The organism is Erythrobacter sp. S259 (assembly GCF_057364965.1).
Genome location: NZ_CP200286.1, coordinates 1,596,024 through 1,650,577 on the forward strand (window position 1 = coordinate 1,596,024; position 54,554 = coordinate 1,650,577).

Annotated in this window: 65 protein-coding genes and 2 pseudogenes (2 of these 67 cut by a window edge); 9 read left to right on the forward strand and 58 right to left on the reverse strand. The window is 56.5% G+C overall.

Annotation, left to right across the window (positions count from 1 at the left end; all coding sequences use genetic code 11):
* The 3 genes in view from AC0V60_RS07595 to AC0V60_RS07605 are tightly spaced (at most 24 nt apart) and all read left to right on the forward strand, a layout consistent with a single transcriptional unit that may run on beyond the window.
* A protein-coding gene (locus tag AC0V60_RS07595) for an amidase family protein (RefSeq protein WP_486177884.1) crosses the window boundary here: on the forward strand, positions 1-883 show its 3' portion. 488 nt of this gene lie to the left of the window's left edge; only the last 883 of its 1,371 coding nucleotides appear in the window; its start codon lies beyond the left edge, outside the window; its stop codon occupies positions 881-883.
* A gap of 24 nt (positions 884-907) precedes the next feature.
* Positions 908-1,612 carry a PepSY domain-containing protein gene (locus AC0V60_RS07600; protein ID WP_486177885.1) on the forward strand — a complete coding sequence of 235 codons (705 nt, stop codon included), beginning with the start codon at positions 908-910 and terminating at the stop codon, positions 1,610-1,612.
* The gene (locus AC0V60_RS07605) at positions 1,609-2,346 is read left to right on the forward strand and encodes a trimeric intracellular cation channel family protein (protein WP_486177886.1); all 738 of its coding nucleotides are present in this window, start codon (positions 1,609-1,611) and stop codon (positions 2,344-2,346) included. The genes AC0V60_RS07600 and AC0V60_RS07605 overlap by 4 nt, the downstream gene beginning before the upstream one ends.
* Here the strand turns inward: AC0V60_RS07605 and AC0V60_RS07610 are convergent.
* From AC0V60_RS07610 to rpsM, 7 genes are all read right to left on the reverse strand, one after another.
* Positions 2,304-3,170, reverse strand: a complete 867-nt coding sequence (locus AC0V60_RS07610; RefSeq protein ID WP_486177887.1) for a hypothetical protein — start codon at positions 3,168-3,170, stop codon at positions 2,304-2,306. The two genes, AC0V60_RS07605 and AC0V60_RS07610, sit on opposite strands and share 43 nt — an antisense overlap.
* A 136-nt stretch (positions 3,171-3,306) precedes the next feature.
* Positions 3,307-3,837: a hypothetical protein gene (locus AC0V60_RS07615; protein WP_486177888.1), complete on the reverse strand. Its 531-nt coding sequence runs from the start codon at positions 3,835-3,837 to the stop codon at positions 3,307-3,309.
* 178 nt (positions 3,838-4,015) lie between these two features.
* On the reverse strand, positions 4,016-5,578 hold the full coding sequence (locus AC0V60_RS07620; RefSeq protein WP_486177889.1) for an amidase family protein: 1,563 nt from the start codon (positions 5,576-5,578) through the stop codon (positions 4,016-4,018).
* Between the two features lie 151 nt (positions 5,579-5,729).
* Positions 5,730-6,164, reverse strand: coding sequence for a 50S ribosomal protein L17 (gene rplQ / locus AC0V60_RS07625; protein ID WP_486177890.1), 435 nt, complete (start codon positions 6,162-6,164; stop codon positions 5,730-5,732).
* A gap of 95 nt (positions 6,165-6,259) precedes the next feature.
* Positions 6,260-7,315, reverse strand: coding sequence for a DNA-directed RNA polymerase subunit alpha (locus AC0V60_RS07630; protein WP_486177891.1), 1,056 nt, complete (start codon positions 7,313-7,315; stop codon positions 6,260-6,262).
* A 142-nt stretch (positions 7,316-7,457) separates the two neighbouring features.
* A complete protein-coding gene (gene rpsK, locus AC0V60_RS07635; protein ID WP_348156238.1) occupies positions 7,458-7,847 on the reverse strand; it encodes a 30S ribosomal protein S11 in 390 nt (129 codons plus the stop codon).
* Positions 7,848-7,908: 61 nt separating this feature from the next.
* A complete protein-coding gene (gene rpsM / locus AC0V60_RS07640) occupies positions 7,909-8,277 on the reverse strand; it encodes a 30S ribosomal protein S13 (protein ID WP_486177892.1) in 369 nt (122 codons plus the stop codon).
* A gap of 388 nt (positions 8,278-8,665) precedes the next feature.
* On the opposite strand from rpsM, the gene AC0V60_RS07645 reads away from it, so the two are divergent.
* Positions 8,666-10,090, forward strand: a complete 1,425-nt coding sequence (locus tag AC0V60_RS07645; protein ID WP_486177893.1) for a hypothetical protein — start codon at positions 8,666-8,668, stop codon at positions 10,088-10,090.
* A 3-nt stretch (positions 10,091-10,093) separates the two neighbouring features.
* Here the strand turns inward: AC0V60_RS07645 and AC0V60_RS07650 are convergent, their stop codons facing one another.
* From AC0V60_RS07650 to AC0V60_RS07800, 31 genes and pseudogenes are all read right to left on the reverse strand, one after another.
* Positions 10,094-10,837, reverse strand: coding sequence for an SRPBCC family protein (locus AC0V60_RS07650; protein WP_486177894.1), 744 nt, complete (start codon positions 10,835-10,837; stop codon positions 10,094-10,096).
* Between the two features lie 70 nt (positions 10,838-10,907).
* Positions 10,908-11,555 (reverse strand): adenylate kinase, encoded by a 648-nt coding sequence (locus tag AC0V60_RS07655; protein WP_486177895.1) that lies wholly within the window; start codon positions 11,553-11,555, stop codon positions 10,908-10,910.
* A gap of 85 nt (positions 11,556-11,640) precedes the next feature.
* Positions 11,641-13,005, reverse strand: coding sequence for a preprotein translocase subunit SecY (gene secY, locus AC0V60_RS07660; protein ID WP_486177896.1), 1,365 nt, complete (start codon positions 13,003-13,005; stop codon positions 11,641-11,643).
* 160 nt (positions 13,006-13,165) lie between these two features.
* Positions 13,166-13,651: a 50S ribosomal protein L15 gene (gene rplO / locus AC0V60_RS07665; protein WP_486177897.1), complete on the reverse strand. Its 486-nt coding sequence runs from the start codon at positions 13,649-13,651 to the stop codon at positions 13,166-13,168.
* 150 nt (positions 13,652-13,801) lie between these two features.
* Complete coding sequence (locus AC0V60_RS07670; protein ID WP_486177898.1) at positions 13,802-14,644, reverse strand: cobaltochelatase CobT-related protein; 843 nt, start codon at positions 14,642-14,644, stop codon at positions 13,802-13,804.
* 178 nt (positions 14,645-14,822) lie between these two features.
* Positions 14,823-15,239 carry a hypothetical protein gene (locus AC0V60_RS07675; RefSeq protein WP_486177899.1) on the reverse strand — a complete coding sequence of 139 codons (417 nt, stop codon included), beginning with the start codon at positions 15,237-15,239 and terminating at the stop codon, positions 14,823-14,825.
* 162 nt (positions 15,240-15,401) lie between these two features.
* Positions 15,402-15,578, reverse strand: a complete 177-nt coding sequence (gene rpmD / locus AC0V60_RS07680; RefSeq protein ID WP_298304244.1) for a 50S ribosomal protein L30 — start codon at positions 15,576-15,578, stop codon at positions 15,402-15,404.
* Between the two features lie 6 nt (positions 15,579-15,584).
* Positions 15,585-16,418 (reverse strand): 30S ribosomal protein S5, encoded by an 834-nt coding sequence (gene rpsE / locus AC0V60_RS07685; RefSeq protein ID WP_486177900.1) that lies wholly within the window; start codon positions 16,416-16,418, stop codon positions 15,585-15,587.
* Complete coding sequence (gene rplR / locus AC0V60_RS07690; RefSeq protein ID WP_486177901.1) at positions 16,418-16,762, reverse strand: 50S ribosomal protein L18; 345 nt, start codon at positions 16,760-16,762, stop codon at positions 16,418-16,420. Before rplR ends, rpsE begins: the two co-directional genes overlap by 1 nt.
* 1 nt (position 16,763) lies before the next feature.
* Positions 16,764-17,297, reverse strand: a complete 534-nt coding sequence (gene rplF / locus AC0V60_RS07695; RefSeq protein ID WP_486177902.1) for a 50S ribosomal protein L6 — start codon at positions 17,295-17,297, stop codon at positions 16,764-16,766.
* Positions 17,297-17,692 carry a 30S ribosomal protein S8 gene (rpsH, locus tag AC0V60_RS07700; RefSeq protein ID WP_486177903.1) on the reverse strand — a complete coding sequence of 132 codons (396 nt, stop codon included), beginning with the start codon at positions 17,690-17,692 and terminating at the stop codon, positions 17,297-17,299. The genes rplF and rpsH overlap by 1 nt, the downstream gene beginning before the upstream one ends.
* Positions 17,693-17,703: 11 nt before the next feature.
* Positions 17,704-18,009 carry a 30S ribosomal protein S14 gene (gene rpsN, locus AC0V60_RS07705; RefSeq protein ID WP_486177904.1) on the reverse strand — a complete coding sequence of 102 codons (306 nt, stop codon included), beginning with the start codon at positions 18,007-18,009 and terminating at the stop codon, positions 17,704-17,706.
* A gap of 49 nt (positions 18,010-18,058) precedes the next feature.
* Positions 18,059-18,637 (reverse strand): 50S ribosomal protein L5, encoded by a 579-nt coding sequence (rplE, locus tag AC0V60_RS07710; protein WP_486177905.1) that lies wholly within the window; start codon positions 18,635-18,637, stop codon positions 18,059-18,061.
* Positions 18,630-18,950, reverse strand: a complete 321-nt coding sequence (gene rplX / locus AC0V60_RS07715; protein WP_486177906.1) for a 50S ribosomal protein L24 — start codon at positions 18,948-18,950, stop codon at positions 18,630-18,632. Before rplX ends, rplE begins: the two co-directional genes overlap by 8 nt.
* A 1-nt stretch (position 18,951) precedes the next feature.
* Positions 18,952-19,320, reverse strand: coding sequence for a 50S ribosomal protein L14 (gene rplN, locus AC0V60_RS07720; RefSeq protein WP_223071237.1), 369 nt, complete (start codon positions 19,318-19,320; stop codon positions 18,952-18,954).
* 98 nt (positions 19,321-19,418) lie between these two features.
* Entirely contained in the window at positions 19,419-19,709 is a 291-nt protein-coding gene (gene rpsQ, locus AC0V60_RS07725) for a 30S ribosomal protein S17 (protein WP_486177907.1), read from the reverse strand.
* Between the two features lie 9 nt (positions 19,710-19,718).
* Positions 19,719-19,925 (reverse strand): 50S ribosomal protein L29, encoded by a 207-nt coding sequence (rpmC, locus tag AC0V60_RS07730; RefSeq protein WP_486177908.1) that lies wholly within the window; start codon positions 19,923-19,925, stop codon positions 19,719-19,721.
* 2 nt (positions 19,926-19,927) lie between these two features.
* Entirely contained in the window at positions 19,928-20,362 is a 435-nt protein-coding gene (gene rplP / locus AC0V60_RS07735; RefSeq protein ID WP_486155312.1) for a 50S ribosomal protein L16, read from the reverse strand.
* Between the two features lie 12 nt (positions 20,363-20,374).
* On the reverse strand, positions 20,375-21,070 hold the full coding sequence (rpsC, locus tag AC0V60_RS07740; protein WP_486155313.1) for a 30S ribosomal protein S3: 696 nt from the start codon (positions 21,068-21,070) through the stop codon (positions 20,375-20,377).
* Positions 21,071-21,073: 3 nt separating this feature from the next.
* On the reverse strand, positions 21,074-21,451 hold the full coding sequence (gene rplV, locus AC0V60_RS07745; protein ID WP_486155314.1) for a 50S ribosomal protein L22: 378 nt from the start codon (positions 21,449-21,451) through the stop codon (positions 21,074-21,076).
* Positions 21,451-21,726 carry a 30S ribosomal protein S19 gene (gene rpsS / locus AC0V60_RS07750; protein WP_486155315.1) on the reverse strand — a complete coding sequence of 92 codons (276 nt, stop codon included), beginning with the start codon at positions 21,724-21,726 and terminating at the stop codon, positions 21,451-21,453. The genes rplV and rpsS overlap by 1 nt, the downstream gene beginning before the upstream one ends.
* Positions 21,727-21,732: 6 nt before the next feature.
* Positions 21,733-22,569: a 50S ribosomal protein L2 gene (gene rplB / locus AC0V60_RS07755; RefSeq protein WP_486177909.1), complete on the reverse strand. Its 837-nt coding sequence runs from the start codon at positions 22,567-22,569 to the stop codon at positions 21,733-21,735.
* Complete coding sequence (locus AC0V60_RS07760; RefSeq protein ID WP_486177910.1) at positions 22,569-22,880, reverse strand: 50S ribosomal protein L23; 312 nt, start codon at positions 22,878-22,880, stop codon at positions 22,569-22,571. Before AC0V60_RS07760 ends, rplB begins: the two co-directional genes overlap by 1 nt.
* On the reverse strand, positions 22,873-23,496 hold the full coding sequence (rplD, locus tag AC0V60_RS07765; protein ID WP_486177911.1) for a 50S ribosomal protein L4: 624 nt from the start codon (positions 23,494-23,496) through the stop codon (positions 22,873-22,875). Before rplD ends, AC0V60_RS07760 begins: the two co-directional genes overlap by 8 nt.
* A gap of 3 nt (positions 23,497-23,499) precedes the next feature.
* Positions 23,500-24,267, reverse strand: coding sequence for a 50S ribosomal protein L3 (gene rplC, locus AC0V60_RS07770; RefSeq protein ID WP_486177912.1), 768 nt, complete (start codon positions 24,265-24,267; stop codon positions 23,500-23,502).
* Between the two features lie 272 nt (positions 24,268-24,539).
* Positions 24,540-24,851, reverse strand: coding sequence for a 30S ribosomal protein S10 (gene rpsJ / locus AC0V60_RS07775; RefSeq protein ID WP_006831877.1), 312 nt, complete (start codon positions 24,849-24,851; stop codon positions 24,540-24,542).
* A 325-nt stretch (positions 24,852-25,176) separates the two neighbouring features.
* Complete coding sequence (tuf, locus tag AC0V60_RS07780) at positions 25,177-26,352, reverse strand: elongation factor Tu (RefSeq protein ID WP_486177913.1); 1,176 nt, start codon at positions 26,350-26,352, stop codon at positions 25,177-25,179.
* A 93-nt stretch (positions 26,353-26,445) separates the two neighbouring features.
* Positions 26,446-28,576: pseudogene (fusA, locus tag AC0V60_RS07785) on the reverse strand (elongation factor G).
* 119 nt (positions 28,577-28,695) lie between these two features.
* Positions 28,696-29,166, reverse strand: a complete 471-nt coding sequence (gene rpsG, locus AC0V60_RS07790; RefSeq protein WP_486177914.1) for a 30S ribosomal protein S7 — start codon at positions 29,164-29,166, stop codon at positions 28,696-28,698.
* Positions 29,167-29,338: 172 nt separating this feature from the next.
* Complete coding sequence (rpsL, locus tag AC0V60_RS07795) at positions 29,339-29,710, reverse strand: 30S ribosomal protein S12 (RefSeq protein ID WP_034954477.1); 372 nt, start codon at positions 29,708-29,710, stop codon at positions 29,339-29,341.
* Positions 29,711-30,037: 327 nt separating this feature from the next.
* The gene (locus AC0V60_RS07800; RefSeq protein WP_486177915.1) at positions 30,038-32,119 is read right to left on the reverse strand and encodes an ATP-binding protein; all 2,082 of its coding nucleotides are present in this window, start codon (positions 32,117-32,119) and stop codon (positions 30,038-30,040) included.
* A gap of 718 nt (positions 32,120-32,837) precedes the next feature.
* Here AC0V60_RS07800 and AC0V60_RS07805 point away from each other — a divergent pair.
* Entirely contained in the window at positions 32,838-33,488 is a 651-nt protein-coding gene (locus AC0V60_RS07805) for a hypothetical protein (RefSeq protein ID WP_486177916.1), read from the forward strand.
* On the opposite strand, the gene AC0V60_RS07810 is transcribed toward AC0V60_RS07805, so the two are convergent.
* From AC0V60_RS07810 to AC0V60_RS07860, 11 genes are all read right to left on the reverse strand, one after another.
* A complete protein-coding gene (locus AC0V60_RS07810) occupies positions 33,485-33,943 on the reverse strand; it encodes an acyltransferase (protein WP_486177917.1) in 459 nt (152 codons plus the stop codon). The genes AC0V60_RS07805 and AC0V60_RS07810 overlap by 4 nt on opposite strands.
* Positions 33,944-33,968: 25 nt before the next feature.
* Complete coding sequence (locus tag AC0V60_RS07815) at positions 33,969-34,496, reverse strand: GNAT family N-acetyltransferase (RefSeq protein WP_486177918.1); 528 nt, start codon at positions 34,494-34,496, stop codon at positions 33,969-33,971.
* The gene (locus AC0V60_RS07820) at positions 34,489-35,280 is read right to left on the reverse strand and encodes a LysR family transcriptional regulator (protein WP_486177919.1); all 792 of its coding nucleotides are present in this window, start codon (positions 35,278-35,280) and stop codon (positions 34,489-34,491) included. The genes AC0V60_RS07815 and AC0V60_RS07820 overlap by 8 nt, the downstream gene beginning before the upstream one ends.
* A gap of 73 nt (positions 35,281-35,353) precedes the next feature.
* Positions 35,354-35,758, reverse strand: coding sequence for a Co2+/Mg2+ efflux protein ApaG (gene apaG / locus AC0V60_RS07825; RefSeq protein ID WP_486177920.1), 405 nt, complete (start codon positions 35,756-35,758; stop codon positions 35,354-35,356).
* 256 nt (positions 35,759-36,014) lie between these two features.
* A complete protein-coding gene (locus tag AC0V60_RS07830; RefSeq protein ID WP_486177921.1) occupies positions 36,015-36,224 on the reverse strand; it encodes a hypothetical protein in 210 nt (69 codons plus the stop codon).
* Positions 36,225-36,235: 11 nt separating this feature from the next.
* Positions 36,236-37,564 (reverse strand): hypothetical protein, encoded by a 1,329-nt coding sequence (locus AC0V60_RS07835; protein ID WP_486177922.1) that lies wholly within the window; start codon positions 37,562-37,564, stop codon positions 36,236-36,238.
* Between the two features lie 266 nt (positions 37,565-37,830).
* A complete protein-coding gene (locus AC0V60_RS07840; RefSeq protein WP_486177923.1) occupies positions 37,831-38,913 on the reverse strand; it encodes an Rv3169 family protein in 1,083 nt (360 codons plus the stop codon).
* Positions 38,910-39,989 carry a phosphotransferase gene (locus AC0V60_RS07845; RefSeq protein WP_486177924.1) on the reverse strand — a complete coding sequence of 360 codons (1,080 nt, stop codon included), beginning with the start codon at positions 39,987-39,989 and terminating at the stop codon, positions 38,910-38,912. Before AC0V60_RS07845 ends, AC0V60_RS07840 begins: the two co-directional genes overlap by 4 nt.
* A gap of 11 nt (positions 39,990-40,000) precedes the next feature.
* Complete coding sequence (locus AC0V60_RS07850) at positions 40,001-40,621, reverse strand: DsbA family protein (protein ID WP_486177925.1); 621 nt, start codon at positions 40,619-40,621, stop codon at positions 40,001-40,003.
* 335 nt (positions 40,622-40,956) lie between these two features.
* Positions 40,957-42,471, reverse strand: coding sequence for a SulP family inorganic anion transporter (locus AC0V60_RS07855; RefSeq protein ID WP_486177926.1), 1,515 nt, complete (start codon positions 42,469-42,471; stop codon positions 40,957-40,959).
* 139 nt (positions 42,472-42,610) lie between these two features.
* On the reverse strand, positions 42,611-43,774 hold the full coding sequence (locus AC0V60_RS07860; protein ID WP_486177927.1) for a hypothetical protein: 1,164 nt from the start codon (positions 43,772-43,774) through the stop codon (positions 42,611-42,613).
* Between the two features lie 247 nt (positions 43,775-44,021).
* On the opposite strand from AC0V60_RS07860, the gene AC0V60_RS07865 reads away from it, so the two are divergent.
* Entirely contained in the window at positions 44,022-45,146 is a 1,125-nt protein-coding gene (locus AC0V60_RS07865; protein WP_486177928.1) for a serine hydrolase domain-containing protein, read from the forward strand.
* An 89-nt stretch (positions 45,147-45,235) separates the two neighbouring features.
* Here the strand turns inward: AC0V60_RS07865 and AC0V60_RS07870 are convergent, their stop codons facing one another.
* On the reverse strand, positions 45,236-45,772 hold the full coding sequence (locus tag AC0V60_RS07870) for a hypothetical protein (RefSeq protein ID WP_486177929.1): 537 nt from the start codon (positions 45,770-45,772) through the stop codon (positions 45,236-45,238).
* A 54-nt stretch (positions 45,773-45,826) separates the two neighbouring features.
* Positions 45,827-46,354 carry a hypothetical protein gene (locus tag AC0V60_RS07875; protein WP_486177930.1) on the reverse strand — a complete coding sequence of 176 codons (528 nt, stop codon included), beginning with the start codon at positions 46,352-46,354 and terminating at the stop codon, positions 45,827-45,829.
* A 100-nt stretch (positions 46,355-46,454) separates the two neighbouring features.
* Between AC0V60_RS07875 and AC0V60_RS07880 the strand changes: the two genes are divergently transcribed.
* The gene (locus AC0V60_RS07880; protein WP_486177931.1) at positions 46,455-47,306 is read left to right on the forward strand and encodes a LysR family transcriptional regulator; all 852 of its coding nucleotides are present in this window, start codon (positions 46,455-46,457) and stop codon (positions 47,304-47,306) included.
* On the opposite strand, the gene AC0V60_RS07885 is transcribed toward AC0V60_RS07880, so the two are convergent.
* Together AC0V60_RS07885 and AC0V60_RS07890 are read right to left on the reverse strand one after the other, a co-directional pair.
* Entirely contained in the window at positions 47,303-48,520 is a 1,218-nt protein-coding gene (locus AC0V60_RS07885; protein WP_486177932.1) for a trans-sulfuration enzyme family protein, read from the reverse strand. The two genes, AC0V60_RS07880 and AC0V60_RS07885, sit on opposite strands and share 4 nt — an antisense overlap.
* A 12-nt stretch (positions 48,521-48,532) precedes the next feature.
* Positions 48,533-49,066, reverse strand: a complete 534-nt coding sequence (locus tag AC0V60_RS07890; RefSeq protein WP_486177933.1) for a TetR/AcrR family transcriptional regulator — start codon at positions 49,064-49,066, stop codon at positions 48,533-48,535.
* A 141-nt stretch (positions 49,067-49,207) separates the two neighbouring features.
* Between AC0V60_RS07890 and AC0V60_RS07895 the strand changes: the two genes are divergently transcribed.
* Complete coding sequence (locus AC0V60_RS07895; RefSeq protein WP_486177934.1) at positions 49,208-49,645, forward strand: hypothetical protein; 438 nt, start codon at positions 49,208-49,210, stop codon at positions 49,643-49,645.
* 58 nt (positions 49,646-49,703) lie between these two features.
* On the forward strand, positions 49,704-51,047 hold the full coding sequence (locus AC0V60_RS07900) for a phospholipid carrier-dependent glycosyltransferase (protein ID WP_486177935.1): 1,344 nt from the start codon (positions 49,704-49,706) through the stop codon (positions 51,045-51,047).
* A 3-nt stretch (positions 51,048-51,050) separates the two neighbouring features.
* On the opposite strand, the gene AC0V60_RS07905 is transcribed toward AC0V60_RS07900, so the two are convergent.
* The 5 genes and pseudogenes from AC0V60_RS07905 to AC0V60_RS07925 all read right to left on the reverse strand — a co-directional run.
* Positions 51,051-52,142 (reverse strand): glycosyltransferase family 2 protein, encoded by a 1,092-nt coding sequence (locus tag AC0V60_RS07905; RefSeq protein WP_486177936.1) that lies wholly within the window; start codon positions 52,140-52,142, stop codon positions 51,051-51,053.
* 15 nt (positions 52,143-52,157) lie between these two features.
* Positions 52,158-53,221: pseudogene (gene leuB, locus AC0V60_RS07910) on the reverse strand (3-isopropylmalate dehydrogenase).
* Positions 53,222-53,231: 10 nt separating this feature from the next.
* A complete protein-coding gene (gene recO, locus AC0V60_RS07915; protein WP_486177937.1) occupies positions 53,232-53,834 on the reverse strand; it encodes a DNA repair protein RecO in 603 nt (200 codons plus the stop codon).
* 345 nt (positions 53,835-54,179) lie between these two features.
* Entirely contained in the window at positions 54,180-54,431 is a 252-nt protein-coding gene (locus AC0V60_RS07920) for an accessory factor UbiK family protein (protein ID WP_486177938.1), read from the reverse strand.
* Positions 54,432-54,494: 63 nt separating this feature from the next.
* A protein-coding gene (locus AC0V60_RS07925; RefSeq protein ID WP_486177939.1) for a TspO/MBR family protein crosses the window boundary here: on the reverse strand, positions 54,495-54,554 show its final stretch. 492 nt of this gene lie beyond the right edge of the window; only the last 60 of its 552 coding nucleotides appear in the window; its start codon lies off the right edge, out of view; its stop codon occupies positions 54,495-54,497.

The window sequence follows — 54,554 nt, forward strand, 5'->3', positions numbered from 1 at the left end:
TAGCGCGGCGGCGGTGGCCTCTGGCATGGTGCCTTGCGATTTCGGGACTGACATTGGCGGATCGGTCCGCGTGCCTGCTCACTTCTGCGGGGTTTGGGCGCATAAGCCCACTTGGGGCCTAGTCTCCAAGCTCGGCCATGTTCACCCGCAAATGGCATCGCGCGAAGGCTTCATCGCTGCGCATGATGGCGCTCTGTCGGTCGCAGGGCCGTTTGCGAGGAGCGGGGAGGATTTGGCCGTAATGATGCAAATCGCTGCGACTTACGCAATGCCGCGAAGGCCCAAGCCGCTTAAAGAATGCCGCATTCTGGCAGTGACTGAGTATCCGGGCTCGCCGGTAGATGCCTCGGTTGCTGAGCCCACTGAAGCGGCAATTGAAACTCTGATCAAGGCGGGGATCAGAGTGGACCGCGCGACTGGTCTCCTCCCCGACCTTGCCAAGCAGCAGGATGATTACATGCTGATGCTCAATATCGCGATGGCCAGAGGCGCTCCTTCTCCGGGCGGCGCGCGGGCCAACGCGACCGATTGGTTCGACCTACTCGATGCGCAAGGCGCCAATCAGGCGCTGTGGGCGATGCTGTTTGAGACCTATGATTTCGTGCTGGCGCCCCCTGCCCCGATTCTCGCCATACCGCACAGCGACAAGCGCGCCTTTGATGAGCCTATGCGCATCAATGGCAAGGAAGCGCCAGGCCCGTCAGGTCTTGCATGGGCGGGGATTGCGACATTCCCGTGTTTGCCAGCAACAGTGTTGCCAATCGGTTCGGGCACTTACCAAGGCGCTGAATTGCCTTGCGGAATGCAGGTTATGGGACCGCTGATGAGTGATTTGGATTGCATCCAAGCCGCGCGAGAGATCGCACAAGTCTTGCACGGGTAACAAAGTGCCGCCATGGGCGCATCCATGGCAAAACCCTCCTCCCTAAACAGCCCCCTTAAGACACTGGCCCGCTGGCACGTTTGGCTCGGCTGGCTCGTCGGTGTGCCCATTGTCATGTGGCTCGCGACCGGTTTGTTTATGGTCTCCAAACCTATCGAGGAGGTGCGCGGTGAACATTTGCGCGTGACCGTAGAAGACACGCCACTCGTCATTGAAGGCAGCGAGTTTGCGGTCCCCGACGCGCAGCTTAAAGACATGCGCCTCGTCATGCAGGAAGGCCGCGCGGTTGCGGTGCTGACGACTTTGGATGGGGCCATGACCCGCGTAGACTATGAAACAGGGGACGCGATCACTCCTGTTGGGGCAGAGCAAGCCCGCGCCATTACATCCGCGCGCATAATTGGCGGCGATAAAGTCACCTCGGTGCGGTTCTTTGAAGCAGACGAAGTGCCCTTCGATTTCCGCCGCCCGCGCCCCGTGTGGCAAGTCACTCTTGAAGGCGGCACCCGCGTCTATATTGGCCGCGACACTGGCGAGGTTGAGGCCGTGCGCACCCGCTGGTGGCGATGGTTCGATTTCATGTGGGGCCTCCACATTATGGACCTGTCCGAGCGCGAAGATTCAAGCCACCCGATCCTTATCCTCTTTGCAGCTTTGTCGCTCATCGGAGCTGTCATTGGCTGCATCCTGATGTTCCGCCGCCGTAAGACTAGGCCTTCGCGCGCATGAACGACGCCGTCCTTACCCCGATCCTCGACTGGTTGGATTTCGCAGGGATAGCGGTGTTCGCATTGTCAGGAGCGCTTGTCGCAGCGCGTGAGCGCCAGACTTTTGTGACCATGGGATTTTTCGCGCTCGTCACTGGCGTTGGCGGGGGAACGGTGCGCGACCTTTTGATTGATGCACCCGTGTTCTGGATGCAGGACCCGTGGGTGGCAGCGGTGTGTCTTGGGGCTGCGATTGCCGTGTGGTTCACGCCGGTGAAGTGGTGGGACGGTAAGTTTCTTGATTACGCCGATGCGCTGGGGCTTGCCGCCTATGCCGTGCTGGGCAGCGCAAAGGCGCTGGCATACGGGATTCCCCCGGTACCTGCGGCTCTTATGGGAGTGATTACGGGCTGCGTCGGAGGGGTTATCCGCGATGTGGTGGCAGGGCGTCCCTCGATCATCATGCAGCCTGAGCTGTACGTGACCGCCGCAGCGCTCAGCTCAGCCATTACTGTGATCGCTATGCTTCTCGCCTCGGGATTCAGCAATTGGGCAATCTGGATCGCCGCCTTTGTCGCAGGTTTTGCCTTGCGCGCTGCCGCAATTCGGTTCGAATGGGGACTGCCCAGTTACGGGGGGCTAAAAGAGAGGGGCCCAAAAGAAAGGGGAGAGCAATCGCCCTCCCCCGATACTTCAGAAAATCACACGAAGGATCACTCCGGGAATTCTTCACCAGGGAGCGGGCCGCCGGGATAGGCTGGCTGACGCGCATCATTGGGATCAATCGCCAGATCAGGTCGGGTCGTGCCGCCCACATCTGAACGAGCACGCGCATATCGGTCATCGGACAGCTGCCCTTCAGCGCGCGCAAGACGCTGGGTCCCGCTGAGCGAAGACACACCGCCCCCGCGCCCATAGTCGATACCCGAAATCTGTCCCGAATTGTCGATCTGGCACGAGAAACCCGACCCATCGAAAAGCGAACCCGTGACTATCCAACCAGAGCCAACACGGCTGGCGCCATCGACACTGTCGACGCGGATATCCTGCTCAATCTGGTTGAGACACATGGAAACCGCATTGTCGATACCAGAACCGCCTGATGTCGCACGGCTTGTGCTTCGGCGATTTTCAGGACGATATTGATAATCGCGGTCACGCTGAACAACTACGACGTCGCGATCACGATAACGGTCTCTGCGGCGGTTGTTGCTCGCAGCGCTAGCAATGGCAGCGATACCGCCGATCACCAAGGCGCCTGCTAGCAAATCACTGCCACGAAAACCCCGGCGTCCGCGAAAACCCCGGCGTCCGCGAAAACCACTCCGCCAGCCAAAGCGGCCCCATTCATGCGCCATATCTGCGCCGGGAACAGATTGCGTACCGAGCGTTCCCAGTGGGTTTGCGTTTCCGCTTCCCACTGCTGTGCTTGCGATAAAGCCAGCCGCATATCCAGCAGTGCCAATCGGCGCTGGTTCAGCAGCCTGTGCCTGTGCGGGCGAAATTGCGAGGCTAGCTGCGGCGACTACGCCTGAAATGCCTGCTAACCGTGATTGGGCGATCCGTGCGTGCTGAGCCATAGAGCTCCCTTCTGTTTATCATCAGTTGGAAGAACGCCCACCAACGCCCTAATGATGCAGCTATAGCTAAGCGGTCCAGGCTTACGCAAGCCTGAACCGCCCATGGTGCAATTCTCCGAGAATTCGAAGGGTGGCTTTAAAGACCGCGCAGGCCCCTAAAGTCGATTTGTGGTCGGCCTCGCCCCTCGACAAAGCAGGTGAAACGGCCGCGATCAAAGTTCTGACCGCGATACCCTCGGTTGCCTTGGACCTCCATCCGGCCTTTGATACGCCAGCCATAGCGGGTGCGATCAACGTCGCGGATTTGAGTCACATCAGCGTAGCGGTAGCCTCCAAAGCGGCTAGCCTGACGTTCCGCGGCGCGGACACAGCGCTCAATCGCTCGCTCGCCGCCGCCTCGGTTGTAAGCATTGGCATTGTTGTAGTGGCGGTTGTTGTAGTGCCGATCGTTGTAACGACGGTCATTCTTACCAAAGGCACCCGCCAGAGCAGCGATACCGCCGATGATCACCGCGCCTGCGATAACGTCGCCAGCGTCAATACCGCGGTCGCGGTGGCCACGGTCAGCCATTGCGGGGGTTGCAGATGCCAGGGCCATCGCGCCAGCAGCGCCGGTCGCAATAGTCCCGAGCGTGCCCTTTGTGAGTTTTTGGGTGAGTTTCGTCATAGGGTTCATCCTCGGGTCTGTGAGCGCCGGGACTATTCCCGTTCACTCTAAAGTCCTTTTAGATGAACGAATATGAGGTGATTCTGAGCAAGTTTTGCAGCGGCCGTTCAGGTAAGTGCGTATTTATATGAACGTCTGCGACGTTTGACTTTGGGGCTCATCCGCCTCGTCAACAACTTCACTCCTCGGCGATCCCATCGGGGCCAACAAACCGGGTGGCGGCCTGAAAGGCTTGCCCCACGCGCAGCATATCGGACTGCTTAGCAGGCATCGAAAAGAGACTGAGGCCAACGGGCATTGCATTCGCAGTTCCCATTGGGACAGTCATGTGCGGGTAACCAGCGAGCGAAGGAAGCCATCCCGCGCCAACCGGCGGACCGCTCGAGCGCGGATTCCGTTCCGGATCGCGATATCTCGGAGGACGGCCCGACGGCATAATGATGACGTCCACAGAACTAGATGCAAGCAGGGCGTCAATGCCGTTCTCACGCGCGGATTCCAGCAAGGCATTACGTTTTGCGATAAGTTCGCGATCGCCTGCGCCGGGCTGTTCGGCAGCTGATAAGAATATCTCTTGTCCAAACAGGTTTAATTCCTGGTCCGGATGACCCAAATTAAAAGCCACGAGGTCTGCAAGAGTTCGCGGCTCAACCGCTGGGTTGGCCGAGGCGAGGTAAGCGGCGATAGCCGTCTTAAACTCCCACTCCATCACTGTTGTACCATCGCGCCACAGGTTTGGAGACGGGTCAAAACTATTGATGTCGACCACTGTCGCCCTCTGGTTTTTCAGTGCGACAACGGCGGCATCGAAATTTCGCGAAATCTCCTCGTCGGCCCCTTCGGCCCAGCGGAAGACGCCGATCCGTACGCCATCGAGTCCTTCCCGTGTCCGCTCAAAATTGTTCGACGCGCCTTTGAGGACGTCGAGGGCTAGCCTGACATCGGTCACAGTCTTAGCAATTGGCCCAGCTGCGTCGAAGCTTGGCGCAAGTGGAACCACTCCTTGCATCGGCACCGCGCCAACCGAAGGCTTCAAACCCACGACCCCGTTCGCGGCGGCTGGACAGACGATCGAACCATTGGTTTCGGTTCCAATGGCAAGCGGAACAATGCCAACCGCAACTGCCACTGCCGACCCCGAAGAGGAGCCGCAGGGACTTCGTTCGGGGTCGAACGCATTCAGCGTTTGTCCTCCAACGGCGCTCCATCCAGCTGGTGCGCGTCTGCCCCGAAAATTGGCCCATTCGCTCATATTTGCCTTGCCGACGATCAATGCGCCCGCGGCGCGCAGCCTCGCGACCAAAAGCGCATCACTTTCAGCCACATTGGCTATGAGCGCTAGTGACCCTGCGGTTGACGCCATTCCCCTGACGTCGATGTTGTCCTTGATAAGGACAGGCACTCCATGGAGCGGACCAAGATCGGAACCGTTGTTTACTTGGACATCTAATTCGCGCGCTTCTGCGAGCAAATTCGGGTTCAGTGCCAGCACTGAGCGGTATGATGGGCCGGACCGATCAACCGTTTCCACGCGCTTCACAACTTGTTGCGCAAGCGCTTCAACGGTAACCTTCTGCTGGGCTACCGCCTGCGCAATACCGGCTGCCGATCCATGTTCAAGCAATCTCTGCGCCGCGCTTGCGACTGCGGAAGTCTCGCTGTCGCGACCTCTCTCGGCAAAGAGCGGTGTGTGGATCGCTAGAGCACCAGCGAGTATGACCGAAGGTATGGGAAATTGCATATTATTGTGTGCCCCTTTTTGCGGCCTGACCGAACTGCCGGGCACCACTACGACTACATATGTAGTCTTTCGCGGCAAAGTTTATATCCGTCAAACAAAAAGGGCCCGCGGATTGCTCCGCAGGCCCTCGCTTATCTCTTAGCCGAGGCGCTTATGCAGCGGCTTCTGCTTCTGCGTACTCTTCGACTTGGCTCATATCTGGGCCTGAATCGAGGCCGCGAGCGTCTTCGTCGCGGTCGACAAGCTCAATGACAGCCATTTCAGCGGCATCTGATGCACGTGGACCAGCCTTGATCACGCGGGTGTAGCCGCCATCGCGGTCTTTGTAGCGCTCAGCCAGAACGTCGAAGAGCTTTTTAAGCTGTGTTTCGTCCTGAAGCTTGCTCATCGCAAGACGACGGTTTGAAAGGCCGCCATGCTTAGCAAGCGTGATCAGCTTCTCGATGTAAGGACGCAATTCTTTCGCCTTCGCGCGGGTCGTGACAATCTGCTCATGCTTGATGAGGTTTGCCGACATATTGCGGAAGAGAGCCTTGCGGTGGCCCGATTTGCGAGAAAGCTTACGCTGTGAAATTCCGTGACGCATTTTGTATTCCTTTGAGTTTGTAAGAGGCCCGTATCAGGTAGCCCAGTACTGGCGGCGCTTCCCAGATCACTGGAGGCGCGCCGCCCGAACCTGCTTTAACCAAGAAGTTCCTGTTCCAACTTCTTAGCCATTTCTTCGATGTTCTCAGGCGGCCATCCGGGGATGTCCATTCCGAGGCGCAGCCCCATGGATGACAGCACTTCTTTGATCTCGTTCAAAGATTTGCGGCCAAAGTTTGGTGTACGCAGCATCTCGGCTTCGGTCTTTTGAACCAGATCGCCGATGTAGATGATATTGTCGTTCTTGAGGCAGTTTGCCGAACGCACGGACAGTTCCAGCTCATCGACCTTCTTGAGAAGGTAGCGGTTGAGCTGGTTGGCATCATCCTCTTGCGGGGTCGCTGCCTGACCGATCATTTGCGACTGCGGCTGCGGAATGCCGTCTTCGAAGTGGACGAAGAGCGTCAACTGGTCCTGAAGGATACGGGCGGCATAAGCCACAGCGTCCTCAGGTGTCACCGTGCCATCGGTCTCGACCGTGAGGCTCAGTTTGTCGTAGTCAAGCTCCTGGCCAACCCGTGCGTTCTCAACCTTATAGCTCACCTGACGCACAGGCGAATAGAGCGAGTCCACAGGGATGAGGCCAATCGGCGCATCTGCTGGACGGTTTGCAACCGCAGGCGCATAGCCTTTGCCAACATCAGCGGTCAGCTCCATATTGAGCGTTGCGCCTTCATCGAGGTGACACAGGACGAGGTCCTTGTTCATCACTTCGATGTCGCCGGTCACAGCAATATCTCCAGCTTTGACAGTCGCAGGACCCGTGACAGAGAGCTGGAGACGCTTTGGTCCTTCGCCTTCCATTTTGAGCGCGATCTGCTTCACGTTGAGGACCATATCGGTGATGTCCTCGCGCACGCCTGCAAGTGACGAAAACTCGTGCAGCACGTTCTCGATCTTGATCGAAGTAATTGCCGCGCCCTGAAGCGACGACAAAAGCACACGGCGCAGCGCATTGCCCAAAGTCAGACCGAAGCCGCGTTCGAGCGGTTCGGCGACGAAAGTGGTCTTGCGCTGTTTGTCGCCACCTTCTTTGATTTCGAGAGCGTTGGGTTTCTTCAGTTCCTGCCAGTTCTTCATATTGACGGACATGGATTTCCCCTAATTCGCTTACGTTAGCGGGTTCGATTTTAAAATTCGGGTCCAAAGCGCTCGTCAGCAATCAATGGGCCCGTTTGAGAGAGTACCTCGGCAGATGCGCGGCGGTCCCCTCCTCGATCGGATCAGCGTCGGATTAGACCCGGCGCCGTTTCGAAGGACGCACACCATTGTGCGGGATTGGCGTCACATCGCGGATGGAGGTGATGTTGAAACCCACAGCAGCAAGACCGCGAAGCGCGCTCTCACGGCCTGAACCTGGTCCCTTCACTTCCACTTCCAGCGTACGCACGCCGTGCTCAGCAGCCTTTTTGCCTGCATCATCCGCTGCGACCTGCGCTGCGTATGGTGTCGATTTACGGCTGCCTTTGAAGCCCATCATGCCCGCTGAGGACCAGCTGATCGCATTGCCCTGTGCATCGGTGATGGTAATCATCGTGTTGTTGAAGCTCGCATTGATGTGAGCAACACCGCTACTGATGTTTTTTCTGTCGCGCTTCCTGACTTTTCCGGGTTCGCGTGCCATGTTTCTATATTCCTTTAACTCGTCAGAAGATGCTTAGCGGGCCTCAAAAAGCCCAGCCAGCTTACTTCTTCTTGCCTGCAATCGGCTTGGCCTTACCCTTACGGGTGCGGGCATTGGTGTGAGTGCGCTGTCCGCGAACGGGAAGGCCATTACGGTGACGAAGCCCGCGATAAGAGCGAAGGTCCATCAAGCGTTTGATGTTCATCGCGGTGTCGCGGCGAAGGTCGCCTTCCACCTGATGATCAGCATCAATCGCCTCACGAATGCGAAGAACTTCCTCATCGGTAAGATCTTGCACGCGCGCGGTGTGCGGAATGCCAAGCTTGTCAGCGATTTGGACAGCCGTTGTGCGGCCAATCCCGTGAATATATGTCAGCGCGATGATTACACGCTTATTTGTGGGGATGTTTACCCCGGCAATACGAGCCACTTAATTCTCCATGCTCCACAGAGGATTTGGTGCAATGGCACCGCCCCCCTATCTCGACGCTAATACAACCCGATAAAGCCGCATTTGCTGTAAACAGCAAAAGCCCGGACGAAGCGCCGCCTAGGGCAGGCCTCTTACCGGACTGGATGAAACTCTATCGAGCAAGACGCGCCCTTAAGGCGATTCTAAAGCTGCGTCAACTGGGAATGGGAAGGTAGACACAAGCCGCCGACCACCGTCCCCAAAAAATTATGACTGCCTGGCATTTTTACAAGACTTTACCGCGCGTTTTTACTTATTTTAATCTTCGGAGTGTAGGCCTAGGCAAGTCATGAGGAATAATCTTCCACATACGGCCCGGCTAGCTGCGAACTCTTTCGTTTGGACAATGCTTGCATTCGCATGCCTGCTGACTTTGCCCATGGCCCCTGCTTATGCCGGCCGTCTTGAAGCTGGCACTTTTATTGCGCACGATACCTTTGGCACCAATCGCACGCCTGACTTTGTGCCGTTTCAAGAGACCTTTGATGTACCCCCCATCGTCGTTGCAATCGGCAATTCCAGCGGCAGCAACTCCTCCACAATTCGCATAACCAATGTAACCACCACTGGATTTGATGAGCTTATCCTAGAGCCCGACAATTGGGACGGACTGCATGTGGAACAGCAGGTTCAATATATCGCAGTGGAGCCGGGCCGCCATTTGCTATCCGATGGCACAATCATCGAAGCAGGCTTTGTCGATCTGACCAATGTCCAATTCGGTACCGGGTTCACAGGTGGGGTCGCTAGCTGGCGCAATGTCAGCTTCTCTGCCCCCATGCTCGGCACTCCGATCGTCTTGCACAACCTGCAAACAGCCAATAGCGAGACGCGAAATGTCCCGAGCGGAAGCTCGCGCCCGCACATTACTTCGATCGCTCGAAGTGCATCCCTCACCGGCTTCGACCTCGCGATTGACCGCAGCCAAGCCAATAGCGGCCCTTTCCCTTCGACCGAGCGGATCGGATGGATCGCCATTCAAAGCGGCCTCAACTCAAGCTTTCCTGACACAAGTGGGACGACCATCAATTGGAGCACGCGGACAAGTCCTGCCAATATCCGCGGCTGGGACAATGGCTGTGTCAACGCAAGTCACGGTGTTGTAGGCGGCGCAAACCCCATCGTGATCGCGAAGAAGACCACCCGCAACAACGATGATGGGGGCTGGTTTCGCTATTGTTCGATCAATGGCGCGACCATTGGCCTTCGCGTGGACGAAGACCGCGACCAAGACAATGAGCGCGGCATCGCGGCCGGAGACGCGGAGAGCGCAAGCATTATCGCCTTCTCCCAAAGCTTCCATGCCAATTTGCGCGCGGATCTTGGCGTCACCAAGGTCAACACCGGCGCGGTCAATGCCAATGGGACCGACTTCAAATTGCCCGGTGCAACCGTCTCTTACCTCATCACCGTTTTTAACACCGGCAATGCCCCGCCCGCGCAAAACACCGTTTTTGTCACAGAGGAATTGCCGGATGATCTGACGCTCGTCCTAGCCGATTTCGCAGGGCCCGGATCAGGCCCCGTCGCATTTGCCGACGGATCACCTGCCGCAAATATGACCTGCAACTTTGAAGGCTTCGCCTCGACCACCGACTGCTTTGCCTTCTCGGTGGACGGCAGTGACTTTACCTATGAGCCAAGCGATAGCGGTGATGGCACTGACCCTAATGTCCGCTTCATCCGAATACAGCCAGAAGGCATTATGAGCGCTCAAATTTCAAGCGGACCGCCCAATTTTGAATTGAGATTAAACGCCAAAATCCGGTGAAATTTATGGTGCTGGCTCAGCGGAAGTTTCAGTGGGCGCCTCATCTGCACTGAGGCCGTCCAACGCGGGCCCATCGCTTGGTGATCCAGGCTCTTGCGCCGTCCCGCCTTCTTCAGGAACACCGTCACCTGCTGCATCTTCAGCACCCTCCCGCGCTTTGGCTTCGTCAGGAAGTTCGGCAGGCCCAAGCAATTCCGCAAGCTTGGTAAGCTGCAATGTCATCACGCCATCGACCGCATTTGAGATGACCGGCACAGGGTAGCGCATCTTGCCGCCAACATTGTATTCCCAAACGATCTTGGTCCGGACATCGCCCTCTTCGCTCATTTCAGCGTCGCTGATGGCGATGGTGAGGATGCCGGACACCGGCTCGCTTTGCAGCGGGCCAAGTGCGCCCTGCATGCGCAAGGCCGTTTCAGGATAGGCTTGGATCACCCGCATATGCTCAACGCTGCCCTGAAGGGTGAAGCCATCCGCGGTTTCAACCTCTGGAATGGTCTCACAAAAGCACCCACCTGCCTGCGGGGTAAGTTTGAGGTTGGCTGCGTCCGCTGACCATGTGTGCTCGCTTGACCACCAGCGCGCTGGGCTGATGAGCGCAAGCCAAGTTTCCTTGCGGGTCGCATCGACAACCGCCTCGGCGCGGGTAATGAAGTGGTCATCACGCGCCTCCGTCACCTCAGCTAAAGCAGGAGTGCCTAGAGTCACTAGGCCAATCGCGGCGAAAAATAGTGTAGTGCGATGCAAGGGTAATCTCCTCCAAGTCCGCTCACCGGATTAGGAGATCACGCTGTACCTGAAAAGCCCAAGTTGGGAATTAGACCGCCAAAATAGCATCAATGGATGCAGCAACCGCGTCAATATCGGCCATCCCGTCCACACGCTTTACGATACCGCGTGCTTCATAGCCCGGCAGGATCGGCGCGGTCTTTTCGCGGTATTCATTGTTGCGGGTGCGCACGGTCGCTTCATTGTCGTCAGGGCGGCGCTTGAACTCGGTCGAACCGCAATTGTCGCAAACGCCCTCTTGTGATGGAGTGTTCGCCGTGTCGTGATAAAGCGCTCCGCAATTGGCGCAGGAAAAACGCCCAGTGATCCGCTCTACCAAAGCATCAATATCAACGCCAAGCTCAATCACATATTCAAGCTTGCGCCCATGCTTTTCAAGAAGAGCATCGAGCTGTTCGCCCTGCGCCGCCGTGCGCGGGTAGCCATCGAAGATCGCGCCCTGCTCAGCCGGCATTGCTGCGAGGTTTTCGTCGATCAGATTGGAGACAATTTCGTCTGAGACCAGCTCGCCCCGATCCATCACTGCTTTGGCCTCAACGCCGACAGGCGTGCCCTGCTTAACCGCAGCGCGAAGCATATCACCCGTCGACAATTGCTTCATGCCGTGGCGTTCAACAAGGCCCGCACTCTGCGTCCCCTTACCAGCACCCGGAGGACCAAGAAGTATGATGTTCACGAAAACGCCCCTTATTATCCGCGCCTCTTTCTTGGGGGCACTCCCCTCAGAACGCGGCAGTATCGATGTTCGTTCCGACGATGCCCTAGCGCATCCGGCCTTTCAACTTGGCCTTCTTGATAAGGTCACCGTATTGGTGCGCCAAGAGGTGTGATTGCACCTGACTAATCGTGTCCACGGTGACGTTGACCACAATCAGTAGGCTGGTTCCGCCAAGGAAAAGCGGAATGCCGGTCTGTGCAATCATATACTCTGGCACCACGCACACAAAGGTGAGGTACGCCGCGCCCACAACCGTGATACGGGTCAGCACATACTCAAGATATTCCGAAGTCCGTTTGCCGGGGCGAATGCCCGGAATAAAGCCGCCGTTCTTCTTAAGGTTGTCAGCGTGCTCTTCCGGATCGAAAACAACTGCGGTGTAAAAGAAGCAGAAGAAGATAATGCCTGCCGCATAGAGCAGCATGTAAATCGGCTCGCCATGCGCAAGGTACTGGTTGAGCGTCACGATCGCGCCGCCAAAGGTGCTTTGCGTGTCGACCGAGTTGCCTGCAAACGAGCTGATCGTCAGTGGCAGCAGCAAAAGCGAGCTTGCAAAGATCGGCGGGATAACGCCTGCGGTGTTCAGCTTCATTGGAAAATGAGAGCGGTCCGCTTGCATCATGCCGCGCTGCGTTGCGCGTTTGGGATATTGGATAAGAAGACGCCGCTGCGCCCGCTCAACCCAGGAAATCAGCAGGATCAATCCGATCACCATCACGATAAAGGCGATGATGATACCAGGCGCAATAGAGCCCGTGCGGCCGCCTTCGAACATGTTCATGGCAAACACCGGGAACTGCGCCACGATACCGGCCATAATGATCAGGCTGACACCGTTACCGATTCCGCGCGAGGTGATCTGCTCACCCAACCAAAGGAGGAACATGGTGCCGCCAACAAGGCTGATCACCGCGCCAATGCGGAACATATAACCAGGGTTCACCACAGCCTCGAGCCCTTGTGCGCTCGCCAAAGTCTCAAGGCCTGTTGCCAAGAAATACCCTTGAATGGCGCACAGGAATACCGTGCCGTAACGTGTGTATTGGTTCAGTTTCTGACGGCCCGTCGCGCCTTCCTTTTTGAGAGCAGCAAGAGTGGGATGCAGCGCCGAGGCCATTTGCACCACAATCGACGCCGTAATGTAGGGCATGACCCCCAGCGCAATCAGGCTCATATTCGCCAGCGCGCCGCCAGTGAACATATTGAACATGCCAAGGATACCGCCCTGCTGCGATTCAGCCAGAACATCGAGCGCCAGCGGATTGATCCCCGGCAACGGCACAAAGCTCAAGAAGCGGAACACGATCAGCGCACCAATGGTGAACCAGATGCGTTGGCGCAATTCGGTCGCCTGAGCAAAGTTGCCCAGGTTCATATTGCTGGCGATATTATCGGCGCGTGAAGCCATGTTTCAGATACGATCCTAAGGGTGCCTTTGGGCGAACGCCCAAGGAAAAGCCAAACTGTAAGGGCCTAGATAGGAACCACTGGGCGACTTGTCGAACCCTGCGGCGCACTTTTCATCATCCCGAAGCGCTCAATGGAGGCTTCGGGGCGATAAAAGAGGCTTATTCAGCGTCTGCCGCTGCTTTGGCAGGCGCGGTCACTTCGACGCTGCCGCCGGCTTTCTCAACCGCAGCAATCGCGCCCTTGGTAGCGCCAGTGACGACGAACTTGGCTTTGGCTTTGATCTCGCCTTTGCCCAGAAGACGCACGCCGTCTTTGCCGCCGCGGGCAAGACCGGTCGCGCGAAGGATGTCTTCAGTGATGTCTTTTTTGGCGTCGATTTTCTTTTCGTCGATCCATTTTTGAACCATGCCGATGTTCACTTCGGCATAGTCTTTGCCAAACGGGTTGTTAAAGCCGCGCTTTGGAAGACGCATGTGAAGCGGCATCTGACCACCGGCAAAACCTTTGATGGCTACACCTGAACGGGATTTTTGACCCTTTTGACCGCGAGCCGCAGTTTTGCCTTTGCCAGAACCGATACCACGGCCCACACGCATACGACCCTTGCGGGCACCATCATTGTCACGGATGTCGTTGAGTTTCATAGTTGCACTCGCTTTCGCTTTCAGAACGGCCCCACCATGGGGCAACGCGCTATTTTTCAAGGCGCGCGGATAGCGGGAAGTGCGCGGGGGCGCAAGGGGAAATGGGGGTATGTCTTTTTGCATAGGAAGCTAACAGCAAGAGCGTGAGTTCTAGCCTTGTTGAACAGTGAGCGATCTACGCAGCAACACCAATAACTTCTTAGCTGCCTCAAAGGGTTCGTCGGCACGCTCGAAGATAGAAGGCTCGGGAACATTCTCTCCACCTAAAAGGAGTGTGCCCAAGATTACGCCATCATCTGCTAGCAAGCCTTGAACATGGTCGAGGTGCTTCCACAGAATCATTTCGTTGTCTTGATTGGACGCAATCGTGGCATCGTCAACAGGTGCTCCATCGGAAACCTGTACGATAACCCTTCTCTTCCATTCCGACCCTCCGACGCGACCCGCAGCCCATTGCAACGCCTCGCCATCGACGTTTTCTTTCAAGAAATCTGGCAGAAAAGCCATGCGCAAGTGCCAAGGAAAATCACCGGACCTGCTTGCATCACCATACACAATATGCCGGAGATCACAGAGACGACCTGGATTTCTCGGCCTCCCGGCCCATTGCCACGTACTTCTTGAGTTGCCGCCATGCCAACTTGTTGTCGTGAAGCCCAAAATCTCGTTTGCTATCTGCGTGTTTCTCAGAACATCAATCGCGATCTCAGTTGCGAGAAGCGCGGAGACCATTCGAATGCCTTTCATTGAGCCCGAATGATCGATGAGCAATGAAACCACTGTCCCTGCACGCTCTTCAGTCGACATGGCGTCTTCGATTTCACGAACAAGCTCGGCTCCTTCCTCGGCGAGAGCAATACGCTCTTTCGAAAAAGAGCACTCAAATTGCCTCATCGCGTCTTCAATGGAATCTCTCTCCAAAGCTGACAAAGCTCTGTACATCGCTGACAATTCTTCATCATCGACGATCTCATCGAACTCAGAAGTAAACACTCGATAAGCCTCTGCCGGTTCGCTAACACCCTGCGAAAACCTGCGCCTCAATCCTAGAATGAAAGGGGAATTTGTCATTCTGTATTGGCTATCAGAGTGAATGCTTAAGAACTAGGCTCAACTCAATTAAGTCCTGTGTTCTCTTTACAAGGAGCTCTAGCTGCTCTGCTGATGTCGCCTATCTACGATATACCCCAACCCCATACCAGCACGGCTCCAAGTCACACCGGATCATCTTCACGCGGAACACCGCAACCCGGTCCTTCTGAGGCGCAAGCTCGACAATCGGGATCGCGTCCTCTTGGGTGTCGCTGGCGATCTCTGAGCCCTCTTCGTCGTAGACGCCAAGGTCGATGTCTTTGCACTGATCGTCGCACAGGCCGATTGCGATGTAACGCTCGCCGCCTTTGAGAGTGAAGCGAAGCATTCCGCTCTCGCGCTCCTCTAGCGCGCCGCCGTTGAACACCTGTGAGCCTGAATAGCCGCGGCCACGCGCAATCGCTCTCGCCTCGCGCTCAAGGTCCTTCACAACTTCAGCAGACGGCTTGGGCGCAGTGGGGCTCACACAGCCCATAAGGCTGATACTCGCTGCCAAGCAGGCAAGCGCCCCCAACGTCCCAGAATACTTCAAATTTTCAGTCCCTCATCCGCACATGCGGCATCCAATGAGACTAACGCCCTACCCCTCAAACGCAAGCGGGCCCGCCATGCGCATTTGCATGACGGGCCCGTCTTGAATGTCACTGCTGCCTAGAGCTTAGTCGACAACAGTCACCAGATGCGGGATCTTGGCGATCGCGCCGCGCACTTCAGGGGTATCCTGACGTGTCACAACTTTGTGCATCTTGTTGAGGCCAAGACCGATAAGGATCTTACGCTGGCTCTCTGGGCGACGGATCGGCGAACCGATCTGTTTGATTTTGATGGTAGCCATGATGAATTACTCCACTACTGCCGCAGCATCGACTGCCGCTTCAGCTTCGCTGGCACCGCCGCGACCCAAAAGGTCGGCAACTTTCTTACCCCGGCGCTGAGCCACTGACTTGGGCGAAGTCTGGTCGCTGAGCGCGTCGAAGGTTGCGCGGATCATGTTGTAAGGGTTCGACGTACCAACCGACTTGGTCACAACGTCGGCAACGCCGAGGCTCTCGAATACAGCACGCATCGGACCACCGGCGATGATGCCAGTACCGGGAGGCGCTGTACGAACAGTGACCTTGCCTGCGCCAAAACGGCCATTGCCGTCGTGGTGAAGCGTGCGGCCTTCTTTCAAAGGTACGCGGATCATCTTCTTGCGAGCAGCAGCCGTTGCCTTCGTGATCGCCTCAGGAACCTCGCGCGCTTTACCGTGACCAAAGCCGACACGGCCCTGACCATCGCCAACCACGACGAGAGCTGCAAAGCCGAAGCGCTTACCACCCTTAACCGTTTTCGAGACACGGTTGATGTGGACGAGCTTCTCGATGATGCCATCATCTTCTTCTTCGCGCTTACCGCGGCGATTGTCACGGCCGCCACGACCACGGCCACCACCGCGGTTGTCATTGCCGCCGCGTCCACGGCCACCACGTCCCCGTTGTTCTTGGGGCTGCGCTTCAGCAGGTGCCTGCGTTTTGGGCTCTTCGGTTGGCTGAGCGGAAGGCTCTTGCGCCGCCGACTGGTCCTCAGCCGCCTGCGAAGGCGTTTCAGCCACAGCCGGCGTTTCGGTTGCCGTATTTTCAGTTGCAGGAGTTTCAGTCGCTGCTTCTTCTGGTTTCTTTTCGTCAGCCATCATTAGAACTCCAGACCGCCTTCACGAGCGGCATCGGCCAGCGCTTTCACGCGGCCATGGAACAGGAACCCGCCGCGATCGAACACGACAGTGGTCACGCCAGCTTTTTTGGCAGCCGCAGCGATGTCTTTACCCACTTGGGTAGCGGCATCGACATTGGCACCAGAAGCCTTCGCACCAAGCGTCGAGGCGGCTGCCACGGTTTTACCCGCGGCATCGTCGATGACCTGTGCGTAGATGTGGCGACCTGTGCGGTGCACTGAAAGGCGCGGCTTGCCACCTGAGCGAGCCCGCAAAGCGGTCCGCACCCGGCGACGGCGACGTTCAAAGAGAGATAGTTTTGCCATCTTACTTCTTCTTCCCTTCCTTGCGGAAGATATACTCGCCGCGATACTTAATACCCTTGCCTTTGTAAGGCTCAGGCTTGCGCCACTTGCGGATTTCAGCAGCAAACTGGCCAACGGCCTGTTTGTCTGTGCCGGAAACCTCAACAGTGGTCTGATCGGGCGTTTTCACTTCGAGACCTTCTGGCACAGCCAGATCGACATCGTGGCTAAAGCCAAGCTCAAGCTTCAAGGTCTTGCCTTGCGCCTTCGCACGGTAACCCACACCGGAGATTTCCAGAGTCTTGGAAAACCCCTCGGTCACGCCTTCAACCAGGTTAGACACCAGCGTGCGCTGCATACCCCAGAAGGAACGTGCCTGCTTGCTGTCATTTGCCGGTGTCACAGCGATTGTGCCGTCTTCGATCTTATATGTGATCAGGTCGGACAGGCCCATTGCAAGAGTGCCCTTAGGCCCCTTTACGCTAAGCGCGCCGTCTTTGATTTCCGCTGTCACTCCTGCAGGGATTGCGACAGCTTTTTTACCAATGCGGCTCATCAGAAGACCTCCGCAAGAACTTCGCCGCCGACCTTGTTTTCGCGGGCTTCAGCATCCGAGAGGACACCGCGCGGGGTCGAGACGATGGTGATACCAAGGCCGTTGCGAACAGTCGGAAGTTCCTGAGAACCCGAATAGACGCGGCGGCCCGGCTTTGAAACGCGGGCAACGTGCTTGATCGCAGGCTCGCCTTCGAAATACTTCAGCTCAATGCGAAGTTGCGGGTGCTTACCCGAAGCATCGTCGGAATAGCCACGAATGTAGCCTTCACGCTGAAGCACTTCGAGGACATTTGCACGCAGTTTCGACGCAGGCGAAAGGACACTGTCCTTCTTAGCCCGTTGGCCGTTGCGGATGCGGGTGAGCATATCACCCAGTGGATCGGTCATAGCCATCTGTTAATTCCTCACCAGCTCGACTTGGTCAGACCAGGGATCATGCCCCGGTTACCGAGTTGACGCAGTTCGATCCGGTTGATGCCGAACTTGCGATAATAGCCGCGCGGGCGGCCGGTGGTGGCGCAGCGATTGCGCACCCGTGTGGGATTCCCGTTGCGGGGGATCTCAGCCATTTTCAGGCGCGCCATCAAACGCTCGCCTTCATCAAGGCTCTCGTCATCTGCGATTGCCTTCAGCTTCTCGTACTTCGCTGCGTACTTCTTCACGAGTTTCTTGCGACGCTCGTTTTTGTTGATCGAACTCAGTTTCGCCATTGGACTTAAGCTCTCTTCCTATTGAATTGCTGACATGAAGGGGACGGCCTTACGCCGCCTCCTTCTCTTCGCCTGCCTCACCCTGGAAGGGGAAGCCGAACAGACGCAAAAGCTCGCGAGCTTCTTCGTCGGTCTTGGCGGTGGTGGTTACGATAATGTCCATACCCCGGACCTTGTCGATCTTGTCGTAAGAGATCTCTGGGAAGATGATCTGCTCTTTGATGCCCATGGCGTAGTTGCCACGGCCATCAAACGACTTGGGGTTCAACCCGCGGAAATCTCGAATACGAGGCATCGCGATAGTCACAAGACGGTCGAGAAATTCGTACATGCGTGTGCGGCGAAGATTCACCTTACAACCGATTGGCATGCCGTCGCGCAGCTTAAACTGAGCGATTGATTTCTTAGCCTTGGTGATAACCGGCTTTTGACCAGCGATCAGAGCCATCTCTTCGGCGGCAATCTGGATCTTCTTTTTGTCCTGACTGGCCTCACCCACACCCATGTTGAGTGTGATCTTTTCGATAGCAGGGACCTGAAGACGGTTGGTGTAACCGAACTTCTCAGTCATCGCCTTAACGATTTCGTCCTCATATTTGGACTTAAGACGCGGAGTATACTCAGCCATTGATGACCTCCCCACTCTTTACAGCCACACGAACCTTCTTGCCGTCCTTTTCTTCGAAACGAACGCGGGTTGGCGAGCCATCTTTAGGATCAGCCACAGCAACCTTTGAAATGTCCATCGCAGCGGGGAAACGCTCGATACCGCCTTGCGGGTTGGTTTGGCTTGGTTTGCGGTGACGGGTTGCGACGTTCACGCCTTCAACGATGACTTTGCCATCCTTAGGCATGACTTGCTGGACAGTGCCCTTGCGGCCCTTGTCTTTGCCCGACAATACGACGACTTCGTCGCCTTTTTTGATCTTTGCAGCACCCATTTTAGAGCACCTCCGGAGCAAGCGAGATGATTTTCATGAAGCCCGCACCGCGAAGTTCACGAACGACTGGGCCAAAGATACGTGTACCGATGGGTTCGTTCGATTTGTTCACCAGAACAGCGGAGTTGCTGTCAAAGCGGATGACGCTGCCGTCTTTGCGACGAACGTCCTTCTTAGTGCGCACGATGACGGCGCGGTGTACGTCGCCTTTCTTCACCTTAGCGCGCGGCTGAGCCTCTTTAACTGAGACCACGATCACGTCGCCAACGGAGGCAAACCGGCGCTTAGACCCGCCCAGCACTTTAATGCACTGGACGCGCTTTGCGCCGCTGTTGTCCGCGACGTCGAGATTGGATTGCATCTGGATCATGGATCCGTTTCCTTCTCTTGGCTTGCTGGGACACCCGACTGTGACCGGGGCTCAGCAGTTCCGTCGATGATGTCCCCCTCGAAAGGGAGACGCGTCAATTAGTTACCAGCTGCCTCAACATCGAGATCAGCTTCAACCGCCTGAACGCCGCCAGCCACAACACGGTCTTTGACAACCCATGTTTTGGTTTTGGAGATCGGCTTAGTCTCTTCAATCCGCACGATATCGCCAACCGTGAACTCGTTGGCTTCGTCATGCGCGTGATACTTCTTCGAACGGCGGATGATTTTCCCGTACAACGGGTGCTTCACTTTACGCTCGACCAGAACGGTCACGGTCTTGTCGGTTTTGTCAGAGCTGACAGTTCCGATCAGAATACGTTTCGGCATTGTCTACTCCTATGCTTTCGCAGCAGCTGTAGCACGCTCGTTCTGGAGCGTTTTGATCTGAGCGATCGTGCGGCGCACCTCTTTGATGCGTGACGGTTTCTCAAGCTGATTGGTCGCAGCCTGGAAACGCAGGTTATACTGCTCGCGCTTAAGCTCGGTCAGGTCAGCAGAAAGCTGATCGTCGGTTTTAGCGCGAAGATCTTCTGTGGAAGCCATGGTCATTCACCTCCCAAGTGTGAGGTGTCGCCAAAACGGGCAACGACCTTGGTTTTGATCGGCAGCTTCATTGCAGCACGCTCAAATGCGAGCGCAGCAACAGGGCCCGGAACGCCATCAAGTTCAAACATGATGCGGCCTGGCTTCACGCGGGCGGCCCAGTATTCAACCGAGCCCTTACCCTTACCCTGACGAACTTCCGCAGGCTTCTTTGAAACCGGCACGTCAGGAAATACGCGGATCCACAGACGCCCTTGACGCTTCATCGCACGAGTGATCGCACGGCGAGCCGCTTCGATCTGACGTGCAGTGATACGCTCAGGCTCAAGCGCTTTGAGACCGTAAGAGCCAAAGTTCAGCGTAGTGCCGCCCTTTGCATCGCCCTTGATCTTGCCCTTGAAGGCCTTGCGATATTTGGTTTTCTTTGGTTGCAGCATTTTTCAATTACCTCAACGAGCAGGACGCACGCCGGAAGTCTGAGCTTCCATCATGAGACGATCCTGCGCGGTTGGATCGTGAGCGAGGATCTCGCCTTTGAAGATCCAAACCTTGATACCGATGATGCCGTAGGCGGTAAGAGCCTCGGTTTCAGCGTAATCAATGTTTGCACGCAGAGTGTGGAGCGGCACGCGGCCTTCGCGGTACCATTCAACGCGGGCAATTTCAGCACCGCCCAGACGGCCGCCACATACGATCTTGATGCCTTCAGCACCCAGACGAAGAGCCGACTGAACAGCGCGTTTCATCGCACGGCGGAAAGCCACACGGCGGATAAGCTGATCAGCGATGCCTTGAGCGACGAGCTTTGCGTCGATTTCCGGCTTGCGGATTTCAACGATGTTTAGCTTCACTTCGCTTCCGGTCATGGAAGAAAGCTTAGCGCGCAGCTTTTCGATATCTGCGCCTTTCTTACCGATGATCACACCAGGACGAGCCGCATAGATCGAAACGCGGCAAAGCTTTGCTGGACGCTCAATCACAACCTTCGAGATCGCTGCCTGCGGCAGGTTCTTGAAGATGTACTTACGGATCGTGATGTCTTCTTTCAGGAGCCCCGCATAGTCACGCCCTTCAGCGTACCAGCGGCTATCCCAAGTGCGGTTGATCTGAAGACGCAGACCAATTGGATTACTCTTCTGACCCATGGTTTATGCCTCTTCTGCTTCACGAACTACGATGCGCAGCTTGCTGAATGGCTTCAGGATGCGCGTCGATTTACCACGACCGCGCGTATGGAAACGCTTCATCGTGATCGACTTGCCAACGCTAGCCTCAGCAACGACGAGCGCGTCGACGTCGAGATCGTGGTTGTTTTCTGCATTGGCGATCGCTGATGCGAGAACCTTGCTGGCGTCGCGCGCCATTGCTTTGCGAGAAAACGCGAGGATATTGAGAGCCTCTTCAGCTTTCTTACCGCGGATGAGCTCGGCAACGAGATTAAGCTTTTGCGCAGACCCGCGAATTTGCGTGCCTACTGCGAGCGCTTCGTTGTCAGCAACGCGGCGGGGAGACTTTGCCTTACCCATTATCGCTTGCCCTTCTTGTCAGCCGCGTGACCGGGGAAACTGCGCGTGGGCGCAAATTCACCAAGCTTGTGACCAACCATTTCTTCCGAAACAGCCACAGGAATAAACTTGTGACCGTTATAGACGTTGAATGTGAGCCCAACGAACTGCGGGAGAATTGTCGAACGACGCGACCAGGTTTTGATCGGCTTCGAGTTTCCTGCGTCCTGTGCCTCTTCGGCCTTCTTGAGAAGGCTGAGCTCGACAAACGGACCTTTCCAGACGGAACGTGCCATCGTGTCTTACCTCTTCTTCTTCGCGTGACGCGAACGGATAATCATCTTGTCCGTCTGCTTGTTCTTACGAGTGCGAGCACCCTTGGTCGGCTTGCCCCATGGCGTCACTGGGTGACGCCCACCGGAGGTCCGGCCTTCACCACCACCGTGGGGGTGATCAACCGGGTTCTTGGCAACACCGCGTGTGAGTGGCCGGCGGCCCTTCCAACGGGTGCGGCCCGCTTTACCAAAGTTCTGGTTCTGGTTGTCAGGGTTCGAAACCGCGCCAACCGTGCCCATGCAATCGCTGCGAAGGTAACGCTGCTCACCTGAGTTCAGGCGAACGATTACCATGCCGCGGTCACGGCCAACAATCTGGACATATGCGCCAGCAGAGCGAGCAATTTGACCGCCCTTCATTGGCTTCATTTCCACATTGTGACAGATCGTGCCCACTGGCATCTGACCCAGAAGCATGGCGTTACCAGGCTTCGTGTCGACCTTTTCGCCGGCAATCACGCTGTCGCCAACGGCGAGGCGCTGTGGTGCAATGATGTAGGCAAGCTCGCCGTCTTCATACTTCAGAAGCGCGATGAAAGCGGTACGGTTAGGATCGTATTCGATCCGCTCCACGGTTGCCGCCACATCCCACTTGCGACGTTTGAAGTCGATGATGCGATATTTTTGCTTGTGACCACCAGCGATTCCGCGCGATGTCACATGGCCTTTGTTGTTACGGCCACCGGTCTTGCGCTTACCTTCGCTGAGCGACTTAACCGGGCCACCTTTGTGCAAACCAGTTTTGTCGACCAGAATAAGGCCGCGGCGCGCCGGGCTTGTCGGGTTGTAATTCTTAAGTGCCATTAGCCGACCTGCTCAGTGATATCGATCATCTCACCTTCGGCGAGACGGACCACTGCTTTCTTGAAATCGGAACGCTTGTAGGGCTTGCCCCGCCAGCGCTTGGTTTTGCCTTTAATAAGGATGGTGTTCACCGAGACGACTTTCGTCGAATAGATGGCTTCCACTGCTTCCTTGATCTGCGGCTTGGTAGCGTCGTTTGCCACTTTGAACACCACGGCGTTAGCCTCAGAAGCCAAAGTAGACTTCTCAGTGATGTGAGGGGCAACGATCACGTCATAGTGCCGCGCGTCAACTGCGTCTTTCTTAGCCATTGAAGCGCGCCTCCAGTTTAGCGACCGCATCCTTGGTAAGGACAAGCGTGTCGTGGTTGAGAATGTCGTAGACGTTCGCACCAGCAGCCGGCATCACATTGATACCGATGAGGTTGTTTGCAGCGCGGGCAAAACCAGCGTCCACAGCGTCACCGTCGATCACAAGGACTTTGCCAGCAAAGCCGTGCTTGTCGAGGTGACCTTTCAGCGCCTGTGTCTTGGCGTCTTTAAGAGCGAGGCTGTCAACAACAACCAGACCGTCTTTCGCTTTGGTCGAAAGAGCCATCTTCAGACCCATCGCACGAACTTTCTTGTTCAGCGACTGATTGAAGTCACGCTTGCGCGCGCCGTGGGCCTTACCACCACCGATAAAGATCGGAGCTTTGCGGTCACCGTGACGGGCCGTACCGCCACCCTTTTGGTTGCCGAACTTCTTACCCGTGCGAGCAACGTCAGAACGCTCACGCGTTGGACGAGCGGTCGCGCGGCGGTTTTCGAGCTGCCATGTGACAACGCGGTGCAGGATGTCAGCGCGCGGCTCAACACCGAATACGGCATCATTGAGCTCAATATCGCCGGACGCCTTACCGTCGAGTTTTTGGACCTTCACCTTCATGGTTTAGCCCTCCTTATTTTCGTCAGCTGCAGGAGCGTCAGCGGCGGGCGCTTCAGCTTCTGGAGCAGGTGCGGCTTCTTGCGCAGGAGCAGCAGCTTCAACGACAGCACCCGGGAACGGGAGGTCATCGGAGTGCTTAAGCTTCACAGCGTCACGAACGAGGAGCCAGCCATTCTTCGAGCCGGGCACAGAGCCCTTGATGAAGAGAAGACCGCGATCAGCGTCCGTGCGAACCACTTCGAGGTTCTGCTGCGTGCGCTGACGGTCACCCATGTGACCCGCCATCTTCTTGCCTTTAAAGACGCGGCCCGGATCCTGACGGTTACCCGTCGAACCGTGTGAACGGTGAGAGATCGAAACACCGTGGGTTGCACGAAGACCGCCGAAACCCCAGCGCTTCATAGCCCCAGCAAAACCCTTACCTTGGGTATGCCCGGTGATGTCGACTTTCTGGCCATCCACAAAGTGCTCTGCGCTGATGAGAGCGCCGACGGGTACGAGACCGTCTTCGCCTTCCACGCGGAACTCAGCCATGCGGGCTTTGAGACCAACGCCGGCTTTCGCGAAATGCTCGCGCTGCGGCTTGTTTACGTTCTTTTGTTTTGCTTCGCCTGCACCAAGCTGAACAGCGAAGTAGCCGTCCGTATCTTGAGTGCGGTGGGAAACGACCTGGCAATCTTCCAGCGAAAGAACAGTCACGGGCACGTGCTGTCCATCCTCCTGGAAGAGGCGGGTCATCCCAACCTTTTTCGCGATCACGCCAGTGCGCATCGTCGTGTACTCCTTACAGAGGCACCCCAAGGACCATCCTTAAGGTGCATGCCAACCCAAATTTTTATGCTGCGTGGCCCCCGTCCGGGCTGATGCCGCCCCACCCTGCTTGAGTGGTTTGACTAGACGGAGGACGCAGCCCGGGCCAAATACTTCATAAGAAGCTCCCGGCGGTATCCATATGTCTTGCCGATCTTTCGATCAGCGGGGCCAATGGCGGCCCAAATTCTCGGTCACTTTAACGCCCTGCCGAAAGGCGTGGATCAATCGGCTTAAGCCAGCTTAATCTCGACGTTCACGCCAGCAGCAAGATCGAGCTTCATAAGCGCGTCGACCGTCTGGGCGTTTGGCTGCACAATGTCCAGCAAACGTTTGTATGTACGAACTTCGAACTGCTCACGCGACTTTTTGTCGATGTGCGGGCCGCGGTTCACGGTGAATTTTTCAATGCGCGTTGGCATAGGAATGGGGCCGCGAATAAGAGCACCCGTACGGCGCGCCGTGTCAGCGATCTCGCCAGTCGCCTGATCGAGAACGCGGTGGTCGAACGCCTTAAGGCGAATACGGATATTCTGTGCTTCCATTACCTACTACCAATGCGAAAGAGCCAAGGAACGTGTCTCGGGGGAAACCCGCTCCCAAAAAGTAAAAGGCCCGCCCTTCCCCAGTTATACCGGAATGGGAGGCCCCATGAAATTCGTTACATCTGCGACGGAATCGCTGAAGAGTTGGCGCGCGTATATCGGGGGAGTAGGATTCTGGCAACCCAGAAATTCCCTCAAAGGCCCGCAAAGCCGAAAAGCCGTCTCTCCAGAAGGAAATTGAGCTTACATAATAAGAGGCCCGGCGCGCATTTCTGCGGGCCGGGCCTCGTTATTTCGTTAAGGCCCCGAGAGGCCTCAAGCCGAATTAGGCAGTGATCTTAGCCACAACGCCAGAACCAACGGTACGGCCGCCTTCACGGATAGCGAAGCGGAGACCTTCGTCCATAGCGATCGGTGCGATCAGCTTGACGTTGATGGTCACGTTGTCGCCAGGCATAACCATTTCCGTGCCCTCTGGGAGGATCACTTCGCCGGTTACGTCAGTTGTACGGAAGTAGAACTGCGGACGGTAGTTTGCGAAGAATGGCGTGTGACGGCCACCCTCGTCCTTTGAAAGGACGTAAACTTCTGCCGAAAACTCTGTGTGCGGGCTAACCGAACCAGGCTTACAAAGAACCTGACCACGCTCAATGTCATCGCGAGCAACGCCGCGAACCAACGCACCGATATTGTCGCCAGCTTCACCGCGATCAAGCAGCTTACGGAACATTTCAACGCCGGTAACAGTCGTCTTGCCAGTTTCTTTGATGCCGACGATTTCAACTTCGTCGCCAACATTCACAACGCCGGTTTCAACACGGCCGGTCACAACCGTACCGCGGCCAGAGATCGAGAACACGTCCTCGATTGGCATGAGGAAGTCTTTGTCAACCGGACGGTCGGGCTGCGGGATGTAGCTGTCAACAGCTTCCATCAGAGCCTTGATTGAGTTTTCACCGATTTCAGGATCGCGGCCTTCGAGAGCAGCAAGAGCTGAACCCTTTACGATTGGAATATCGTCGCCGTCAAAGCCGTACTCGCTGAGGAGTTCGCGAACTTCGAGTTCAACCAATTCGAGAATTTCTTCGTCGTCGACCTGGTCAACTTTGTTCATGTAAACAACGAGCTGCGGAACGCCAACCTGACGCGCAAGCAGGATATGCTCACGGGTTTGCGGCATAGGTCCGTCAGCTGCGTTCACAACGAGGATCGCGCCGTCCATTTGCGCTGCGCCAGTGATCATGTTTTTCACATAGTCAGCGTGGCCTGGGCAATCGACGTGTGCGTAGTGACGTGCGTCTGTTTCATACTCAACGTGCGCTGTTGAGATGGTGATGCCGCGCTCACGCTCTTCAGGAGCCTTGTCGATGTTACCGAAGTCAACAGCAGCGCCCTGAACCTTGGTGATTGCCGCGGTCAGAGTGGTTTTGCCGTGGTCAACGTGACCGATGGTGCCGACGTTTACGTGCGGCTTATTACGCTCAAACTTTTCCTTCGCCATTTCTCTAATAACCTTCTTATTGAATTTGCTTCTCGCAGGGGAAAAAGCGGCGCCTGCGATTACGTGGCGCCGCCCATAGATTGTGTTGCGCGCTTACGCAAGCTTCTCCTTGACGTCCTGAGCAACACTCGCAGGCACTTCTTCATAGTGCGAGAACTGCATGGAGTATTGTGCACGGCCTTGCGTGAATGAGCGAAGCTCGTTCACATAACCAAACATGTTTGCCAGTGGGACCATGGCTTCAACAGCTTGGGCGTTGCCCCTGCTGTCTGTGCCCTGGATTTGACCGCGGCGGCTGTTCAAGTCGCCGATAACATCGCCCAGATAGTCTTCCGGTGTCACCACTTCAACCTTCATGACAGGCTCAAGCAGTTTGATGCCGCCACGTTCAGCCGCCTCGCGCATCGCACCTTTACCGCAGATTTCAAACGCCACGGTGGACGAGTCGACGTCGTGATAGGCGCCGTCTGTGAGGTGGATGGTGAAGTCGATGATCGGGAAGCCGATGAGGTAGCCGCTGTCGGCTTGCTCACGGATACCTTTTTCAAGGCTCGGGATGTATTCCTTCGGAATGTTACCGCCTTTGATGCTATCTTCAAAGACGATGCCCTGACCGCGCTCACCCGGAGTGAAGGTCGCTTTGGCGCGGGCAAACTGTCCCGTACCACCCGATTGCTTCTTGTGGGTGTAATCAACATTGATCTCACGGCCCAAGCTCTCGCGGTATGCCACCTGAGGCGCACCCACATTTGCTTCCACCTTGAACTCACGCTTCATCCGGTCGACGAGAATGTCGAGGTGAAGCTCGCCCATGCCTTTGATGATCGTCTGACCGCTTTCGTGGTCAGTCGTCACGCGGAATGAGGGATCTTCAGCAGCCAAGCGGTTGAGGGCAACGCCCATTTTCTCTTGGTCAGCTTTCGTTTTAGGCTCAACCGACAGTTCGATCACGGGATCTGGGAATTCCATCCGTTCAAGAACAATTGGGTGGGCCGGATCACAAAGCGTGTCACCAGTGGTGGTCGCCTTCATCCCTGCAAGTGCAACGATGTCGCCTGCAAATGCTTCTTCGATGTCCTTACGGTCATTGGAGTGCATTTCGAGGATGCGGCCAATCTTTTCCTTCTTGCCCTTCACAGAGTTCAAGACAGTGCCCTTGGTCAGCTCACCGGAATAGATGCGGGTAAAGGTGAGCGAGCCCACGAACGGATCGTTCATGACTTTAAATGCAAGCGCTGCGAAAGGCACAGCATCGTCTGATGCGCGCGAGATCTTCCTCGTCGCTGTCAGGCTTAACGCCTTTAATCGCTTCCACGTCGAGCGGGCTCGGCATGTAATCAACAACAGCGTCGAGCAGAGGCTGAACGCCTTTGTTCTTAAACGCAGAGCCGCAAAGCACAGGCACGAAGCTCTGGTTGAGCGTACCCTTACGGATGAGGCCTTTAAGCGTTGCCGCATCAGGCTCTTCACCTTCAAGGTAAGCTTCCATCACATCATCGTCTTGCTCAACTGCAAGCTCGATCAGCTTCTCACGGTATTCAGCCGCTTCATCAGTCATATCTGCAGGGATATCGCCGTAAACGTACTCAGCACCCAGGTCTTCGTTCTGCCAAGTGATCGAACGCTGATTCACGAGGTCGACAAGACCTGAGAGACTGCTTTCGATGCCGATTGGGAGATAAAGAACCGCAGGAGTTGCACCAAGACGCTCGATGATCGAGTTCACGCAGTACTTAAAGTCTGCGCCGGTGCGGTCCAATTTATTGATGAAGCACATCCGCGGAACTTTGTACTTGTCCGCCTGGCGCCATACGGTTTCAGACTGAGGCTCAACGCCTGCCACACCGTCAAAACACGCAACCGCGCCGTCGAGGACGCGCAAGCTGCGTTCAACTTCAATTGTGAAGTCAACGTGGCCCGGAGTGTCGATGATGTTGATGCGGTGTTGCGGCGTTTGACGCAGTTCTTTGGGATCGCCTTTTGGATCCATCGAAGAATCTTCTGGGTTCCAGAAACAGGTCGTCGCAGCGGAAGTAATTGTAATTCCACGCTCTTGTTCCTGCTCCATCCAGTCCATCGTCGCAGCACCATCGTGCACTTCGCCGATTTTGTAGGATTTGCCGGTGTAGTAAAGAATGCGCTCGGTCGTGGTGGTTTTACCAGCATCAATATGCGCCATGATGCCGATATTACGATAACGCTCCAGCGGATATTCGCGGGCCATATCTAATTCCTTGGGTTTAACAGAGGCGGAAGAGGTTCGCGCCCCATACAGTTACAAGTGTGACAACCCCAAGACATTCGCGAGGGGCTGTCCACAGTCATTGGTTCACTGGCATCAACCTACCAGCGGTAGTGCGAGAACGCGCGGTTAGCATCCGCCATGCGGTGCGTGTCTTCACGCTTCTTCACAGCATTGCCGCGGTTGTTCGCTGCATCCATCAGCTCACCCGACAAACGGGCGCTCATGGTGGTCTCTGGACGCGAACGCGCCGCACCAATGAGCCAGCGAATAGCCAGCGCCTGAGCCCGCTCATCGCGAACCTCAACCGGCACCTGATAGGTAGCACCGCCCACACGGCGTGAGCGAACTTCCACTTGCGGCTTTACGTTGCTCAAAGCGTCATGGAACAGCTGCACCGGATCAGCCTTGGCTTTCGCCTCAACCGCATCAAGCGCTGTGTACACAATACCTTCTGCAACAGCCTTCTTACCGTCGAGCATAAGGTTGTTCATGAACTTCGACAGAACCTGATCACCAAACTTGGGATCGGGAAGGATAACCCGTTTCTCGGGCCTACGACGACGTGACATTGCACTTCTTCCTTAATCTTAGAGCCCTCTTCCCCAACCCGTCATCCTGAATTCATTTCAGGATAACCTTGTCGGTCTTGGTGAGAGGCTCGTAATCTTTGGCTTTGCGCTGGAGGAACCGGTTGTCCTGAACCGAGTTCAGGATGACGGTGCCAGCAACATAGGCCGTTCCTTATTTCGGACGCTTGGCGCCGTACTTCGAGCGGGATTGCTTGCGGTCCTTGACCCCTTGCGTATCGAGCACGCCGCGAAGGACGTGGTAACGAACGCCGGGAAGGTCGCGAACACGGCCGCCGCGGATCAGCACAACAGAGTGCTCTTGCAGGTTGTGGCCTTCGCCCGGAATGTAAGAGATGACCTCACGGCTGTTGGTGAGGCGAACCTTGGCCACTTTACGCAAAGCGGAGTTCGGTTTCTTCGGGGTCGTCGTATAGACGCGGGTGCAAACGCCGCGTTTCTGCGGGTTTTGCTCCATAGCAGGGACCTTAGACTTGGCCTTCTGCGGAGTGCGGCCCTTGCGGACCAGCTGGTTGATAGTTGGCATATGTACTCTTCACCTAAATTGGCGCCGATGAATTTCGATGAAGAGAAAAAGGATCGTGCAAAAGAACCGTTCGTCCTGAGCTTGTCGAAGGGCGAACCTTCAGCCAAGGACCGGCTTGCACGAGCCTGAAACGCTCCACCCAAAGCCAAAAGCCCCGGATTACTTTGCCGATCAGCCCTCGCCCCAACGTCATCCTGAACTTTTTTCAGGATAACCGTCAGCGACAAAAACAAACCGCCAATGTTCAGCTCAATTTGAGTTTGGGGAACGTCGCAAGACGAGCCCTGCCCTCAGACGAGGGCGCGCTTAGGGGGATTTGTGATGGGGTCAAGGGGAAGCGCTCTCAATAGCTTGCCAGTCTTTGACAATCTCATCAAGCAAGCGGGAGGTCCTACGAAGGCCGGCGGAGTTTAAGGTTGCTTGATTTCTTCTCCAAGCGTCATTGATTAGGTCTTGCCATTGAATCAACTCAATGCCGCCTTTTATATCTCCTGTGAGCCTTCTAAATCGCCCTTCCCCATTCGCAGTATGGTCCCAACCCGAAAGCTGGCGCTCAAGAGACTCAGTCAAATCTGCGACCACAAAGCAATTGAATACGCAATCCTCTGCTATGCGTATTCGATCACCGGAGAATGTACGGATCTTGCCGTCCCTAATATCGTAAATATAGTCTGTGATCTGTGCCTCAAGGTTGTCTTTACGGCTGTAGTTAGGTCTCTCAGGTTTCTTCAATTCAACGATAAGCATCTCCTTCAGTGGTTTGCTGATATCAAGCTCATCGCCATCATCCGTCGGGTCAATTGTTCCTAGGCCGTAAGATAAGTCCCAAAGGAGGAGATCAGGCCTCAGGGGTAGATTTTCCTCTTCGAGAACCTTGTCTAGCCTTTTGTCTGAGGAGAATGAACGTGTGTATGCAAGACGTTCATCAATCACCCAAAGATCGTGGCCGCGAGATTCAGGCTTGCCATCCTCACTGCTAACACCAAGTGGGCAAAGGACTGAGTGCAACGTTCCTTCAAGGAAGTTATCGAACTTGCCATCGCCTACCGCTCGAAGTTTCTTTAGGAGTGCTTCAAGCAACTCTAAAACAAGTTTTCTTCGGACAACATGTTGCGCCAGCGCTAGGCTTTCTGCCTCTTGAACACCTTTTGCAGCTTCTGCCACTTTCTCAGTTAGATCTGGAGCTTCTCCGTCTTCCTGTAGCAATGCCTCAATAGCTTTTTGAAGATCCTCTTGGCGGGATTCATCACGCCTAATCTGATACGGAATCAACCCTGTTGCGAACTCCTCGGCAGTCGTCGCATTAAACGGAACCCTTGCCAGTTGTAGCTTTGGATCATCAAAGTCGAATATCGGGTATCGAGAAATGAAATCTCGATACTTTTCCGCCTGATGCGTGCGGAACTTTGCAATCTGTTTTTCAAAGACGGTCGATTTCACTTCCTCGACACATTCCCGCACGATCCGTTTTACGATGGCCTCGGGGATATTGAATGCCGTGCGCCCCTCATTGACGCGATCGTTAAGAAAAGAAGCGGACACGCACGCATGTAGCGCGAGTCCGTTTCGACCATCATTTGAAAGATCGGCCAAGCCAATCAGGCCATCGACTTTTCGAGACTCAACCGTACGGCCATCTGCGAGCAGATGGACTTGATGAAACCCGTCAAGACCGCCGCTTAATTCAGGCGCACAGGTGAAGACAACGACTTCAACCTCGCCAAACTCCTCCGAGACGATCTGAAGTGTCGTAGATTCACCTACAACAAACTGCGAAACATCTTTGGGAAAAGTCGAGCAATGGCCATCGACCTCTAATCCTATCGTTGGACTCGATTCCATGAGGAAATCCGCGATAAAATGGGAGATAAAGTACCGCTCGAACGAGTCGAATCTCTTGGGGAAATGCTTCTTGTAGTCTTGTTGCCTTATCCCTTCGAACTTTACGCGAGTCCCTATCTTTCTCTTTTTGGATTTCAGGTTAGAAATCTGATCCTCTTTTTGGAGGCGAAAGCTAAATGCGCGGTTCTCGAATTCTTCTTTTTCATTCAGGAAAGCGCTGGACACTAGGATTTTGGAGAACGCGTCAAGCCAAAATAATCGGCCTACCCCCTTCCCGCCTTTCTCCATTTTGTACTCGGTATCAATCTCGCAGAACGCATCGAAGCGGTCTTTGTCGAGACCGATACCATTGTCTTCGACGACGATCTTAACTTCTTCGGCATGACCAAGGTCTGAAACGGTGACATCAATTCTTCCTCCCTCCGCGAGACGATCACCAAAGCGGTCTTCGATAGCGAAGATAGAATTACTTGTAGCTTCAAATACAGGCTGCATTGCTTGGGAGAAGTTCGAAGGCTTTGTGAGCTTACGAACTCGATTCACAACATTTTCAGAAAGTGATGCCACTGCGTTTTCGCCATACTATTGGATCAATGAGTTAGATTTGCCCACTAAGTCCGCCTTCCGAAGGGAATGTGCAACCTAATTTTCCTACACGCCAATAATCTGCAATATCCCCCGGTCCTAGCTCACCGCCAAAGGACCGTCCGATGCAGGATCGATTTGTTACGCGCTGGCGCTGTGCGCCGTCTCCGCCTTCGGCTCCGACTCCGTCGACCGGATCACGACAACACGCCCTCCTTGCCCCTATCCGTCATTGCGAGCACAGCGAAGCAATCCAGAGCGGCACGCACCAACGCTCTGGATTGCCGCGTCGCCTGCGGCTCCTCGCAATGACGGTTGTACCTTCCCTCCCGCTTGCCACCCGCCTTCGCGGGCGCCGGTAACGGGGCAGTGAGACTTGGGAGTCTTGAGCTTGTCGAAGGGCCCCTAGTCGCATCGGGGTGGGCTTCCTGACGGTCGGCCTAGCGCTTTGTGCACCCACCGCGTTTGCCTCGCCCACCCCTAACCCCTCCCGCAAGCGGGAGGGGAACTAACTCGCACAAGAACGGGCCGAAGGCCCGCAAGCACGACCGTGCGCCCGCAGGTGCCCCGAAGCGAACGCGTAGGGAACAGCACCGAGGACGCTCGCCCGGATGGACGAGCATGAAACAAAAAACTCCCCCTTCCCCCGCACACAATCCATTTTCCTACACGCCGATAATCTGCACAATACGCTCGGGTTATGCCCAAACTCTCGGTCCCCACTCGCAAAATTCCTCGCCAAGCAACCTCGCGCGTTGCCTTTGTGAGCGAGCCGCCTGAGCCCGGCGATCCGCTGCTCAGCTTTCAGCCATATGTGCACAAAGCACCGCGCGCGAACTCGATCACCCCTGATCTTCAGCGCGAATTTATCGCTCATCTCGCGGCCACTGGCATCGTCACAAGCGCGGCGCGGCATATTGGGCGCTCGATGGAGGCGCTCTATAAATTGCGGGCCATGCCCGGGGCAGAAGGCTTTGCCAGCGCATGGGAGCGCGCCGCGCAGCTGGGGGTAAACAGGCTGGAGGACACCGCCCTCGCCCGCGCGATTGAAGGATCGGAGCGCAAGATCATCCGGGGCGGAGAGATCATTGCAACCGAAAGGGCCCACAATGAAAGCCTCGTGATGTTCTTCCTCAAAAACCGCCTTCCCGAGCGCTACTCAAAGGAGAAAGATATCGGGCCGGGGCACCCCGTTTATGAAAAGGTGCGTGCAGAATATGCCGAGATGAAACGGCAAGAGGCCAGCGATCCGGCGAAGATCAAGGCGATCCATGACTCGATCAACCGCAAGGTGGCGCAGTGGCGCGCTGAGTTGGAGGCAAAGTGGGAGAAGGAGCGGCTGGAGGCTTAATCACCCTCAAACACCGCCAGTTCATGCGGTTGGAGGTTGCCCATAATGCCGTATCTTGCGGTCTTGATATCGCTTTTCAGGATCTTACCCGGATTGCCTGCAACAACGCTGCGTGCTGGCACGTCTGCGGTGACCACGGTTCCTGCCGCGATGACGCAGTGATCTCCTATGCGCACACCGGGCAAGATGATCGCGCCCGCGCCCAGAAAGCAGTTGGAGCCGATATATGTGCTGACATGGCGCCGGTGCACGAAGTCGTGGGTGAAGATGTGCACGCCCGGCGTCACGATGGTGTAATCGCCGATGTGGACGCCACTCGGGTGGGTGTAGTCGAGATTGGCCTTGCGCGAGATGCGCACGCCCTTGCCGATCGTCATCCCCCACACATGCCTTAGCCACGCGCGGGTGATCCCCTGACGGGTGACATAAAGCTGGGTGCGGATGCGAGCGAGCATGTGTGATGTGATCCCCGGGCTGCTCTTAGTCAGAGCGCAGCTTGCCGTACCAATAGACGTCGCACATGCCAATGTGCGTTGCGTCATGCTCGCGGAAATGCGCCTCCCTTGTAAAGCCAAGGGTTTCTAGCAGGCGCACAGACGGCGTGTTGCGGGTGTCGACTTCGGCGGTGAGCTTGCGCGCGCCTTCTGACCATAGCTGGGCGATTAGAGCTTCGGAGCACTCGCGGGCAATCCCTTGGCCTTGGGCGTGCCTGGCGACGATATAACCGATCTCGAACACGGGGCCGTTTGTGTCATCTGAACCGTGCCCCGGCACCGCGACAAAACGCCCCGCGACCTGGCCATCCGCATCTTCAGCGATCCATGTGCGGCCGTTCCAATCGGGCGCTGCGAACCAGTCCCACAGCTCCTCTTCGCTCTCAAACTTGGGGCGGGTGAGATAAAGCGACTGCTCTTCATCCGCCATTGTTGGGAACATCGCGCGCTCATCCCCGCGCTTCAATGGACGCATGGTGAAACGCCCCGTCTTCAGCGTCGGAACCTCAGCCATCGGTCAGGAACTTGACCAGCGCCTTCACCTTCTTGGAGCGCCACTGCGGCACCGGCGCAACCAGCCAATAGGCGCGCTTCGCCTCCACCGGCTCATCCAGCTTTTCCAGCCGCCCATCGGCCAAAGCGCGCTCAACCAATGCCAGCGGCAACACCGTGCGGCCCATCCCGGCCAGCGCCGAGCTCATCGCCTGCCCCGCACTCGCCGTCTTTACGCATGCGCTGATCTCTGGATCAAGCCCAGCCTCGGGCCAATCAATCCAAGCATCGCGCGCACCGGGAGCTGCCACGCTCACCTGCAAAGCGGGAGCCAGTTGCACGCCCTGAAGCTCCCCCGGCCCCGCAATAAAGCGGATCGCAAGGTCAAGGTTCGCCTCGGTAAAATCGGACGCCTCATCAGGTGCAAGGATGTATTGCACCCCCGGCGTCGACGCTTGAAACGGCGCAATCCGGGGCGCCAACCAAGAGGCATAGAACTCACGCGGCGCCGCAATGGTGTAGCGGTCACTCGACTGCCCCATCTGCATCGCCGAGACGCTCTCTTCGAACCGCAAGAACCCCTCACGCAAGGGATCAAGTCCAGCCTCACCCTCAGGCGTCAGCTCCAAGCCTTTGGACGTGCGCCGAAACAGAACAACGCCGAGGTGATCTTCAAGTGCGCGGATCTGCTGACCCACAGCCGCCGGGGTCACGGCAAGCTCGTCAGCGGCCCTCGTAAAGGACAAGTGCCGGGCTGCGGCATCATAGACGCGCAGGGCGTTCAATGGGAGATGAGTGCGTTTCACGATGCACGACTTAAATCGCCATCTGGCTCATCGCAAGCATAGAGCGATCTTTAGTGTCAGGCTTAGGTCTGCCTTAGTGCCGGTCGGCGGTCTCTGGCGCTGCGAGAGGGAAGAACGGAATGCGCACTTCCATTTGCGATCCGTCCGCCTTGGAGAAGGTGTAAAACCCTTCCATTGACCCATGCGTCGTCGTCAGCGGGCAGCCTGACACATAGTCATGGGCCTGGCCCGGTGAAAGAAGTGGCTGTTCACCCACAACGCCTTCGCCGTCCACATGGTTCACCATGCCGCGCGCGTCGGTAATGCGCCAATGGCGGGTGAGAAGCTTTACCTCTTCGTGAGAGCCGTTTTCGATCCGGATGTGATACACCCAAAACCACTTGCCCGCCTCAGGATGAGATTGCTCGGGCAGGAAATTGACCGCGACTCGCACGGTGATGCCATCGGTGGTGGCTGCGTGTTGGAAGAGTTCTTTCATTTCGTTCCACAAGGTAACGTGCGCTTGCCTGCCTCACAAGAGACTCAATGCAGAAAATCCCCTTAGTATCCCATGAACGATGCAATTGCTGTTGCGCAAAACGAAAAGGCGATCACGATAATTTGAGCATCGCGGTCAAGCAGCCTTTGGTTCCAGACGTGAAAAAGCGAGCCGTTCGAGACAAGAGGCTGATTGACTGCTTTATCGGAAGGTATCCTAAAAACCGACATTCACCTTCCGACCCAGGATCTGCCATTCAAAAATGATTGTCTTCACCACTGCCCTTGAACATAACTTTGCGGGTCTGAACCGAAAGCCATTGGCCTGATTTCTTACTTTCAAACAGCTCGTTGAATGAGAAGAAACCTGGCACTGGATTTGGCTGGTACACAATATCATGACCGCCCAAGCGCATATAATAGGCCTGGGCGGCCATTAATACATATTCGCTGACACTGATATTCATGCAAATAGCCTCTATTTGAAGTAATTACCTTCGCCGCTACCAATAAAAAGCCTATTATAAGGCTCTATTATATACCACAGATCGGTAATTTTATTTCGAAGTATTATATTAGACTCAACATACTTGGCTTTATTATTTATTTGGTATGAGAATTTTTGGCCATCTAAGCTCATTTTGTAACCCTGACGGTCGACCAAGCCCATTTGCTGAAGCTTGAGTGGACCGAAACGCACGTCGTCGCCCTCATCAGCCGGGTTTCTCCCCCAGCGATTAAAGACCATGACACCCGGCATTGATTGCGATGCATCAAAACGACCATCGACGATCTCAAACGACCGCAATTGTGAAAGTCGATCTCGGCAGTTTGCTTTACGCGCCTGACCCTCTTCCCAACCCCTCACAATACCTGGGTTTTTATACCAACTGGGCTCTAGCCGGTCGTAAGGCACGCTCGTCTGGAGCGGTCGACCGCCTAGAAGTTCATCTAATTGTGCGCCCACGCACTCATGCGATATGAAAGAAGGGTCTGAAGTGCCGCTCGTCGGTGCAGACACTTCATCATAGGCGGCAAATACTGGGTCAGAAAAACCCTCTTCTTCATTAAGAATGTAATTTCGCTCCAACTCCGGACGATCCAGCATGAACTGACGGCCGTACGCATTGAGATCGGAGATGGGCACCAAGAAAAGCGAGATAAACTCATTCAGGGAATCTTGTTGCCGGTGGTATCGCAGCCAGTGCTGATTACCGCTGTAATCATCGAGAGGAGGGTTCACCAGATACGGAAGAGCGTGATTTGTCCTCAGCACGTCCTCGAAATCATCGGGATAAGACCCCAAGGACAAAAGATGCACCTGGCTGCCCTTAATCGCTAGTCGCGCCTCAGGGTGATCGTAGTAAGCTGGCGAAACGTAAGCCTCGATCCGCGTCGCATCAGGATATGCGTCGGACCAGATAACGTATGGCATGGCATCAATCGTTTGGGGCGACTCCCAGCTCTGCTGATACCCTTCGCCCTCTTTGTACGCCCGGTAGCGCTGGCACACATCTGGAATGCGCACGAGGACCTGACTCCCGTCGTCCATCTTTTGAGCAATCGTCATGGGATGCTGCGCACGAATGCTATAGCCCGTCGACTGCCCAAGGCTGCCGCCGGAGAACGAACGAATGGGACAATATACCATCTGCTCTAGCTTGATAGCTTCGCCCTGATAGTCGCCCTCAAAGGTGTAGCGGTACCACATGGAGTCCGGGCTGCTAGCATCAGCAATTGCTTGAGCCGCCCGCTCTTCCGGCGTGGGCGGTGTTGGCCCACAAGACGAAAGCGTCAGCATTGCCATTACTAATTTTAAGGCCTTACTAGCTCTAAGCCGCATTTTTTTGATCGTCCCTAATCGCTTACGCGATGTCGATAACACAAGATTTCCTTGCGACTGGTAAAGCGATCAAATCTGACGTGTCTGGGAGCGAAATAGACGGCGGTGGTTTTATGTCCGCTTTCACTCCCAAAAGCAGAACACACGATCTCAGAGGTCTAACTCCCAAAGCAGACTTCCCGCTATTGACCTGCTTCCTGCAAGGCTGGCCTCAAAGGCCCTGCAGACGCTCAAATCCCCTCAATCCCAAGCGGCACATAGTCGCCTAGGATCAGCTGTTCAAACACACCGATCCCCTTGGCCTTGCCGCCCGCGTCCTCGATCCGGCAGATTTGCTGGACATGGCGATTTTCCAGCTGCGCAGGTTCGATGGTCGCAAGATCATATTCCTCGCGCTCTGTCTTAAGCGGGCCGTGGTGCACTCCGTGGCCCCACTCTGGGTGGGTATAGCCCAGACCCTTCATCTGAAAGCGTTGAAGCGGCACTAGGGTCAGTTCTTGCGGTGCACCTGCGGGGCTGATCCCTGACAGAACCCCGCCTGCGGGCCAGCGGCTGCCGGCCTGCGTTTGGCTGGAGAGTGTCGCGGAACCTTCAATGATACCGCTCGCCTTCGCGCCGTCGGGTGAGAACGCCGCTCTGGTGTTCCAGGCATTGCCGTGGGCATCTGCATTGATGTGGAAGAAGAGCGATGCATCTTCCAGATTAATCGGCGTCCATTGCCAGAAAAACTGGGGCACCAGATGGCCGGGATTGGGCTGCATATCGCGCGTGCCAACAGGGCGCACGCCCCAGCTTCGATCGCGTGTTCCACAAGTCCCCTTGGCCATATCCTCGCGCACACCGTCGAGCGATGTCCACCCGGTGAAATGCCCGTTCTGGGTCATCCTTGTATAGTCCATAAAGGCGCGCGCCCCGACGCGGTGGACAAAGCGCGGCTCTTCGATGGGGAAGCTGCGCCCGGTGAATTCAAATTCGCCCGCCAGCCCCTCAGTTTCCTCGATGGTCACGCGCAGTTTGTGCAAGGGCTCAATCACCTGAATGCTCATCGGGCCGACCCGCATGGACATCCGCTCCATGCCCAGTTCGCAAGAGGCGTGGAGATTGTACTGCTTGCCCTCGCGAATAAGACAGAAGTGCGCGTCTGCCACATCGAGGTGCGGATAGACCCCAAAGGCGAGCGCGAAGAACCCTCCCCCATCAGGCGCATAGCCGTTAAAGAAGAAGCGGTCGTAGAAATTGCGGTCGGTGCCCGAAAACGCGATTGGGTCAGGGGTCTGGTGGATGGGATATTCATCCCCGTGTGAAAGGGTCATTTTGTGCTCGCTTTTTCCAGCGCTTCAAGAGAACCATGTTCAAGCGCGAGCGCGCAGGCCCCGCGCACCATGGATAGAAAATTGGCATCGCCGCGCTCTGTGCGCTCAACAAAGGCGGCGCTGAACACGCCGGTGGCAAGGCCGGTTAACGCGCCGATCCGGTAGTCTTGCCATATATCGTCTCGGGTGAGCGAAACCCCGCGTGCCGCCATTTCCGCTAGGTAGAGCCCCAACAGCTCATCTTCATGCGCGCGCCGCAATGTGTCGCCAATGCCTGTGCCCATAAAATAGCCGATATCGGACATGGCCTTGCCGCTGGTGACGGTTTGCCAATCGAGGACAGCAATAGGCTCCGCCCCGCCTTTGATATCGAACAGCATATTGTCGAGGCGAAAGTCGCCATGGACGAGGCATTGCGGCGTTCTGAAATGCTCTCTCAAAGCGTCGTAATAGGGGGCAAACCGGGCGCATAGGTCCAGATATTCAGGCTCAAGAACCCCGGTGTATCGCTCAGCAAAGGTCGTTTGCGCCTGAAGGTACATGCCAGCGATCTGGTTCGTGATTGCATCTGGCAAATGCAGCCATTCCTTGCCCGTCAAATCCGCGCGGCCCCAGCTGGGCGCGTGGATGGCGGCGGCCTGTTTGATCCCCTCGCGCGCATCGGCGAGATCGCAGCCTGCGATCTGATTGCCTCCGCGCGCGGGGCCTAAATCTTCGAACAGGAGGATGAATTTACTGCAATCGCCGGAAACTTCGCTGGCATAAGCATGGGGCCGTCTTGCGCCCAAATGCGGCGCAACCTCCCGGTAGAAGAGCACCTCTTTCTCATAGAGCCGCATCATTGTCGCCGTGCCGCGGCTGGTTTGATCCTCCGCTGCAAATTTGGCCGCGAGGGTGGAGTTCTCCCCGCCGTCATGGGTGAGCGTAAAGCGAACGCTGTCGCCCACTTGGCCTGTGCCTATCGGCTCCCATGAAACGGCCGTAACTGCGCCTTGTTCAAGCGCGTCCGTCCCTTCCAAGAGGTCGCTCAGCCAATCGGGTGTAACTTGGTCTGGATGTGTTGGGAACGTATCCATGGCAAAGGAGGCTATCCCTTTGCGAGCTCTTCTTCAATCTGACCAAGGCGTTCTTTGCCAAAGAACATCTGTGTATCGCCGCCTTTTGGTCCCACATACATAGTCGGAATACCAAAGGCGCCGCGCTCAACCGCGTCAGAGGTGTTGGCGACAAGACCGTCTTTCACCTCTTGGCTTTGGCTGCGTTCGAACAGGTCTTTCGCATCAAATCCAGCCGCCTGAACGGCTGTGCCAATAGCCTCTGGGCTCAGCACATCAATACCCTCTTCCCAAATGGCCGGGAGCATCCCTTCGACAAATTGCACCCCGCGCCCATCTTGATCAGCGGCATAAAGCATGCGCTGCAAGGTAATGGAATTGAACGGGAATTGTGGGTGCATTTTGAATTTGGTAAGATCAAGCTTCGCGATAAAGCGCTGCATTTCAAGCACGTCGTATTCGACCTTGCCCTTAACATCCTTGTTGCGGATCATCGGCGGGGCATTGCCGGTCAGTTTGTGCATCCCGCCAAGGAACACTGGCGTCACATCAAGCTCTGCCTCAGTCCGCGCAACAAGATCGCGTAACGCGCCCCAGATCAAATACGCATTGGGGCTCACAAAATCGAAAATCAGCTCGACGCGCTTGGCCATTGGTGCTCTCTCCCGGTTCTAAACTGCGCCTTGGGTCGCATGCGCGCGCGCTCTTGGCAAGTCTGTATTGCAGACGAATGTGTTACGACCAATATCAACCACAGTAACATGGCTAAGTCCGCGTTAAGAGCGTTCCTCGCCAATTCGTTAGGGGCCTCTTTGCGAGAGAGGCGGTGTACCGCTTGGTAGGGGTACAGGCTAACCGCCAGAACTGTCGTTCCGACCACTCTTATATCCTGTCTTTAAGAGTGGGTGTGCTTAGGAGCCGGGGTGCTGCGCCAACACGCATGCGCCCCGGCTCTTAGCTTTATAAGGCGACTGCTTTTCGCCGCCTGTCAATGCGGGGCAAGGCCGAGCTCAAGGCCTGTGCGGTCTTCGAGAGCAAACTGGTCAAACAAATCAGCGCTTGCAGCATTCAGCCCGACAACCCGCGTGTGACGACCGTTTCGCCGCATACGCTCCACCACTTTCTCAAGCGCGCCGATGGCCGAGATATCCCAGAAATGCGCCTTTGAGACGTCGATCACCACATTATGCGCTGCGTCTTCATACTGGCTTTCTGGGCCAAGCATGTCCTGAAATTTCTCCACGCTGGCGAAGAAGATTTCGCCTGTCACGACATACACTGCGCTGTTCGGACGGCGCACGCGTTCAACGGTGAAGAGCTCTTTGACCTTGTTGGCAAAGAAGATACCCGACAAAAGCACGCCGATAAGCACACCCATCGCCAGGTCGTGCGTCCAGACCACAACCACCACAGTTGCGATCATGACGGTTGAACTGCTGGGCGGATGGCGGCGCAGGTTCGGGATCGAATTCCAGCTGAACGTCCCGATGCTCACCATGATCATGACCGCCACCAGCGCGGGCATAGGCACCTGCCCCACATAAGGGCCAAGCACAGTGAGCAGGAACAGCAGAAACGCACCAGCGGTAAAGGTCGACAAACGCCCTCGTCCGCCGGATGCCACGTTGATCACTGACTGACCGATCATGGCGCACCCGCCCATGCCGCCAAAGAAGGCTGCGACGATGTTGGCGATGCCTTGGCCCGCACCCTCGCGCCGCTTGTTGCTGTCGGTGTGGGTCATGTCATCTACGATTTGCGCAGTGAGGAAGCTTTCGAGAAGGCCGACGGCTGCCATGGTGGCCGAATAAGGCGCGATGATCCGCAGGGTCTCCCACGTCAGCGGCACATCAGGGACCGCGAACACAGGAAGGCCATTGGGTAACTCGCCCTCGCCCGCCACATTATTGACAGGAAGGCCCCAATAGATCGCCGCCCCGGTGAGCACCACGATTGCCACGAGAGGGCTTGGCACAGCTTTTGTGAGGCGCGGAAAGCCGTATATAATCCCAAGGCCGATTGCGACCATAGCCCAAGTCCACGGACCAACCCCTTCGTTACCGGGCAAAAGCTGAGGCAACTGCGCCATAAAGATGAGGATCGCGAGCGCGTTGACGAAGCCAGTGATGACGCTGCGGCTGACAAATTGCATGAGCAGGTTGAGCCGCAGAAGCGCTGCAATCCCTTGGAATACGCCCATCAATATGGTCGCAGCGAACAAATATTCAGGCCCATGATCGCGCACCAACGGGATCACCACCACCGCAACGGCTGCCGTCGCAGCTGAGATCATGCCCGGACGCCCTCCGGTAAATGCGATCACCATGGCAATGGCAACACTGGCGTAAAGACCAACGCTGGGGTCCACCCCCGCGATCAAAGCAAAGCCAATCGCCTCCGGGATAAGCGCAAGCGCAACAACGATGCCGGCAAGGATATCAGCGCGCGGCTGGGCAAGCCAATCACGGCGAAGATTGTCCCCAAATGAAAGTGCTTGGGTCATAATATTGGGTGTATCCAAGTGGGTGCTAGAAACGGGTTCTCTAATTAAGTTTGAAAACCCGAACGCGTTGCGGCCCCTTTAGAGCAATTGCCGGAAGGAACAACCATGCTTTGTAGGTAAGGCTTTAAGCGCAGCATCCTCACCAGCCTCCTGCGTAGAATGCGAAATTGCGATCCCAGCGGGACGGATCGACCGGTTTGTCTATCCGCGATAGAAACTCAGCGGCTGTAAGGCTGGGATCGGTGAGATTGATCAGATTGTTCGCGGTGTGAAAGGCGAACCAAAGCCGCGCGCTTCGGCTATCGGGACCGGCCACGCTCCCTGACGCTGTTGCCTCCAGAAAATCGTCAATTCGCTCATAAGCATTGAGCCACTCGCCTGATCGAAACCGTGATTGCCGGATGATCGGCAAGCCATGCGCTGCTGCAAGAAAGATCATCTTTGAATCGCACACGAACATCGCCTGCGAATGCTTAGCCAGAAGCGCGGAGGTGGATGTGCCAAGCGGCGTTTTGAAAGGATAGAGACGGGCACAATCGCTGTAGGATTGGACCATGCCTTCTGCTGCTCTGTTGTCTAGGCGGGCAATGTTCAACGGGTGGTTGGTGAAGGCAAGATAGGCCCGATCTCCCCAAATCTCAGCCAGTTCTTCAACAAGACGAAACCCGGAACGGGAGCCAAGACGGTGCTGGGCGAAGAAATTCTCCTGATCCTCATATTCAAGCGGGACAAAAATGGTCGGCCGATCACCGGGAAGCTCAGCCCATTTCAGCAGCGCCTGTTCCTGCACTGGATCGCGCGTCTCTCCTTCAAGCAGGCGGCCCCAATAGGGTTCGATCAAACCTTCAAGCTGGCTGATTTTTCCTTCGCTTAGATCGGGCAAAACGCCGTGTTCAAATGGAGTTTGAGTGAGGTGCACCGTGTCCAGCGGCAGGGCCAAGGGTTCGGCCCCGCCCTCAGTGATCTGGCGCACTTTACCGGGGAAGTGCTTAAGCGTTTCAAAGTCGGCGCTTCGGCAAAGAATGTAATCAGGGTCCAGCTCTTTTACAAATCTGACAATCCCATCACGCTGCACGGGATTGGTGCGCATGGAGGGGTGATCGGCGTCATTGACGATGTGGTAGCTGACCTGCGTCAAATGGGCGCACAGCGCCAGTTCTTCCTCCCCCAGTCCGGTGCCGCGCCAAGGGGCAGGCGCGAGGATATGTATCTCATGCTCGCTCGCAAGCAATTCGATTAAGGGCACAAACAGGCGTTCAAACCAGCGCGGGACTATTACCGGAAGGTAGAAGAGGATTTTCAAGATGGTCCCTAAATTCAATATGCCCGCATGCTTGAGAGATAAGCCTTTCCTTGCTCCAGTCACATACGCACCATTGCCTAACCCCGCGCATCCCCTTGCGTCACAGCGCAGCGCATTGCCCGCCCGGGAGGCCGGAGCGCCAGTGTTTGACTCCATCAGGAACCCTCTGGATACTCTGCGCTAGAACAGGCGTGCGGGGAGAATTTTGATGTTGCCGAGGAGGAACCCGGGCCGAAGGATGGTGCAATTGATCGCAGCCGCAATGCTGGTTGTATCGTGCGGGTCAGATGGCCCGGTCACCGACCCCGAATTTCGTACCCAATTGGAAACCGTGCCTCAAACAAAGCTATCCGGCGTGCTGGCGGACAAAGCTGGCGGTCTCGCAGTGACCGGGGCCGCCATAACCGTCGTTGAAGGGGATCATCCGCCGTTGACATTTCACCTCGGACGATCACGGCCTGGGCTTCAATTTCAAGCGGCAAGCATGTCGAAAGCGGTCGCTGCGGCGGTCATCTTGACCCTGGCAGAGCAAAAGGGCGTGGGCACCGATGACGATGTTCGCGGGCAGATGACTGAACTTTCAAAACTTGGAGTTTTGCCAGAAGAGCGCCCGCTTTCGCTGCGTCAGCTTCTATCCAACACCAGCGGCGCCAGCGTTCATGGGTTTAGGGGATATGCGATTGGTAAGGCGCTCCCCACAACGCTTGAAATCATCACCGATCCGCCCGGTTGGTTCGAGATGGCAGTGAATTTCGGCGGCGAGCCCGGCGCATTCAGTTATTCCGGCGGTGGTTTTATGGTTGCTCAATATTGGGCAGAAAATGCCGCGGGTGAGCCGTTTCCTTCTCTCGCAAAGCGGCTGATCCTTGACCCTCTTGGCATGGCGGACAGCACCTTTGAGCAAACCATCGACGCCTCGGCCGATCAAATCGCTGGCCGTGTTGGCGCTGATGGAGATGGATTGGAAAACAGCTGGAATAACCATCCTGAGCATGCTGCAGCAGGACTTTGGACGACTTCTGAAGATTATGCGAAGTTTGCGATGGCACTTCTCAACGCTGCAGCGGGCGAGCCTTCCGCAATTTCGCCGAACGCAGCCAGAGCAATGATTACTCCGCAGGTCCAGATGCAGGGCCAGACCCACTATGGATTTGGAACCCAGCTTTATCTAAACGACGACGGTTCAGTGCGCCATGTCAGTCACAGCGGCGGCAATGCAGGTTACAGGACACTGTTTTCCTCCTCCCCCGCAAATGGTGATACTCCGGCCAGGGTGGTGGTTGCTTTGACCAACAGCCCGCAAGGTTGGGGTTTTTCCCAAGACGCCGTCTACGGATTGATGGCAAGGGAAGAACGCATCCGGGTAAAGTAAATCGTGCATCAGCGCCTAGCTGGCGTGCTCTTCAAACAGCCGCATCGTTTGGAATATGAGAGCAGCAGTCATTAGCGGTCCCGTTCTGCTCATTTCAGTCCCAGAATATCGCGCGCTGATTCCGGGCGTTCCTCCTGCGGGGCCTCGCATACCTGACCGGCCATAAAACCCTTCAGGAAGCTGCGCCTTGCAACCCCTGCGTAAATGGCTGCTTCCCACCTCTTCTTCTCCGCTCTTGCTCCCGAAATCCGGCGCACAATACCGCGAAACGGGATCATCCCTCCCAAGACATCGCCGCCAATATTGAGCCCGCGATTGATGATGCCCTTGCCCTCAGCAGGCTCATTGGCATCCGGCCCAAGCACGCTGTCGAGACGCGCAATTTCGCTGCGTACCGCATCACAGCCCGCCACTTCGGTGAGATTGTACGGCTCCTCTTGTGCCAGCGTCAGGATGAGCGGGATCTCCTTGCTTCGCAAATTGAGGTCAGACAGCGGCTGCGTCACCGCATCGACCGCATCCTCGCCAATGCTGTCCCGCTTCGCTCCGTTTTGCGCATGCGCAGCGGCTGTGGTTAGGAGAGATAGCGTGAAGCCCATCGCTATAAGTTGAGTATTCCGCTTCATGCTGATTGCACCCTACGCTCGTGATTTCATCGCCGTTTGATTGTGTATTCAAGCCTACAACCGGGCCTGCCGCTCGCTTGCACGCTGCGCTTCGGCTTTGAGCGAGCGGCCCTCTTCGATCTTGGCTTCGGCTTTATCGACAGCATCTTGAGCGTCAGCCTGACGGTCTTGCGCTTTGACAAGATCGCGCTCGCCCTTTTCGCTACGCTTTGAAAATTTCTCCCAATCTGCTGCGTGCTCTTCGGCTTGTTTTGCCCAGCTGAGCGCCTCTTTCGCATCACCCAGAAACGGGCGAGCGGTCAGGATCTCAAAGGCTTCCTGAGCGTTCTCAGCCCGGCTCAGCGATGTATCGCGCATGTCCTGCGCGTTGACGACAGCGGCGCTATATTTCACAAGATCGCGCTGCGCTTTTTGCAGGTCGCTTAGACCTTGCGCCTCAAGCTGATTGCCGCGGGCCCAGTTCTTCTGAAACTCGCCCGAAACGATAATGTCAGCGGATGCCTGCTGATTTTGTGCGGCAGCGATCTGAGGCGCTGCGAGAGAGGCAAGAGCAAGTCCGGTTGCAATCACAAAAGTCTTCATTGGTCATCTCCTTCAAACTGTTGAAGCGCCGCCTAGTCTTTCATTGGTATTTCGTGAAACGCGATTGTCTGAATTATTAATTTGGTTTATCTGAATTGAAATGGACATCACGACTTTTCAAACGTTCCTCGCCGCGGCCGCCACGGGCAGCTTTTCTGGAGCAGCCCAGCGGGTGAATGCGAGCCCGTCGAGCGTGACCGAACGGATCAAGAGCCTCGAATATAGGCTCGGCACAAAGCTGTTCATTCGCGACAAGCGGGGATGCCAGCTCACCCCTGCAGGCGAAAAATTTATGGGGCCTGCGCGCCAGGCGGTCAGGGCATGGGAGGTCGCGCGCCACGATGTGTCCTTGCCCGACCGTTTTGAAAGGTCGCTTTCCTTTGGCGGGCAATATTTCCTGTGGGACCGCCTCCTTCTGGGCTGGCTTGATGAAGTGCGCGAGGCGGTTCCTGATCTGGCATTACGGGTGACGGCTGGGGCTTGGGCAAGGCTTAACCGTGATTTGGCTGAGGGCGTGCTCGACATGATTGTTGTGCACGATCCGGTGTTCCGCCGCGATATCAGCGCTGAGCGGCTGTTTGAGGACCGGCTCATCCTCGTAACTGCTGGCAATCCAGCGGCATGGAAAGAGGATTTTGTGCGGGTTGATTGGGGGCGTTCGCTTGGGCTGGAAATTGCCTCGCGCCTCGGAATTAAGCCAGAGACTGGGCTCGTCTTAGACCTTGGGCAGCGTTCGGCGAGGTGGCTGATTGCCAACGCAAAGGCGGGCTATATGCCCGAATATCTCGTGACCCCGCTGCTCGAAAGCGGAGAGCTCAAGGCAATCGAGAAGGCAGCGAGCTTCGAATTTCCCGCCTATGTGTGCTGGCGCGAAGATATGGACGATAAGCTAGCCCAAGAGGTGGTCCAAAGTCTTCAGAAACGCGCTCCTCAGGACATTGCGGCAGGCTAAACCCCTGCTTTAGCCAATGCCTGATCCATATCTTCGATCACGTCCTGAATATCCTCAAGGCCTACATTGATCCGCAAAAGCCCCTCGGTGACACCCATTTCAGCGCGCGCATCGTGCCCCATATTGGCATGAGTGGTGCTGGCCGGGTGGCACATGAGGCTGCGCGCATCCCCGATGTTGTTCGAAATATCGACAAGTGCAAGCGCATCAAGGATCTGAAACGCACGCTCACGGGATTGAACGTCAAAGGCAAAGATGGGTCCGGTTGCATCCATTTGCGCCATCGCAAGATCATGGCGCGGGTGACTTTTAAGCCCTGGATGCTGCATCACTCCGCCCGCTTTCACCACGCGCGGCTCAAGACATTCGCCGAGCTCGACCGCATTGCGGCTTTGCTGGTGCGCGCGCAGGGAAAGCGTCTCTAGCCCCTTGTGCACCACCCATGCGTTGAAAGGCGAGATGTTGGGACCGGTGTTGCGCTGAAATGGGAGCAGCGTGTCATTGATCCATTCCTCGCTTCCGCAAACCGCACCTGCAAGCACACGGCCCTGTCCGTCCATCAGCTTGGTCGCTGAATAGGCGACAACATCCGCGCCGAACTCCATCGGTCGTTGCAGAACAGGCGATGCAAAGGCGTTGTCCACCACTGTGGTGATGCCGTGCGCTCTTGCCAGGTCGCACACATGCTGAAGGTCAACGATATCGAGCGTTGGGTTCGCGGGACTTTCGAAGAAAAACACCTTGGTGTTGGGCCGGATCGCCGCTTCCCACTGGGCATTGTTGGCGCTGTCGATCACGCTCGTTTCGATCCCAAAACGGGGCAGCAAATGATCAACCAGCCAACGGCACGATCCAAAGGCTGCGCGTGCGGCCACCACATGATCGCCTGCCGACACCTGACACAAGAGAGCCGCCGTCATAGCCGCCATTCCCGAGGCCTGAGCCCGGCAGGCGTCCGCGCCCTCCATCAGGGCAATACGCTCCTCCAGCATCGCAACAGTCGGATTTTGAAGGCGCGAATAGGTCATGCCCTCAGCCTCACCCGCAAACCGGTCCGCGACCGTTTGCGCATCCTCATAGGTGTAGCCAGAGGTGAGGAAGAGCGCCTCGCTCGTCTCGCCATGCTCGCTGCGCCAAGTGCCGCCGCGCACTGCCTGTGTTTGCGAGCGCCATTTGCGCGTACTCGCGCGGTCCATTCCGGTCGTCTTTTTCATGTCTCCAGCCGCTTAGTCTTCCGCTAAATTGCTGGCAAGCAAACCTTCACGCGCGGTCCGCGCATGACCCACAGTGCCAAGCATCTGCGCGCCCTCAGTTAGCGTCAAAAGATAGCGCGCCCCGCCCTTGGGATCGGGATCGCCTTCAGGCATTTGCTTCTCCAGCCATTCCAGCAGGCGATCCATAATACGTTTGGCCGCAGCCTTATGGCTCTCACTCCCGCGCGAGGCCCCCGCCACGATTTCCCACCACAGGCTCAAGAATGGCTGCATCGCGGGCTCACGCATATGGCGAAGGATGCGCGCGATTACGTCCTGACGCGTCTTTGCACGCGCCTTTCCCATCGCCGCGTCGAGCGCAGCCGAATAGTCATCAGCGATATGACTAAGCACCGCCTCGATCAGATCGTCCTTAGACCCGAAATGATAGATGAGCATCCGGTCGCTCGTGCCCGCTGCCTTAGCCAAAGGCCGCAAACTGGCCGCACTTAACCCTTCTGCAAGAACATGGGCTGCAAGCTGCGGAAGGAGCGAGTCCTTCGACATTTTCGATTTTGACGCGTTTTTTTGGATAGTCCAAACTCCGGCACCGGAAACACAGCACCTGAAATCCAGGCCTTGTAGCGGGCGCTACATTGGTATATTTACGGAAGTGTAGCAAGTGCTACATACCTAGGAGATTCGGTTATGGACTATCTGCAAATCCTCTTCTTTGTAATTGCCGGCGCCGCTGCCATTGCCGCTGTTTACCTCCTCACAGCTCGGCCAACCAACGGTAGCCCCCTTCTTGCCGCAATCCTTGCAGGGCTTTTTGCAGGCTACACGGCGGTGCAAATCGGCCAAGAAGGCGTGATCGAATTCTTCACTAACCATTCCCAAGACATGACCGGCATTCAGGTATGGTGGGACCTTGTCATGTGCGTGATTATCGCGTTCTTCTTCATCCTTCCCCGCGCGCAAAAGCAGAATATGAACGTCGTTCCGTGGGCGCTATTTGTTTTTGGAACAGCCAGCATCGGGCTTTTGGCGATGTGCGCGCGTCTGTTCTGGCTTGAAAACACCTCGGATGCACCAAAGGCAAAAATTGCGGCAAATCCGGCTGCGGCTAAGCCAGCTGCGCCATGACCGCCTAGGGAAATCCGCTTGCCCGATGCCGCGCACGCAGCGTACAGCGCAAGGCGCAATGGCCGAGACAGATTCCCCTGCAATTTCAGACATCGAAATCCCCCAAGGCCCGCCTCTTCACCCGGCGGACCCTTGGGGCTGGTGCCTTGTGATCACGCTTGTTTTTGCAGCCTTGGCAAGCATTCGCCTGACCATTCCAGGCGACCCCTATTTCGATGAGGTCCACTACCTGCCAGCAGCGCGCGATTTGTTGAGCGTCTGGCAAGGGGGCGAGGCGCCCTACATCAACCCTGAACATCCGCTTCTCGGCAAAACGCTTATTGCGCTGGGGATGGCAGTTTTCGGAGACACGCCCTTAGGCTGGCGGATAATGCCGCTTTTGGCAGGGTGCGCCGCGCTTGGCGCTTCCATGCGGGCCATGTGGCACGCCAGCCAAGATCGCTATGCGGCGATCTGTTTCGGCATTTTGCTCCTCACCGGCGTCCACCTCTTTGTGCAATCGCGCATCGCAATGCTCGATATTTTCATGGTGAGTTTTCTCGCCGCCGCGGCGTGGCAATTTGCAGGCGCGATCCGGAGGCCAGAACAAGGGCGTTTGCGACTGGCGCTCGCGGGGGCCGCGATTGGCTGCGCATTGGGAGCGAAATGGAATGCTGCGGCATTGGCCGCGATGTTTGGCCTAACATTTTTCATCGCGCGCGCTTTTGCTGGACGCAGGCGGCTTATATTGAGCCGCCGGGGCGCGCCTGTTCCCGGCATCAGCCTGCTTGAGGCGTTTGCATGGCTCGGTGTGCTTCCGGTGGCCGTCTACGCGCTCACCTTTGCGCCAGGCTATTGGCTTGGCACTGAGGAGTTGCCCTCCTCTCTAATGCAAGGGGGCATCATCCTATTGCATCAAGAGATATTCACCCTCCAGCAGCAGGTTGTCACACCCCACCCCTATCAAAGCACTTGGGAACAATGGGCGCTTAACACCCGCTCGATCTGGTATTTGTATGAGGAGATTGGGGGAGTTGATCGGGGGATCGTTCTGCTTGGCAACCCGCTGACGATGCTGCTTGGGCTGCCTGCGATAGTGTGGTGCTTGGTGGTTGGGATTTACCGGCGCGATTGGCCCCGGCTTGCTGCGGCTTTGGGGTATTGCATAACGCTCGGCTTTTGGATCATCGCCCCAAAGCCGATCCAGTTCTATTACCATTATTTGATGCCCAGCTTTTTCTTGTTGGGCGCTCTTGCGCTGTCCCTCAGCGACATTCGCGAGGCGGGTTGGCCAAGGCTGAGCTATTTCATAGCCGGATCGAGCGCCGCGATGTTTGCGCTTTTCTACCCGATTTTGAACGCAGGGCCGCTTGAGACACCCGACAGTTTCAGGGATTGGATGTGGCTTGAAAGCTGGGTCTAGGGGCTAAAACCGGCCCCAGACGAAACGGCTTGAAAGGGCATAGTTCCAAACCGAGCCCACCAATATCCCGGCAATCGCTGCTGCGAGCCAAAACACGCCCTGCCCCTCAAGCAAGGATGCAACCGCCACATTGGCAAGCGCGCCCACTGCGCAGGTCGCACAAAAGCCCGCCCATCCGCGCAAAAGCGCGGCCCAGCTCTTGAGCCGCCGGTCGCGGTAAGTCAGCCAATTGTTGAGCCAGAAATTGAAGCTCATCGCGGTCAACACAGCAATGGCTTGAGACAGGACGAACCCTTCACCGGCCACGATCAGCAGAAGGGCAAGAACTGCAACATGAACCACCACGCCAAGTGCGCCAACCGTGCCAAACAAGGCAAACCGCGTGGGGATGATCCGGCCAAGCGTCTTATCATAAAGCCCGGCGAGAAAATCGAGGAGGATCGCCCGGTCAAGCTTGCTCTCACCCTCGCGCCGGGCTTGAAATTTAAGCGGGAATTCGCGCAGTTTCACAGGGCTTTTATTGGTTGCAAGAAGATCGAGCAGGATCTTAAATCCGATCCCTGAAAGCCTTGGCGCAAGCGCGCGCGCTCTTGCAGTCTCCAGCATAAAATAGCCGCTCATCGGATCGGTAAGCTCAACCCCTGTGATCCAGCGCGCTGCCCGGTTGGCGAGCGCTGACAAGCGCTCACGGTCAGGCTCATTCCATCCCTTTGTGCTTGCGCCTTCGATAAAGCGGCTGGCCACGCAAATTTCGGCCTCGCCTGTTTTAAGGGAGCTGAGCATTTGCGACAGGAGTGCAGGATCATGCTGGTGGTCTGCATCCATCACGGCCACAAAAGGCGCAGCGGTTGCACAAAACCCCTCGATTGCAGCGCTTGCGAGCCCGCGCCTCCCAATACGCTGGATCACACGGATACGCGGATCCTCCAGCGCCAAAGCGCGCGCCTCATCCGCGGTGCCGTCCTGACTGTCATCATCGACAATCAAAACCTCCCAGCCTGCCGTCCCAAGGTGATCCTCAATCCGGTGCACCAAAGGTGCCAGATTACCGCTCTCATTGAGAGTGGGAAGGATGATCGCAAGCTCAAGAGGCATAGGAATCGCGACGGGTCAGAGACGCCCGCGCACAGCTTCGCCGATAGCCGCTGTACCGTGGGACCCGCCAAGGTCGCCGCCATGGATACCATCGGCAAGTGCGCCAGCAACCGCGTTCTCAATCCGCTTTGCTTCGGCCTCAAGACCAAAAGAATGGCGCAGCATCATCGAGGCCGACAGGATTGTTGCCATCGGATTGGCTTTGCCTTGCCCAGCGATATCAGGAGCGCTGCCATGAATAGGCTCGTAAAGTCCAAACAGGCCGTGTTGTGTTTGTCGCTCACCCAAAGATGCGCTTGCCAAAAGTCCAATGGACCCCACCGCTGCGCTCGCCAGGTCAGACAGGATATCGCCAAACAGATTTCCCGTCAGGATCACGCCGAAAGCGCCCGGGTTGCTGATAATCTGCATCGCAGCGTTATCGACATACATATGATCAAGCTCGATATCAGGATGCGCTCCTGCGGCCGCTTTCACCGCATCGCGCCACACCTGACTGGTCTCAAGCACATTGGCCTTGTCAACGCTGGTCACGCGGTGTTTGTCCGCTCCCCAGCGCGCCGTTCTGAAGGCAACCTGCGCTATTCGGTTCACCTCCTTTTCGGAGTAGGACATCATGTCCCATCCCTCTTGGCTGCCGTCCGTGCCGACCCGAGTGCCTTTGTCGCCAAAATACACATCACCGTTCAGCTCGCGCACAAACATCATATCAATCGCCGCCGCCTTTTCAGGGCTAAGCGGGGAGAGATGCTCAAGGCCGGGAAACACCTTGGCGGGGCGAAGATTGGCGAACAGACCCAGTTCCTTGCGAAGGCCAAGGATCGCCTGTTCGGGGCGCAAATGCCGCGCCAGATCATCACAATCCGGATCGCCCACCGCGCCAAACAACACCGCATCGCATTCGCGTGCCATCGTCAAAGTCTCGGGGGAAGGGGATGGCCGTGGCGTTTGTAAGCGGCCCCGCCCACATCACCATCAAACAAGATAACGCCCGGCAGGTTCAGCGCTTCAAGGACTTTAACCGCTTCAGCAGTGACTTCTGGACCAATCCCGTCACCGGGGAAGACAGCGATTTTCATGTGGCTTTCCTTATTCCATCATGCGTTTGAGCCGCTCTCCCAAAGCGGTACGTGCGGCCATAACATCGCGCTCGCTGCCTGCAAGCAGGTAGTCGCGAATAGGCCGGTGAAGCAGGCGAAAACTCTCGAATTGTTCACAAAAACCCGCCGTAAGGTCCGGTCTTGCACCGCCATACCCCAATTCGCGCAACAACATTGCTTCGTACGCCACCAATGCGGCAAGCCACCCGCGCGCACTGGGCGCTGAGCAGATGGCTTCTAAAAGCGCATCAAGCGCAGTGTATAGCGACGGGTACGGACTGCGCTCTGGCAAAGTGCATGCCGTCAATGCGCAGGACCACGATATGGCGCTGGCGGGAAGCGGCTCTGTCATGAAGGCTGCGCGGCTTTTGGCAAGCTCGAGCTTGGCAAAGGGCAGCTGCGTTTCGGACTTGGCACGAAGGTCAATCTCAACCGCATTACCGGGGATCATAACCGGGCCCATCCGCTTCCCCCGGCCGCCGGGCACATAGCCTGCAACGAGACCATGATCTTCGGTCAACACCCGCGCAATGCTAGCGTTCTCACCATGCGGGCGGCTAGCGATAAGGATGGCGGGGGCTTTTAGGTTCATGACGCCTGCGCAGTGGTGCCGCCTGTGCGAACGCAGAGATCCAGATAAGGCCGCTGATAAATTTCAGGCTTTGAAATGCACACAATGGTCAAGCGGCCAAACATCGCAGAAATCAGCGGAAACGCGCTTCATGTCCGCCGCGCGAAAACCCGCCAGGGGCCTCTTGACCTCGGAGCGCGACCGCGATCCCGCCACGGGCCGCTGCTGCGGATACAACGCTGGTGCGGATCATAAATCAGCCCTCGAAAATCGAATGGGACCACAGACTAATTGAACGCAGGCTTTGCGCAATGGCGTTTTGCGGTTCTCAAAATGCGGCTTTGAAACGCAGTCTTAAAGTCAGAGTTACTTCTTGGCGAGCTTCGCTTCGAGCTCTGCGACTTTCGCCTCAAGCGCGTCGGCCTGCTCACGTGCTTTTTGCGCCATGGCTTTGACCGTATCAAATTCTTCGCGGCTCACAAAGTCCATCCCGCCAAGCCTCTCACGCATACGCTCGCGCGCTGTCTTGCGGGCTTCGCGTGACATACCAGCGACTGTGCCAGCCGCACCGTTGGCAAGTTTTACAAGATCAGCGATGAGTGGGTTTTGACTTTGCATGCAGCCTATTTGGAGATGCACGGGCGAAAGGGCAAGAGGTTTACGCGAAGCGGAACTGACCGCCTAAAACTCAACCCGCTCAACCGCTCCAGTCTCGCCAGCACCCGCGCCGCCATCGGGGTT

What these genes read in the sequence shown, in the direction of transcription:
- AC0V60_RS07600 (WP_486177885.1), top strand. Translation starts at nt 908, where the DNA reads ATGGCAAAACCCTCCTCCCTAAACAGCCCCCTTAAGACACTGGCCCGC.
- AC0V60_RS07605 (WP_486177886.1), top strand. Translation starts at nt 1,609, where the DNA reads ATGAACGACGCCGTCCTTACCCCGATCCTCGACTGGTTGGATTTCGCA.
- AC0V60_RS07610 (WP_486177887.1), bottom strand. Translation starts at nt 3,170, where the DNA reads ATGGCTCAGCACGCACGGATCGCCCAATCACGGTTAGCAGGCATTTCA.
- AC0V60_RS07615 (WP_486177888.1), bottom strand. Translation starts at nt 3,837, where the DNA reads ATGACGAAACTCACCCAAAAACTCACAAAGGGCACGCTCGGGACTATT.
- AC0V60_RS07620 (WP_486177889.1), bottom strand. Translation starts at nt 5,578, where the DNA reads ATGCAATTTCCCATACCTTCGGTCATACTCGCTGGTGCTCTAGCGATC.
- rplQ (WP_486177890.1), bottom strand. Translation starts at nt 6,164, where the DNA reads ATGCGTCACGGAATTTCACAGCGTAAGCTTTCTCGCAAATCGGGCCAC.
- AC0V60_RS07630 (WP_486177891.1), bottom strand. Translation starts at nt 7,315, where the DNA reads ATGTCCGTCAATATGAAGAACTGGCAGGAACTGAAGAAACCCAACGCT.
- rpsK (WP_348156238.1), bottom strand. Translation starts at nt 7,847, where the DNA reads ATGGCACGCGAACCCGGAAAAGTCAGGAAGCGCGACAGAAAAAACATC.
- AC0V60_RS07645 (WP_486177893.1), top strand. Translation starts at nt 8,666, where the DNA reads ATGCTTGCATTCGCATGCCTGCTGACTTTGCCCATGGCCCCTGCTTAT.
- secY (WP_486177896.1), bottom strand. Translation starts at nt 13,005, where the DNA reads ATGGCTTCACGCGCCGATAATATCGCCAGCAATATGAACCTGGGCAAC.
- rplO (WP_486177897.1), bottom strand. Translation starts at nt 13,651, where the DNA reads ATGAAACTCAACGACATCCGTGACAATGATGGTGCCCGCAAGGGTCGT.
- rpmD (WP_298304244.1), bottom strand. Translation starts at nt 15,578, where the DNA reads ATGGCTACCATCAAAATCAAACAGATCGGTTCGCCGATCCGTCGCCCA.
- rpsE (WP_486177900.1), bottom strand. Translation starts at nt 16,418, where the DNA reads ATGATGGCTGACGAAAAGAAACCAGAAGAAGCAGCGACTGAAACTCCT.
- rplR (WP_486177901.1), bottom strand. Translation starts at nt 16,762, where the DNA reads ATGGCAAAACTATCTCTCTTTGAACGTCGCCGTCGCCGGGTGCGGACC.
- rplF (WP_486177902.1), bottom strand. Translation starts at nt 17,297, where the DNA reads ATGAGCCGCATTGGTAAAAAAGCTGTCGCAATCCCTGCAGGAGTGACA.
- rpsH (WP_486177903.1), bottom strand. Translation starts at nt 17,692, where the DNA reads ATGGCTATGACCGATCCACTGGGTGATATGCTCACCCGCATCCGCAAC.
- rpsN (WP_486177904.1), bottom strand. Translation starts at nt 18,009, where the DNA reads ATGGCGAAACTGAGTTCGATCAACAAAAACGAGCGTCGCAAGAAACTC.
- rplE (WP_486177905.1), bottom strand. Translation starts at nt 18,637, where the DNA reads ATGGCTGAGTATACTCCGCGTCTTAAGTCCAAATATGAGGACGAAATC.
- rplX (WP_486177906.1), bottom strand. Translation starts at nt 18,950, where the DNA reads ATGGGTGCTGCAAAGATCAAAAAAGGCGACGAAGTCGTCGTATTGTCG.
- rplN (WP_223071237.1), bottom strand. Translation starts at nt 19,320, where the DNA reads ATGATCCAGATGCAATCCAATCTCGACGTCGCGGACAACAGCGGCGCA.
- rpsQ (WP_486177907.1), bottom strand. Translation starts at nt 19,709, where the DNA reads ATGCCGAAACGTATTCTGATCGGAACTGTCAGCTCTGACAAAACCGAC.
- rpmC (WP_486177908.1), bottom strand. Translation starts at nt 19,925, where the DNA reads ATGGCTTCCACAGAAGATCTTCGCGCTAAAACCGACGATCAGCTTTCT.
- rplP (WP_486155312.1), bottom strand. Translation starts at nt 20,362, where the DNA reads ATGCTGCAACCAAAGAAAACCAAATATCGCAAGGCCTTCAAGGGCAAG.
- rpsC (WP_486155313.1), bottom strand. Translation starts at nt 21,070, where the DNA reads ATGGGTCAGAAGAGTAATCCAATTGGTCTGCGTCTTCAGATCAACCGC.
- rplV (WP_486155314.1), bottom strand. Translation starts at nt 21,451, where the DNA reads ATGGGTAAGGCAAAGTCTCCCCGCCGCGTTGCTGACAACGAAGCGCTC.
- rpsS (WP_486155315.1), bottom strand. Translation starts at nt 21,726, where the DNA reads ATGGCACGTTCCGTCTGGAAAGGTCCGTTTGTCGAGCTCAGCCTTCTC.
- rplB (WP_486177909.1), bottom strand. Translation starts at nt 22,569, where the DNA reads ATGGCACTTAAGAATTACAACCCGACAAGCCCGGCGCGCCGCGGCCTT.
- AC0V60_RS07760 (WP_486177910.1), bottom strand. Translation starts at nt 22,880, where the DNA reads ATGGCTAAGAAAGACGCAGTTGACGCGCGGCACTATGACGTGATCGTT.
- rplD (WP_486177911.1), bottom strand. Translation starts at nt 23,496, where the DNA reads ATGAAGGTGAAGGTCCAAAAACTCGACGGTAAGGCGTCCGGCGATATT.
- rplC (WP_486177912.1), bottom strand. Translation starts at nt 24,267, where the DNA reads ATGCGCACTGGCGTGATCGCGAAAAAGGTTGGGATGACCCGCCTCTTC.
- rpsJ (WP_006831877.1), bottom strand. Translation starts at nt 24,851, where the DNA reads ATGGAAGCACAGAATATCCGTATTCGCCTTAAGGCGTTCGACCACCGC.
- tuf (WP_486177913.1), bottom strand. Translation starts at nt 26,352, where the DNA reads ATGGCGAAGGAAAAGTTTGAGCGTAATAAGCCGCACGTAAACGTCGGC.
- rpsG (WP_486177914.1), bottom strand. Translation starts at nt 29,166, where the DNA reads ATGTCACGTCGTCGTAGGCCCGAGAAACGGGTTATCCTTCCCGATCCC.
- rpsL (WP_034954477.1), bottom strand. Translation starts at nt 29,710, where the DNA reads ATGCCAACTATCAACCAGCTGGTCCGCAAGGGCCGCACTCCGCAGAAG.
- AC0V60_RS07805 (WP_486177916.1), top strand. Translation starts at nt 32,838, where the DNA reads ATGCCCAAACTCTCGGTCCCCACTCGCAAAATTCCTCGCCAAGCAACC.
- AC0V60_RS07810 (WP_486177917.1), bottom strand. Translation starts at nt 33,943, where the DNA reads ATGCTCGCTCGCATCCGCACCCAGCTTTATGTCACCCGTCAGGGGATC.
- AC0V60_RS07815 (WP_486177918.1), bottom strand. Translation starts at nt 34,496, where the DNA reads ATGGCTGAGGTTCCGACGCTGAAGACGGGGCGTTTCACCATGCGTCCA.
- apaG (WP_486177920.1), bottom strand. Translation starts at nt 35,758, where the DNA reads ATGAAAGAACTCTTCCAACACGCAGCCACCACCGATGGCATCACCGTG.
- AC0V60_RS07830 (WP_486177921.1), bottom strand. Translation starts at nt 36,224, where the DNA reads ATGAATATCAGTGTCAGCGAATATGTATTAATGGCCGCCCAGGCCTAT.
- AC0V60_RS07835 (WP_486177922.1), bottom strand. Translation starts at nt 37,564, where the DNA reads ATGGCAATGCTGACGCTTTCGTCTTGTGGGCCAACACCGCCCACGCCG.
- AC0V60_RS07840 (WP_486177923.1), bottom strand. Translation starts at nt 38,913, where the DNA reads ATGACCCTTTCACACGGGGATGAATATCCCATCCACCAGACCCCTGAC.
- AC0V60_RS07845 (WP_486177924.1), bottom strand. Translation starts at nt 39,989, where the DNA reads ATGGATACGTTCCCAACACATCCAGACCAAGTTACACCCGATTGGCTG.
- AC0V60_RS07850 (WP_486177925.1), bottom strand. Translation starts at nt 40,621, where the DNA reads ATGGCCAAGCGCGTCGAGCTGATTTTCGATTTTGTGAGCCCCAATGCG.
- AC0V60_RS07855 (WP_486177926.1), bottom strand. Translation starts at nt 42,471, where the DNA reads ATGACCCAAGCACTTTCATTTGGGGACAATCTTCGCCGTGATTGGCTT.
- AC0V60_RS07870 (WP_486177929.1), bottom strand. Translation starts at nt 45,772, where the DNA reads ATGAAGCGGAATACTCAACTTATAGCGATGGGCTTCACGCTATCTCTC.
- AC0V60_RS07875 (WP_486177930.1), bottom strand. Translation starts at nt 46,354, where the DNA reads ATGAAGACTTTTGTGATTGCAACCGGACTTGCTCTTGCCTCTCTCGCA.
- AC0V60_RS07880 (WP_486177931.1), top strand. Translation starts at nt 46,455, where the DNA reads ATGGACATCACGACTTTTCAAACGTTCCTCGCCGCGGCCGCCACGGGC.
- AC0V60_RS07885 (WP_486177932.1), bottom strand. Translation starts at nt 48,520, where the DNA reads ATGAAAAAGACGACCGGAATGGACCGCGCGAGTACGCGCAAATGGCGC.
- AC0V60_RS07890 (WP_486177933.1), bottom strand. Translation starts at nt 49,066, where the DNA reads ATGTCGAAGGACTCGCTCCTTCCGCAGCTTGCAGCCCATGTTCTTGCA.
- AC0V60_RS07895 (WP_486177934.1), top strand. Translation starts at nt 49,208, where the DNA reads ATGGACTATCTGCAAATCCTCTTCTTTGTAATTGCCGGCGCCGCTGCC.
- AC0V60_RS07900 (WP_486177935.1), top strand. Translation starts at nt 49,704, where the DNA reads ATGGCCGAGACAGATTCCCCTGCAATTTCAGACATCGAAATCCCCCAA.
- AC0V60_RS07905 (WP_486177936.1), bottom strand. Translation starts at nt 52,142, where the DNA reads ATGCCTCTTGAGCTTGCGATCATCCTTCCCACTCTCAATGAGAGCGGT.
- recO (WP_486177937.1), bottom strand. Translation starts at nt 53,834, where the DNA reads ATGAACCTAAAAGCCCCCGCCATCCTTATCGCTAGCCGCCCGCATGGT.
- AC0V60_RS07920 (WP_486177938.1), bottom strand. Translation starts at nt 54,431, where the DNA reads ATGCAAAGTCAAAACCCACTCATCGCTGATCTTGTAAAACTTGCCAAC.